General features: G+C 57.4%; 55 protein-coding genes, 2 tRNA genes and 1 pseudogene (2 of these 58 cut by a window edge). 37 read left to right on the plus strand and 21 right to left on the minus strand.

All coding sequences use genetic code 11. The features are described 5' to 3' along the window. Both queC and AFK24_RS19970 read left to right on the plus strand, forming a co-directional pair. A protein-coding gene (gene queC / locus AFK24_RS19965; RefSeq protein WP_065834922.1) for a 7-cyano-7-deazaguanine synthase QueC crosses the window boundary here: on the plus strand, positions 1–264 show its 3' portion. The gene continues 411 nt to the left of window position 1, outside the view; only the last 264 of its 675 coding nucleotides appear in the window; the start codon falls outside the window, past its left edge; it ends in the stop codon at positions 262–264. 63 nt (positions 265–327) lie between these two features. Continuing rightward, positions 328–403: transfer RNA gene (locus AFK24_RS19970), tRNA-Lys, on the plus strand. A gap of 425 nt (positions 404–828) precedes the next feature. On the opposite strand, the gene mqo is transcribed toward AFK24_RS19970, so the two are convergent. Next, entirely contained in the window at positions 829–2478 is a 1650-nt protein-coding gene (mqo, locus tag AFK24_RS19975; protein WP_065834863.1) for a malate dehydrogenase (quinone), read from the minus strand. 719 nt (positions 2479–3197) lie between these two features. On the opposite strand from mqo, the gene nadA reads away from it, so the two are divergent. Then, on the plus strand, positions 3198–4256 hold the full coding sequence (gene nadA / locus AFK24_RS19980) for a quinolinate synthase NadA (RefSeq protein WP_065834864.1): 1059 nt from the start codon (positions 3198–3200) through the stop codon (positions 4254–4256). 35 nt (positions 4257–4291) lie between these two features. Here nadA and AFK24_RS19985 read toward each other — a convergent pair whose 3' ends face one another. Next, entirely contained in the window at positions 4292–5725 is a 1434-nt protein-coding gene (locus AFK24_RS19985) for a M48 family metalloprotease (RefSeq protein ID WP_065834865.1), read from the minus strand. Positions 5726–5873: 148 nt separating this feature from the next. On the opposite strand from AFK24_RS19985, the gene AFK24_RS19990 reads away from it, so the two are divergent. Next, positions 5874–6125 carry a sulfurtransferase TusA family protein gene (locus AFK24_RS19990; protein ID WP_020289405.1) on the plus strand — a complete coding sequence of 84 codons (252 nt, stop codon included), beginning with the start codon at positions 5874–5876 and terminating at the stop codon, positions 6123–6125. 35 nt (positions 6126–6160) lie between these two features. Next, positions 6161–7231, plus strand: a complete 1071-nt coding sequence (locus AFK24_RS19995; RefSeq protein ID WP_065834866.1) for an AI-2E family transporter — start codon at positions 6161–6163, stop codon at positions 7229–7231. Between the two features lie 57 nt (positions 7232–7288). Here AFK24_RS19995 and AFK24_RS20000 read toward each other — a convergent pair whose 3' ends face one another. Further along, positions 7289–7762 (minus strand): peroxiredoxin, encoded by a 474-nt coding sequence (locus AFK24_RS20000; protein ID WP_065834867.1) that lies wholly within the window; start codon positions 7760–7762, stop codon positions 7289–7291. A gap of 9 nt (positions 7763–7771) precedes the next feature. After that, entirely contained in the window at positions 7772–8335 is a 564-nt protein-coding gene (locus AFK24_RS20005; protein WP_020289402.1) for a glycine cleavage system protein R, read from the minus strand. A gap of 323 nt (positions 8336–8658) precedes the next feature. Here AFK24_RS20005 and dapA point away from each other — a divergent pair, with 323 nt between their 5' ends. From dapA to AFK24_RS20030, 5 genes are all read left to right on the plus strand, one after another. Next, entirely contained in the window at positions 8659–9537 is an 879-nt protein-coding gene (gene dapA, locus AFK24_RS20010) for a 4-hydroxy-tetrahydrodipicolinate synthase (RefSeq protein WP_020289401.1), read from the plus strand. Between the two features lie 17 nt (positions 9538–9554). Next, a complete protein-coding gene (bamC, locus tag AFK24_RS20015) occupies positions 9555–10673 on the plus strand; it encodes an outer membrane protein assembly factor BamC (protein ID WP_065834868.1) in 1119 nt (372 codons plus the stop codon). Next, a complete protein-coding gene (locus tag AFK24_RS20020; protein ID WP_065834869.1) occupies positions 10674–11432 on the plus strand; it encodes an MBL fold metallo-hydrolase in 759 nt (252 codons plus the stop codon). It begins immediately after the preceding gene. A gap of 28 nt (positions 11433–11460) precedes the next feature. Further along, on the plus strand, positions 11461–12171 hold the full coding sequence (gene purC, locus AFK24_RS20025) for a phosphoribosylaminoimidazolesuccinocarboxamide synthase (protein ID WP_020289398.1): 711 nt from the start codon (positions 11461–11463) through the stop codon (positions 12169–12171). Positions 12172–12261: 90 nt separating this feature from the next. After that, positions 12262–12351: transfer RNA gene (locus AFK24_RS20030), tRNA-Ser, on the plus strand. 112 nt (positions 12352–12463) lie between these two features. Here the strand turns inward: AFK24_RS20030 and AFK24_RS20035 are convergent. Continuing rightward, the gene (locus AFK24_RS20035; RefSeq protein ID WP_065834870.1) at positions 12464–12757 is read right to left on the minus strand and encodes an addiction module antidote protein; all 294 of its coding nucleotides are present in this window, start codon (positions 12755–12757) and stop codon (positions 12464–12466) included. 2 nt (positions 12758–12759) lie between these two features. Continuing rightward, the gene (locus AFK24_RS20040; RefSeq protein ID WP_065834871.1) at positions 12760–13050 is read right to left on the minus strand and encodes a type II toxin-antitoxin system RelE/ParE family toxin; all 291 of its coding nucleotides are present in this window, start codon (positions 13048–13050) and stop codon (positions 12760–12762) included. A 298-nt stretch (positions 13051–13348) separates the two neighbouring features. On the opposite strand from AFK24_RS20040, the gene AFK24_RS20045 reads away from it, so the two are divergent. Then, on the plus strand, positions 13349–13576 hold the full coding sequence (locus AFK24_RS20045; RefSeq protein ID WP_065834872.1) for a hypothetical protein: 228 nt from the start codon (positions 13349–13351) through the stop codon (positions 13574–13576). 29 nt (positions 13577–13605) lie between these two features. On the opposite strand, the gene AFK24_RS20050 is transcribed toward AFK24_RS20045, so the two are convergent. The 3 genes from AFK24_RS20050 to AFK24_RS20060 are packed head-to-tail and all read right to left on the minus strand — an operon-like array spanning position 13606 to position 14910. Beyond that, positions 13606–14256, minus strand: a complete 651-nt coding sequence (locus AFK24_RS20050) for an HAD-IA family hydrolase (protein WP_065834873.1) — start codon at positions 14254–14256, stop codon at positions 13606–13608. 37 nt (positions 14257–14293) lie between these two features. Next, positions 14294–14575: an addiction module antidote protein gene (locus AFK24_RS20055; protein WP_065834874.1), complete on the minus strand. Its 282-nt coding sequence runs from the start codon at positions 14573–14575 to the stop codon at positions 14294–14296. Positions 14576–14577: 2 nt separating this feature from the next. After that, positions 14578–14910, minus strand: a complete 333-nt coding sequence (locus AFK24_RS20060) for a type II toxin-antitoxin system RelE/ParE family toxin (protein WP_065834875.1) — start codon at positions 14908–14910, stop codon at positions 14578–14580. Between the two features lie 331 nt (positions 14911–15241). Between AFK24_RS20060 and AFK24_RS20065 the strand changes: the two genes are divergently transcribed. The 7 genes and pseudogenes from AFK24_RS20065 (at position 15242) to AFK24_RS20095 (ending at position 22808) form a co-directional block, all read left to right on the plus strand. Beyond that, positions 15242–16930, plus strand: coding sequence for an NAD-dependent malic enzyme (locus AFK24_RS20065; RefSeq protein ID WP_065834876.1), 1689 nt, complete (start codon positions 15242–15244; stop codon positions 16928–16930). Positions 16931–17170: 240 nt separating this feature from the next. Continuing rightward, a pseudogene (locus AFK24_RS20070) lies at positions 17171–17731 on the plus strand (methylated-DNA--[protein]-cysteine S-methyltransferase); the annotation flags it as partial. A gap of 188 nt (positions 17732–17919) precedes the next feature. Further along, positions 17920–19569 (plus strand): phosphoethanolamine transferase, encoded by a 1650-nt coding sequence (locus AFK24_RS20075; RefSeq protein ID WP_065834877.1) that lies wholly within the window; start codon positions 17920–17922, stop codon positions 19567–19569. After that, positions 19562–20197 (plus strand): class I SAM-dependent methyltransferase, encoded by a 636-nt coding sequence (locus tag AFK24_RS20080; protein WP_065834878.1) that lies wholly within the window; start codon positions 19562–19564, stop codon positions 20195–20197. The genes AFK24_RS20075 and AFK24_RS20080 overlap by 8 nt, the downstream gene beginning before the upstream one ends. Before the next feature lie 133 nt (positions 20198–20330). Then, complete coding sequence (rnd, locus tag AFK24_RS20085) at positions 20331–21464, plus strand: ribonuclease D (RefSeq protein ID WP_065834879.1); 1134 nt, start codon at positions 20331–20333, stop codon at positions 21462–21464. Next, entirely contained in the window at positions 21461–21754 is a 294-nt protein-coding gene (locus AFK24_RS20090; RefSeq protein WP_065834880.1) for a YcgL domain-containing protein, read from the plus strand. Before rnd ends, AFK24_RS20090 begins: the two co-directional genes overlap by 4 nt. A gap of 121 nt (positions 21755–21875) precedes the next feature. After that, positions 21876–22808, plus strand: a complete 933-nt coding sequence (locus AFK24_RS20095) for a D-2-hydroxyacid dehydrogenase (RefSeq protein ID WP_065834881.1) — start codon at positions 21876–21878, stop codon at positions 22806–22808. A 147-nt stretch (positions 22809–22955) separates the two neighbouring features. Here AFK24_RS20095 and AFK24_RS20100 read toward each other — a convergent pair whose 3' ends face one another. Beyond that, a complete protein-coding gene (locus tag AFK24_RS20100; RefSeq protein ID WP_065834882.1) occupies positions 22956–23549 on the minus strand; it encodes a nitroreductase family protein in 594 nt (197 codons plus the stop codon). A 209-nt stretch (positions 23550–23758) separates the two neighbouring features. Between AFK24_RS20100 and AFK24_RS20105 the strand changes: the two genes are divergently transcribed. Then, entirely contained in the window at positions 23759–24208 is a 450-nt protein-coding gene (locus tag AFK24_RS20105) for a YcgN family cysteine cluster protein (protein WP_065834883.1), read from the plus strand. 172 nt (positions 24209–24380) lie between these two features. Here AFK24_RS20105 and AFK24_RS20110 read toward each other — a convergent pair whose 3' ends face one another. The 4 genes from AFK24_RS20110 to AFK24_RS20125 all read right to left on the minus strand — a co-directional run bounded on the left by AFK24_RS20110 (position 24381) and on the right by AFK24_RS20125 (position 26517). Next, the gene (locus AFK24_RS20110; RefSeq protein WP_065834884.1) at positions 24381–24758 is read right to left on the minus strand and encodes a YgaP family membrane protein; all 378 of its coding nucleotides are present in this window, start codon (positions 24756–24758) and stop codon (positions 24381–24383) included. Positions 24759–24848: 90 nt separating this feature from the next. Then, positions 24849–25334: an RNA methyltransferase gene (locus AFK24_RS20115; protein ID WP_065834885.1), complete on the minus strand. Its 486-nt coding sequence runs from the start codon at positions 25332–25334 to the stop codon at positions 24849–24851. Between the two features lie 53 nt (positions 25335–25387). Further along, complete coding sequence (locus tag AFK24_RS20120; protein WP_065834886.1) at positions 25388–25762, minus strand: YajD family HNH nuclease; 375 nt, start codon at positions 25760–25762, stop codon at positions 25388–25390. Between the two features lie 68 nt (positions 25763–25830). Further along, positions 25831–26517: a spermidine synthase gene (locus AFK24_RS20125; protein WP_020289378.1), complete on the minus strand. Its 687-nt coding sequence runs from the start codon at positions 26515–26517 to the stop codon at positions 25831–25833. Positions 26518–26621: 104 nt separating this feature from the next. On the opposite strand from AFK24_RS20125, the gene AFK24_RS30085 reads away from it, so the two are divergent. Beyond that, positions 26622–26906, plus strand: coding sequence for a hypothetical protein (locus AFK24_RS30085; protein ID WP_080482226.1), 285 nt, complete (start codon positions 26622–26624; stop codon positions 26904–26906). 14 nt (positions 26907–26920) lie between these two features. On the opposite strand, the gene AFK24_RS20130 is transcribed toward AFK24_RS30085, so the two are convergent. Further along, positions 26921–27388 (minus strand): cyclic nucleotide-binding domain-containing protein, encoded by a 468-nt coding sequence (locus AFK24_RS20130; protein WP_065834887.1) that lies wholly within the window; start codon positions 27386–27388, stop codon positions 26921–26923. A gap of 86 nt (positions 27389–27474) precedes the next feature. Continuing rightward, the gene (locus AFK24_RS20135) at positions 27475–29535 is read right to left on the minus strand and encodes a S9 family peptidase (RefSeq protein WP_065834888.1); all 2061 of its coding nucleotides are present in this window, start codon (positions 29533–29535) and stop codon (positions 27475–27477) included. Between the two features lie 144 nt (positions 29536–29679). On the opposite strand from AFK24_RS20135, the gene AFK24_RS20140 reads away from it, so the two are divergent. The 6 genes from AFK24_RS20140 to AFK24_RS20165 all read left to right on the plus strand — a co-directional run bounded on the left by AFK24_RS20140 (position 29680) and on the right by AFK24_RS20165 (position 34210). Then, positions 29680–30159 (plus strand): MFS transporter, encoded by a 480-nt coding sequence (locus AFK24_RS20140; RefSeq protein WP_065834923.1) that lies wholly within the window; start codon positions 29680–29682, stop codon positions 30157–30159. A gap of 50 nt (positions 30160–30209) precedes the next feature. After that, positions 30210–30983, plus strand: a complete 774-nt coding sequence (locus tag AFK24_RS20145) for a class II glutamine amidotransferase (RefSeq protein ID WP_065834889.1) — start codon at positions 30210–30212, stop codon at positions 30981–30983. Between the two features lie 29 nt (positions 30984–31012). Further along, the gene (locus tag AFK24_RS20150; RefSeq protein ID WP_065834890.1) at positions 31013–31534 is read left to right on the plus strand and encodes a DUF2937 family protein; all 522 of its coding nucleotides are present in this window, start codon (positions 31013–31015) and stop codon (positions 31532–31534) included. A 299-nt stretch (positions 31535–31833) separates the two neighbouring features. After that, positions 31834–32586 (plus strand): 5-oxoprolinase subunit PxpA, encoded by a 753-nt coding sequence (locus tag AFK24_RS20155; protein ID WP_065834891.1) that lies wholly within the window; start codon positions 31834–31836, stop codon positions 32584–32586. Beyond that, complete coding sequence (locus tag AFK24_RS20160) at positions 32583–33287, plus strand: 5-oxoprolinase subunit B family protein (RefSeq protein ID WP_065834892.1); 705 nt, start codon at positions 32583–32585, stop codon at positions 33285–33287. The genes AFK24_RS20155 and AFK24_RS20160 overlap by 4 nt, the downstream gene beginning before the upstream one ends. Beyond that, positions 33284–34210 carry a biotin-dependent carboxyltransferase family protein gene (locus AFK24_RS20165; protein WP_065834893.1) on the plus strand — a complete coding sequence of 309 codons (927 nt, stop codon included), beginning with the start codon at positions 33284–33286 and terminating at the stop codon, positions 34208–34210. Before AFK24_RS20160 ends, AFK24_RS20165 begins: the two co-directional genes overlap by 4 nt. Before the next feature lie 53 nt (positions 34211–34263). Here AFK24_RS20165 and AFK24_RS20170 read toward each other — a convergent pair whose 3' ends face one another. The 3 genes from AFK24_RS20170 to AFK24_RS20180 form a co-directional block, all read right to left on the minus strand. Then, positions 34264–35442: a vWA domain-containing protein gene (locus AFK24_RS20170; RefSeq protein ID WP_065834894.1), complete on the minus strand. Its 1179-nt coding sequence runs from the start codon at positions 35440–35442 to the stop codon at positions 34264–34266. 21 nt (positions 35443–35463) lie between these two features. Further along, the gene (locus AFK24_RS20175; RefSeq protein ID WP_065834895.1) at positions 35464–36309 is read right to left on the minus strand and encodes an AAA family ATPase; all 846 of its coding nucleotides are present in this window, start codon (positions 36307–36309) and stop codon (positions 35464–35466) included. A 121-nt stretch (positions 36310–36430) separates the two neighbouring features. Beyond that, positions 36431–37498: a DUF748 domain-containing protein gene (locus tag AFK24_RS20180; protein WP_065834896.1), complete on the minus strand. Its 1068-nt coding sequence runs from the start codon at positions 37496–37498 to the stop codon at positions 36431–36433. Between the two features lie 137 nt (positions 37499–37635). On the opposite strand from AFK24_RS20180, the gene cysK reads away from it, so the two are divergent. From cysK to AFK24_RS20195, 3 genes are all read left to right on the plus strand, one after another. Then, positions 37636–38610, plus strand: coding sequence for a cysteine synthase A (gene cysK, locus AFK24_RS20185; protein ID WP_065834897.1), 975 nt, complete (start codon positions 37636–37638; stop codon positions 38608–38610). A gap of 177 nt (positions 38611–38787) precedes the next feature. Beyond that, positions 38788–39726: an aspartyl/asparaginyl beta-hydroxylase domain-containing protein gene (locus AFK24_RS20190; protein WP_065834898.1), complete on the plus strand. Its 939-nt coding sequence runs from the start codon at positions 38788–38790 to the stop codon at positions 39724–39726. 523 nt (positions 39727–40249) lie between these two features. Further along, entirely contained in the window at positions 40250–41107 is an 858-nt protein-coding gene (locus AFK24_RS20195) for a DMT family transporter (protein WP_065834899.1), read from the plus strand. Between the two features lie 111 nt (positions 41108–41218). On the opposite strand, the gene AFK24_RS20200 is transcribed toward AFK24_RS20195, so the two are convergent. Then, positions 41219–42121 carry a DMT family transporter gene (locus AFK24_RS20200; RefSeq protein ID WP_065834900.1) on the minus strand — a complete coding sequence of 301 codons (903 nt, stop codon included), beginning with the start codon at positions 42119–42121 and terminating at the stop codon, positions 41219–41221. A gap of 141 nt (positions 42122–42262) precedes the next feature. Here AFK24_RS20200 and aceK point away from each other — a divergent pair, with 141 nt between their 5' ends. Continuing rightward, entirely contained in the window at positions 42263–43981 is a 1719-nt protein-coding gene (gene aceK / locus AFK24_RS20205; RefSeq protein WP_065834901.1) for a bifunctional isocitrate dehydrogenase kinase/phosphatase, read from the plus strand. Positions 43982–44107: 126 nt separating this feature from the next. Here aceK and AFK24_RS20210 read toward each other — a convergent pair whose 3' ends face one another. After that, positions 44108–47581 (minus strand): hybrid sensor histidine kinase/response regulator, encoded by a 3474-nt coding sequence (locus AFK24_RS20210; RefSeq protein WP_065834902.1) that lies wholly within the window; start codon positions 47579–47581, stop codon positions 44108–44110. A gap of 461 nt (positions 47582–48042) precedes the next feature. Between AFK24_RS20210 and AFK24_RS20215 the strand changes: the two genes are divergently transcribed. From AFK24_RS20215 to AFK24_RS30090, 7 genes are all read left to right on the plus strand, one after another. Continuing rightward, on the plus strand, positions 48043–48879 hold the full coding sequence (locus tag AFK24_RS20215; RefSeq protein ID WP_065834903.1) for a hypothetical protein: 837 nt from the start codon (positions 48043–48045) through the stop codon (positions 48877–48879). Then, a complete protein-coding gene (locus AFK24_RS20220; protein WP_065834904.1) occupies positions 48876–52121 on the plus strand; it encodes a LysM peptidoglycan-binding domain-containing protein in 3246 nt (1081 codons plus the stop codon). The genes AFK24_RS20215 and AFK24_RS20220 overlap by 4 nt, the downstream gene beginning before the upstream one ends. A gap of 15 nt (positions 52122–52136) precedes the next feature. Next, positions 52137–53105 carry a tetratricopeptide repeat protein gene (locus AFK24_RS20225; RefSeq protein ID WP_065834905.1) on the plus strand — a complete coding sequence of 323 codons (969 nt, stop codon included), beginning with the start codon at positions 52137–52139 and terminating at the stop codon, positions 53103–53105. A 62-nt stretch (positions 53106–53167) separates the two neighbouring features. Further along, positions 53168–54154 carry a tetratricopeptide repeat protein gene (locus tag AFK24_RS20230; protein WP_139110543.1) on the plus strand — a complete coding sequence of 329 codons (987 nt, stop codon included), beginning with the start codon at positions 53168–53170 and terminating at the stop codon, positions 54152–54154. A 70-nt stretch (positions 54155–54224) separates the two neighbouring features. Continuing rightward, on the plus strand, positions 54225–55211 hold the full coding sequence (locus AFK24_RS20235) for a tetratricopeptide repeat protein (RefSeq protein ID WP_065834906.1): 987 nt from the start codon (positions 54225–54227) through the stop codon (positions 55209–55211). Positions 55212–55288: 77 nt separating this feature from the next. After that, complete coding sequence (locus tag AFK24_RS20240; RefSeq protein WP_170826367.1) at positions 55289–56266, plus strand: tetratricopeptide repeat protein; 978 nt, start codon at positions 55289–55291, stop codon at positions 56264–56266. A 26-nt stretch (positions 56267–56292) separates the two neighbouring features. After that, a protein-coding gene (locus tag AFK24_RS30090; protein WP_139110544.1) for a tetratricopeptide repeat protein crosses the window boundary here: on the plus strand, positions 56293–56384 show its 5' end (the start). Its footprint extends 493 nt past the window's final position; the window shows 92 of its 585 coding nt (coding positions 1–92); the start codon lies at positions 56293–56295; its stop codon lies off the right edge, out of view.

Here is a 56384-nt window from a genome sequence, read left to right on the forward strand (position 1 = left end):
ATCGAGTCGTTCCAGCGCATGGCCAATCTGGCCACCAAGGCAGGCGTTGAAGGTAACGGCTTCACGATTCAGGCGCCGCTGCAGAATCTGAGCAAAGCCGAAATCGTCCAGGCTGGAGTGCGTCTGGGCGTCGATTACGGCCTTACGGTTTCCTGCTATCAGGCGGACGATCAAGGCCGCGCCTGCGGCAAATGCGACAGCTGCCGCCTGCGCGCAGAGGGCTTCGCAAACGCCGGAATTACGGACCCAACCCGTTATTTTTAAATTAATTACAGTTAGGTGTTGAATTACTCATAGAAATCAGTAATATACGCGCCACGCAACAGAGGGTCGTTAGCTCAGTTGGTAGAGCAGTTGGCTTTTAACCAATTGGTCGTAGGTTCGAATCCCACACGACCCACCATTTTTAGATGTAGTAGTTGTAAAGCTGTAAGGCCCGTGAAAATGTGGCCTTACAGCTTTTTTTTTGCGTCCGGTTTTTACCGCGCTATTTCGAGTCGAAGCCATCCCGTTGGAGCGAGGCTTGCCTGCGAATCAGACGCCTCGGTGGGCCAGGCACGCCGCGTCATCGTTCTTCGCGAGCAAGCTCGCTCCCACGGGTAGGTATCGCTCCAACAAGCAGGCAGCAAAAAGCCCCGTCAGATGCTGTCTGGCGGGGCTTTTGTTATTCCCGTTGGAGCGAGGCTTGCCCGCGAATCAGGCGCCTTGGTGGGCCAGGCACGCCGCGTCATCGTTCTTCGCGAGCAAGCTCGCTCCCGCAGGGTAGGTGTCGCTCAACAAGCAGGCAGCAAAAAGCCCCGTCAGATGCTGTCTGGCGGGGCTTTTGTCTTACAGCGCCATGTCGGCCGCTGGATTGCTTTTCTTCGGTGCTGCGGGCTTGTCAGAGGCTGGCGCTGGCGCCACAACCTGATTGTTCACAGGTGGCGGCGGCGTCAGTTGCAGGACTTCGGCGGTGTAGGCCCATTCCTTGGCAACGGCTTCCGGGCTGGCGTTCAGCTTGGTGCCGTAGCTCGGAACGATCTGGTGCAGTTTTTCCTGCCAGGCCGGTGTTGCTACCTTGTCCTTGAAGACCTTCTCAAGCACGCTCAGCATGATCGGCGCAGCAGTCGACGCGCCAGGGGAGGCGCCGAGCAGGCCGGCAATGCTGCCGTCCTGGGACGCAACGATCTCGGTGCCGAGCTTCAGTACGCCGCCTTTCTCTTCATCACGCTTGATGATTTGCACGCGCTGACCGGCTTGCCACAGACGCCAGTCTTCTTTCTTGGCGTGCGGGAAGTATTCTTTCAGGGCGTTGTAACGGTCGTCATCCGACAGCATCAGTTGACCCGCCAGGTATTCAACCAGCGGGTACTGCTCGACACCAACGCGAGCCATCGGCCACACGTTATGCAGCGTGGTGCTGGTCAGCAGGTCCAGGTACGAGCCTTCTTTGAGGAACTTGGTGGAGAAGGTCGCGAATGGGCCAAACAGGACGACGCGCTTGCCATCCAGCACGCGAGTGTCCAGGTGCGGAACCGACATGGGTGGTGCGCCGGTCGATGCGATGCCGTAGGCCTTGGCCATGTGCTGCATGGCGATGTCCTGGTTCTCGGTGACCAGGAACGAACCGCCAACCGGGAAGGCGGCGTAATCCTTGGCTTCCGGGATACCGGACTTCTGCAGCAGATGCAGGGCACCGCCGCCAGCGCCGATGAACACGAACTTGGCATCAGTCGTGGTTTCGGTACCGTCTTTCAGGTTCTTGTACTCGACGCGCCACGAACCATCTTTGTTGCGGGTGATGTCCTGCACTTCGCTCGACAGCTTGAGGGCGAAGTTTGGTTGGGCTTTCAGGTGGCCGACGAACTGGCGAGTGATCTCGCCGAAGTTGACGTCCGTACCGATCGGGCTCCAGGTGACCGCGAGTTTTTGCGCCGGATCACGACCTTCCATCATCAGCGGAACCCACTTCTTGATCTGCTCTGGGTCCTCGGAGAACTGCATGCCGCTGAACAGCGGGCTCGCCTGCAGAGCGTCGTAGCGCTTCTTCAGGAACTTGATGTTGTTGTCACCCCACACGAAGCTCATGTGCGGTGTGGAGTTGATGAACGAACGAGGGTTCTTCAGAACATCGTTCTTGACCTGCCAGGACCAGAACTGACGCGAGATCTGGAAAGCTTCGTTGATTTCGATGGCCTTGGAGATGTCGACCTTGCCGTTCTTGTCTTCTGGCGTGTAGTTCAGCTCAGCCAGGGCAGAGTGACCGGTACCGGCGTTGTTCCAGCCGTTGGAGCTTTCCTCGGCGACGCCGTCAAGGCGCTCGACCATTTCCATCGACCAGCCTGGCTCCAGCTCGTTGAGCCAGACCGCGAGGGTAGAACTCATGATGCCGCCGCCGATCAGTACCACATCGACTTTTTTGGTCTCGGCTGCATGAGTGGGCATGATGCCCATCGACATGGCCAGGCCCAGCAGGGCCGTGTTCACTTTCTTCAACATGCTGTAAATCCATATGGTAGGACGCCATGCGCCTGCCTTGCTGATCAGGGTTCTTGCGGCTCACGGTAAGCCGGAAGATTCCCGTCACCAGTTTCGGAAGGTGATGGGCACACAAGGCTTAATAAAGCTTAGCCTCACTTTTATGTCCCGCCTGTGCTGACTTTTTATTAGTCATTGGCTTCAGCTACTTGGGGCGACACTGCTTTTGGTAACTCATTGGCCGACGAGCCCGGAGCTATCCGGCCCATCTGCAAACCCTTGCTCGTCTGTTCCGGCAAGCGCTCGCGCTGCGACGTTGTGCCCCATGGTGCCGAAACGACGCTGGGGCATAATTCGCTGATTTGTCGCGAGCACGGTTTGTTGGGGCGGCATGATATCGGATCGCAGCGTCAATGTCGTAGCATCGAAACAATATCAGTGCGCGAGTCTGCCGCTTGATCGGGCGAATAAGTGGCGTAATGCCGCTAATGACGGTGGTCAATGCCGCGCAAATCATTGGTAAATCCATAGTGGGCTGGCTAGAATCCGCTCCGCCTTCAGCGGCTTGATCGACCGGTTTGCCCCCGTCCAGATCAAAACCGAACCCTACGACCCAAGGTCGACATACTTATAAAAGCTGGAAGGCCCGTGAGAAACGAGGAATTCCGGCTTTTTTTGTGTCTGCCTTTCGGGTGTAAACTTGCCTTTCGCGCTATAGAGCGCCTTCAGGTCCCGCGAACATGACGCAGATTTCCGAACGCCTTCTGGTCCAGGCCCATCTCGATGCCAAGCAGCCTAAAGAGCTGAGCCTCGACGAACAGGCCCATTACCGCGCTGCGATTGCTGCCGAACTCAAGGCGCAGGACGCCGTGCTGGTAGCTCACTATTATTGCGATCCGGTTATCCAGGCCTTGGCCGAGGAAACGGGTGGCTGCGTGTCCGACTCTCTGGAAATGGCCCGTTTCAGCAATAACCATTCGGCGAAAACCGTGCTGGTTGCCGGGGTCCGTTTCATGGGCGAAACCGCGAAGATATTGAATCCTGAAAAGCGCGTATTGATGCCGACCCTTGAGGCCACTTGCTCACTGGATCTGGGTTGCCCTGTGGACGAATTTTCTGCCTTTTGCGATCAGCATCCCGAGCGCACGGTGGTGGTTTATGCCAATACCTCGGCTGCGGTCAAAGCCCGGGCAGACTGGGTCGTGACCTCCAGTTGCGCGCTGGAAATCGTCGAAAGCCTGATGGACAACGGCGAGAAGATCCTCTGGGCGCCGGACAAACACCTGGGTCGTTACATCCAGCGCGAGACTGGCGCCGACATGCTGTTGTGGGATGGCGCGTGCATCGTCCACGAAGAATTCAAATCCAAGCAACTGGAAGACATGAAGGCGCTGTATCCGGATGCTGCGATTCTGGTGCACCCCGAGTCGCCGGAATCGGTCATCGATCTGGCAGACGCCGTGGGCTCCACCAGTCAGTTGATTGCCGCCGCACAGACGCTGCCGAACAAGATGTTTATCGTTGCGACTGATCGCGGCATCTTCTACAAGATGCAGCAGCTATGCCCGGACAAGATCTTCATCGAAGCCCCCACCGCCGGCAACGGCGCGGCCTGCCGCAGTTGCGCGCATTGCCCGTGGATGGCGATGAATACCCTGGAGCGCACGCTGCAGTGCCTGCGTGAAGGCACTAACGAAATATTCGTCGACCCGGCGGTGATCCCAAATGCGGTACGCCCGTTGCAGCGCATGCTGGATTTCACCCGCGCCGCACGGATGAAACTGGCGGGGAATGCTTGATAGTCCTGCGGAAAATAAGTCCTGTTGGACCGACCTTAATTCATCAAGTCCTTGACCATCCGCTCCTGATCCAGCAGCTCTTTCTGCCGGGCATCGATACGTGAAGCCAGTTGGAAATTGTTGTTGGAGCGGCGCTTGGCGAAGTCCAGTTGCTGGATCGCCTGTCGGAAATCACCCACCAGTGCGAAGTATTCGGCGCGAGCCTGGTGCAAGCCGACGGTATTGCCGTTCAGGCCGCGGGTTTCGGCGACCAGATACCAGATGTCCGGATCGTCAGGACGGTTTTTCAGCAAGCCGTTGAGGGATTTCTCGGCTTCGGCATTGCGATTCTGCTTCAGCAAAACGTCGACTCGCACCTGATTCAGCGGATAGTTGTCTGGAAACATATTCAGCATCCGGTCAACCCGTTGTTGCGCATCTGGCAAGCGATTGTTGGTGATGTCCAGGTCGATCTGCGTGAGGTTGTAAGTGATGTCGTTCGGCGCCTTGTCGAGCAGCGGCTTGAGGCTTTCGCGAGCTTCGTTGAGCTGTCCGGCCTTGATTTGTGCCAGCGCCAACCCGTAACGGGCAGGATCGGATTTCGGGTTTTCAGTGAGCTGGGCGCGGAAGCGTTTTGCAGCGATGCCCGGCGTTTCTTCATACATGAGCGCAACCCGTGCACGCATCAGCTGATAACGCAGGCTGTCTTCCTTGCCGCCCGGTTTTGATTGCTCGGCGCGGTTGCGGGTGTCGGCGATGCGAGATTCGGTAACCGGGTGAGTCAGGAGGAATTCCGGCGGCTTGGCGTCGAAGCGATACTGACGCGCCAGCCGCTCGAACATGGTCGGCATGTTGCGCGGGTCGTAGCCGGCTTTTTCCAGGTTGAGGATGCCGATGCGGTCAGCTTCCTGCTCGTTCTGGCGGGAAAAGCGCCGCTGCTCTTGAATGGCGGCGGCCTGGGAGCCGGCGATGGCGGCAATGCCCGCGTCGCCAGCACCAGCGGCAGCCATGACGATACCGGCGAGCATGGCGGCCATTACTGGCACCTGCATGCGTTGCTGGGCTTCGACGCCGCGCGCGAAGTGGCGTTGCGACAAGTGAGCCAGTTCGTGGGCGAGCACCGAGGCATATTCGCCTTCGGTCTGGGCATTGAGGAACAGCCCGCCGTTGACGCCGACGATCCCGCCTGGAGCGGCGAAGGCGTTGAGTTCCGGGCTATTGATCAGGATGAACTCAAGGCGTCGATCCTGAACCTGGCTGGTTTCGGCCAGATTATAGACCGACGTCTCGACGAAGTCCTTGAGTTGCGGGTCCGACAGCTGTGCTACTTGGCTGCGCAACAGGCCAAGCCAGGCGCGCCCGAGTTGGTGCTCCTGTTCCGGAGAAACGATGGAAGAACTGGCGTCGCCCAGAGAGGGCAGGTCGTCGGCATGGCTCGGTACAGCGAGCAGGCAGGCCAGCGTCAGCAGGGTGGGTCGCAGAAAATTCATCCATGGAGCTCTGAGTTGAAGACCCCGTACTGTAGCTGGCTCAATGGCTTGCTGACCAGAGTGCGGTATTCTTTGTGTCCTGCCTGAAATGTCCGACCTGATTTTTATCGCTGCTTTGCATTTTGATGTGCCTGCCTGGAGAGAAACGATGTCTGACGCTGTAACGCGCCCGCAAACGTGTGACGCCCAAGTCGATGCAACCGGGCTCAACTGCCCGTTGCCGCTGCTCAAGGCCAAGCTTGAACTCAACCGCCTGACCAGTGGCGCAGTGCTTAAGGTGATTGCCACCGATGCCGGTTCCCAACGTGACTTCCGTACCTTCGCCAAACTGGCGGGGCATACGCTGGTGCATGAAGAAGCCGAAGACGGCGTTTATCAGTATTGGCTGCGCAAGGCTTAGTGGCGGCGGCTTTCCATTTCCCAAAAGGATTTTTGATGTTCAAGGTGCTTCGCGACTGGGTGCAACGCTACTTCTCTGATGAAGAGGCGGTGGTGCTCGCAGTATTGCTGTTTCTGGCATTCACGATCGTTCTGACGCTGGGCGGCATGTTGGCTCCGGTGCTGGCCGGGTTGGTGCTGGCTTTTCTGATGCAAGGCCTGGTGAATCTGCTGGAGCGGCTGCGCGTGCCCGAGGGCGGCGCGGTGGCGCTGGTGTTTACCTTGTTCATGGGCGCGCTGCTGGTGTTTCTGCTGGTGTTGGTGCCGTTGCTCTGGCATCAGCTGATCACGTTGTTCAACGAGTTGCCGGGCATGCTCGCCAAATGGCAGTCGTTGCTCCTGTTGTTGCCTGAGCGCTATCCGCATCTGGTCTCGGATGAACAAGTACTGCGCGCCATCGAGGCTGCACGGGGCGAAATCGGCAAGTTTGGTCAGTGGGCGCTGACGTTCTCGCTGTCGAGCCTGCCCTTGCTGGTCAATATCATGATTTATCTGGTGTTGGTGCCGATCCTGGTGTTCTTTTTCCTCAAGGACCGGGAAGTCATCGGCCGCTGGGCGCGTGGCTATCTGCCTCGCGAGCGCGCGCTGATCACCCGGGTCGCCGAGGAAATGAACCGGCAGATTGCTAATTACATTCGCGGCAAGGTCATCGAGATCTTCGTCTGCGGCGGGGTGACCTACATCGCGTTCGTGGCGCTGGGGCTCAATTACGCAGCCTTGCTGGCGATGCTGGTGGGTGTTTCGGTGGTGGTGCCGTACATCGGCGCGGTGGTGGTTACCGTGCCAGTGGCGTTGATCGCCTTGTTCCAGTGGGGCTGGAGCGACCAGTTCATCTATCTGATGGCAGTCTACGGCGTGATTCAGGCGCTGGACGGCAATGTCCTGGTGCCGCTGCTGTTTTCGGAGGCGGTCAATCTGCATCCGGTGGCGATCATCTGTGCCGTGCTGCTGTTTGGCGGGCTGCTGGGCTTCTGGGGCGTGTTCTTCGCGATTCCGCTCGCCACCCTGTTCAAGGCCGTGCTCGACGCCTGGCCGCGCAATGAGCCCACTGTGGCGCCCTTGCTGTAGCCAGACGCAACAATCGCTGCGGGCCTGTTGCAGGCGCGCAGCGAGACGTATCGATCATCAGGCGTTATTCAGCGCCTGCGCCTTCTCAAGCACCGCCGCCACATGGCCGGGCACCTTCACGCCGCGCCATTCGTGACGCAGCAGGCCATCCTTGTCGATGAGAAAAGTGCTGCGATCGACGCCAAGGTATTCCTTGCCGTACAGCTTCTTCAGCTTGATCACGTCGAACAGCTGGCAAAGGGCTTCATCCTTGTCCGAAATCAGTTCGAACGGGAACGATTGCTTGGCCTTGAAGTTCTCGTGAGTCTTCAGGCTGTCGCGGGAGACGCCGAAGATGACCGTATTGGCCGCCTCGAAGGGCGCGACATGATCACGGAAGTCCTGGCCTTCGGTGGTGCAACCCGGCGTGTTGTCCTTGGGGTAGAAATAAACAACGACCTGCTGGCCCTTGAGCGCGGACAAGCTGACCGCTTGCCCGCTGGTGGCCTGGGCCTGAAAGTCGGCGACGGGTTGATCTACTGCTACGGCCATGAAACTTCCTTACATTGGGGCTTGTGGGCGCCACGGTTCGATCAGCGCATCGAGGTTCAACGCATCGGCGAAATCAAGGAATTGATCGCGCAGCCAGCTGATCTGAATGCCGGCGGGCAGGGTCACGGTAAACGTCGCATTGAGCATGGTGCCGCCAGTTTGCGGCGCCAGGTAGGTGTCGCAGATCAGGTTTTCCAGCTCGACGTTGTGGTCCATGAAAAACTGGCACAGCTCATTGATGATGTCCGGGCGATACGCAGAACTGACGTAAGCCACGTAAGGCAGCGCCTCAGGACGACTTTCGAGGGTGGCGCTGCGCACGACGCTGGTCGTGAAGGCGTGCTTCTTCGACAGGCCGGGCAGGCCGGTCTCCATACGAGCCAAGGCGTCCCAGCTACCGGAAATCTGCAGCACCAGCGCACTGTATTCACCGTGCCGGGTCAGGCGTGAGCTGACCACCGAGCAACGGTTTTCATGACTGGCGCGGCACAGAACGTTGGTCAGCTCCATGGGGTTTGCGCCAAGGGCACTGATGACAAGGAATTGTTCGCGAACTGTGGGGGTGGACGACATGCAGCATTCCTAGACGATGAGCGGTCGGTACATTTTGGCTTGCTGGACCCTTTCATTGATCGACAGCGCCGGACATCAACCATAACCCCGACGGGGTGCGTCTGCATAATGAAGACGTAGCAGGCCGCAACAGCGCTGGAGCAGGGGTTCTGACGATTAAATCGATCAAAAGAGCGAGGCAAGCAGGTGACCAGTACCGATCAAAGAACGAAGGGTAGCGAAAACCATCGCTCAGGGGAATGCTCACAGTACGGTACTTCGCTTGTGCAAGGCTGATAGCGCCAGTACCATTACCGCTCTCTTTTTCCGGCAGGAGCGGTTGCATGATTGCGGGCAGTATGGTGGCACTGGTCACACCCATGGATGCACAGGGACGTCTGGACTGGGACAGCCTGAGCAAACTGGTGGACTTCCACCTGCAAGAGGGCACCAACGCCATTGTTGCCGTTGGCACCACAGGTGAATCGGCCACGCTCGATGTGAATGAACACATCGAGGTGATCCGTCGCGTGGTTGCCCAGGTTGCAGGGCGTATTCCTGTCATCGCTGGCACTGGCGCCAATTCGACGCGCGAAGCGATCGAACTGACGACCAATGCCAAGAACGCCGGCGCAGACGCCTGCCTTCTGGTGACTCCTTACTACAACAAGCCGACTCAGGAAGGCCTGTACCAGCATTTCCGGACTATCGCCGAAGCCGTCGATATTCCGCAGATCCTGTACAACGTGCCTGGCCGAACGGCTTGCGACATGCTGGCCGAGACGGTCATTCGTCTGTCCACCGTGCCGAACATCATCGCCATCAAGGAAGCCACGGGCGACCTGCAGCGCGCCAAGGACATCCTGGCTGGCGTGAGCAGCGACTTCCTGGTGTATTCCGGCGATGACGCGACTGCCGTCGAACTGATGCTGCTGGGCGGCAAGGGCAATATTTCCGTGACGGCCAACGTGGCGCCACGGGCCATGAGCGATCTGTGTGCCGCAGCGATGCGTGGCGATGCAGTTACGGCTCGTGCGATTCATGAAAAACTCATGCCGCTCAACAAGACCCTGTTTATCGAATCCAATCCTATCCCCGTGAAATGGGCCTTGCATGAAATGGGTTTGATGCCGGACGGTATCCGTCTGCCGCTCACCTGGCTCAGCCAAGCCTGTCACGAACCGCTGCGTCAGGCCCTGCGCCAGTCCGGCGTCCTGGTTTAATGAGGAAGCACTACGCAATGAAGCGATTGGCCGGACTTTCCGCACTAGCCTTGATTATCTCCAGTACCAGTGGCTGCGGTTGGCTATGGGGTGAAGATGGTTACTTCCGCGATCGCGGCAGTGATTACCTGGAAGCGACCCAGACAGCACCGATGCAGCTGCCTGCCGGCGTTTCGGAAACCAAACGTCTGGACCCGCTGCTGCCGATTCCGCGCAACGTCACTGATGACGCGCAGAAAGGCGGCGAATTCGTGGTTCCTCGTCCGCAGCCGCTGTCCGTAACTGCCGATGCCAGCGACTTCAGCCTGCAAAAAAGCGGCGATGCTCGCTGGGTGCTTGCCCAGCGTGCGCCCGCCGAAGTCTGGCCAGTGGCGCATCAGTATTTCGAAGATAACGGCTTCCGTATTGCTGAAGACCGTCCGCAGACCGGCGAATTCAGCACCACCTGGCAGCGTCTGGACGAGCTTTCCGCGTCCGTCGCCAAGCGTCTGAGCGCCACCGGCACTGCTGCTGATGCAGAAACCCGCGTGCGGGTTCGTATCGAACCGGGCGTACAGCGCAACACCAGTGAAATCTACGTCGTGAGCATCCAGCGTCCAGCTGGCAGCACCGCCGAAGTCGATTTCCCGACGCGCACCACCAATCTGGGCCTCGATTCGGCGCTGACCGACGACATGCTGGCCACGCTGAGCCGTAGCGCAGAACAAGGCGGTTCGGTATCGCTGGTCGCAGCACGCGACTACGACACCCCAAGCCGAGTAGCACTGACCGAAGACGGCAGCGGCAACCCGGTTCTGAACGTAGGTTCGGATCTGGATCGCGCGTGGTCCAGCGTGGGTCGTGCATTGAATCAGGGTGAGTGGCGCGTTGAAGACATCAACCGCAGCCTGGGCCTTTACTACATCAACCTTGCCGAGAAAGCCAAGACACCTGAAAACGAGCCCGGCTTCTTCGGTCGTCTTTTCGGTAGCAAGGAAAGCAAGGAAGAGATCGATGCCCGCGCCGAGCGCTATCAGGTTCGCCTGAGCAAGGTGGGCGACAGCGTGCAGGTAACCGTCGAGAAGAACATCAACACCGTCGCGCCGGCAGACATTGCCCGTCGTGTACTGGGTGTCATTCAAGACAACCTGGGTTAAGTGCGTTTCGCAGTATTAGGCAGCGGCAGCCGAGGGAACGGCACGCTGGTCGCAAGCAATGACACGTATGTGCTGGTCGATTGCGGTTTCTCATTGCGAGAAACCGAGCGGCGCCTGGCTCGACTCGGGATCAGTGCCCATCAGTTGAGCGCGATTCTGGTAACCCACGAACATGCCGATCATGTGCATGGCGTGGGTTTGCTGTCTCGGCGCTACAATCTGCCGGTCTACCTGAGCAGTGGCACGTCGCGCGGGATGCGCAAACCGATCGAGGCTGCCGGGTTCCTCGTGGGTGGTCAGGCTTTGCAGTTGGGGAGCTTGAACATCGATGTGGTGTCCGTGGCCCACGATGCGCTGGAACCGACGCAGTTCGTCTTCAATGACGGCCAGCGTCGATTCGGCTTGCTGACCGATCTTGGCTCGTACTGTCCGTCAGTGCTGCAAAGCTACCAGGGCCTGGACGCGTTGATGATCGAGGCCAACCACTGCCGGGACATGCTTGCCCGTGGTCACTATCCGTACTTCCTGAAGCAGCGGGTCGGTGGCGACGAAGGACATTTGAACAACCATCAGGCCGCAAACCTGGTGAATGAACTGGGATGGCAAGACCTGCAGCATCTGGTCCTGGCCCATCTGAGCAGCAAGAACAATCTGCCGCATCTGGCCCGGCAATGTTTCGTCGACACCCTCGGGTGCGATCCGGACTGGCTACAATTGGCCGATCAAGATTCAGGGCTCGACTGGCGACATATCGCCTAGCCCAACTACTTAGCAAGCGGAGCCCATCATGGAAAAACGTGAAGAACTCTACCGCGGCAAAGCCAAATCGGTGTACACCACCGACGACGCTGACCGCTTGATCCTGCTGTTTCGCAACGACACTTCGGCGTTCGACGGCAAGCGCATCGAACAGCTGGACCGCAAAGGCATGGTGAACAACAAGTTCAACGCCTTCATCATGCAGAAGCTCGAAGAAGCGGGCGTTCCGACCCAGTTCGACAAGCTGCTGGGCGACAATGAATGCCTGGTCAAGAAACTCGACATGATCCCGGTCGAATGCGTCGTGCGTAACTACGCCGCTGGCAGCCTGGTCAAACGCCTGGGTATCGAAGAGGGCACCAAGCTCAATCCGTACACCTTCGAACTGTTCCTGAAGAACGACGCCATGGGCGACCCGTTCATCAACGAATCCCACGTCGTGGCGTTCGGCTGGGGCACCGCCGAGCAACTGGTTCGTATGAAAGAACTGTCGCTCAAGGTCAACGAAGTTCTGAACAAGCTGTTCGACGACGCTGGCCTGCTGCTGGTGGACTTCAAGCTCGAATTCGGCGTATTCCACGGCGAAATCGTCCTGGGCGACGAATTCAGCCCTGACGGCTGCCGCCTATGGGACAAGGAAACCCGCAAAAAGATGGACAAGGACCGCTTCCGCCAGGGCCTCGGTGACGTTATCGAAGCCTACGAAGAAGTCGCCAACCGTCTGGGCGTTCCGCTTTAACCCGAAAAAACGTGCAAGCGCTTGATAGCACAAAATAAATTAGCAAAAAGGTTCGCCTTCTGCGTTTGAGCTGTTATGATGCGCGCCGTTGGAGAGATGCCAGAGTGGCCGAATGGGACGGATTCGAAATCCGTTGTACTGGCGACAGTACCTAGGGTTCAAATCCCTATCTCTCCGCCATACAAATGAAAGCCCCAGAAGTTATGCTTCTGGGGCTTTTGCATTTGGGAAAAATTTGGGGAATGGTGATTGGCTTCTCAACCTTCCTGCAGTATTCGCAACCGGGCTCCGGTTACAAATGACTGGTTGTCCTGGCATGCAACTCTATGCCCATCGCACGCATTACTTTGATTATGGTGTCAAATCGTGGCTTCGCACCCGGAGCCAGCGCCTTGTACAGGCTGGCTCGGCCCAGGCCCGAATCCTTGGCAATTTGTGCCATTCCACGGGCTTTGGCTACATGCCCAACAGCTCGGATCAGTTCGTCGGTGTCGCCGTCAGCAAGGACTTGGGTAAGGTACTCGTTGATTGCCTCGTCGCTATCGAGGATTGCCGTCATATCAAACGGCACCAGAGTGGTGGTCATGATCAAACCTCCTTAGCCACTGTTTTCGCCTGCTTGATGTCAGCAGGCTGAGTTGATTTATCGCCGCCGACCAGCAGAACGATAATAGTCCTGTTCCTTGTGGTGAAATAGATTCTGTAGCCAGCGCCAACAGCTACCCGCATCTCGGATACTCCTTCGCCTACAGACTTCACATCGCCTAGATTGCCTGCAGACGCGCGTTCGATTCGGCGTGCAATGGCGATTTTTGCCTGGATGTCTCGCAATGTCGCGTGCCATTGAGCAAAAATGCTTGTTTGCCGAATCGTGTACATATAAGGGTAGTGTATCCAAATGAAGACAGTTTGTGTGCAGCGGTTTGTCTGATTGTCCAAGACAGTTGAATCATGATCGTTCAGTCACAACCGCCGTTTACGCGACAAATTGCGCCGTGCATGACGAGGAGGCTTTGGGGTAGCTTAATTGACACCTGACAGCGCACGAGGTGAATATCTATCGCAGACGCCAAATGGAATTGGCTGATAATGACTTCGAGCCCGCGCAACAGGCTCGCATTCAGGGCACAGGCGGAATGGCAGCTGCCCGCTCAAGAAACCAGGGCAGGAAATCACGATGACAAACGCCGAGCTCGAAAAAATTCAAATCGAGATCACCAAACTGGCAGCCGAAACCCGCAAGCTGGTTGCCGAGGCTGGCAAGCTTAGCGCCGAGTCAGGCAAGCTCTATGCCGAGGCCGGAAAGATGACTCGCGAAACATTCTGGTATCCCGTGGCAATCGCCAGCGGCATGATTGCTGCGACGGTCGCCGTGACCACACTGGTCATCAAATTACTTAACTAACCCCCCGACAACCCCGCAGCTTTCCCGTTTCAGTCTCGTATCAATCCAAGACCTTGCGCGTTAAGCACTGCCTTCAGCCCTTCATAATTCGCCAGCGTCGCATGTGCCGTCGTGATCGCCTGCTCGTGCGTCGCAGTAATCACTACCACACTAGCGCCTGCCGCTTCTGCTGCAGCAATCCCGGCTGGCGCGTCTTCGAAGACCAGACAATCCTTGATATCGACGCCCAGCCGTTTGGCGGCGAGGAGGAAGCAATCCGGCGCGGGTTTGCCTTGGCTGACGTCTTCGGCAGTGATCAGGTTGACGGGCAGTTCCAGGCCTGCGGCTTTCAGGCGTGCTTCGGCCAGGGCGCGTGGAGCAGAGGTGACGATGGCCCAGCGTTCCGCAGGCAGCGAAGCGAGGAAGCTGGCAGCGCCAGCAACGGATACGACACCTTCCACGTCCTCGATTTCGGCTTGGGATATGCCCTCAGCCTCAGTGATCGGGTCGAGTCCCGGCAGGTTCAGGCGGCGGATGGTGTCGACGCTGCGCACGCCATGAATGGTCGGCAAGAAGGCTGCGACGTCCAGATCGTGCCGCTGCGCCCAAATCGTCCAGACCCGCTCGGCTGCGATGATCGAGTTGAGGAGGGTGCCGTCCATGTCGAACAGGAAAGCTGAAAAGCGTTTTTGGTCAAGCATGTACTACCTCACGGTGATAGTGGTTGTGCGGGGACGTCTAAGGCCGTTGAGCGATCAACTTGATTCCCAGCGCGTTGAGCACCTTTAACACTGTGTCATAGCGGGGTTTGGCACCTGGGGCCAGGGCTTTGTACAAGCTCTCCCGACCCAGGCCGGTTTCGCGCGCCAATCGGCTCATTCCATGTGCTTTAGCCGCCTCGGTCAAGGCCCGCAGGAATACATCGGGGTTTTCATCCTCAAGTGCCGCAGTCAGAAACTCGTGAATGGTTTCTTCATCACTTAGGTAAGTAGACGCCTGGAATGGGGTTAGTTGGCTCATTGCTATAGCTCTCGCTCGATTGTGTTCAAAATCTGTCTGGCATGTTTTATGTCGCGCCATTGCGAGGATTTGTCCCCGCCGCACAGCAGCAGATAAACCGTTGCGTCCCGGCGCGAGTAATACACTCGATAGCCTGGCCCGGTATGGATCCTCATTTCATTGACGCGATCACCGACCATCTGCGTATCACCGAAATTCCCCATTTCGGCAGCAACCAGTCGCGCCGCAATCCGCGCTTTTGCTTTAGGGTCCTTCAGATTGCTCATCCATGAGTTGAACTCTGCCGTGACAAGGAGTGAATATCGGGCCTGAGAAGTGTATTCCTTCGGATACATAATCGACAATGTCTTCTGGTCTGAAAGGTCCTGATCATTCCAGCTTCAAACGGCGGGCTTCGCCAATCTCGCGTATTTGCAAAATAATTCAGGGCTGCGGCTGGCGGTCGTGTGCTGCTCGGCGAAGATACTTCGCATTTCTTTGCCATCCTTTAGCCATGTAGTAGCGGCGAAATGTCGCAACACGACTTGGCGCGAGTAAGATATGCACCTTGATTTCACTGCCCCGATTTTTCGTGGCTGGCCCTGATGCGCTCTTGAAGAGATTCCAGCGGCCAGCCACGGCGGTACGAACCGAACACGAGTAGACGAGAAAAGGCGATAACTGAAAATGACCAAGACTTCGCGACCTTTATATATTTCCTATGCTGGCCCTTCGCTGCTGGAAATGCCCCTGCTGAACAAGGGCAGTGCTTTTACCCCGCAAGAGCGGGTCGAGTTCAATCTGATCGGGCTGCTGCCGCAGAACGTCGAGACCATCGAAGAGCAAGTCGCACGGGTCTTCAGCCAGTACAACCAGTGCGCGAGCGACCTGGACAAGCACATCTACCTGCGTTCGATCCAGGACAACAACGAGACGTTGTTCTTCCGCCTGCTGGATTCGCACCTGGATGAAATGCTGCCGATCATCTACACGCCGACGGTTGGCCAGGCGTGTCAGGAGTTCTCGAAAATTTACCGCACGCACCGGGGCCTGTTCATTTCCTACCCGGAACGCGACCGTATCGACGACATCCTGCGCAGCGCCACCAAAGACCGCATCAAGATCATCGTGGTCACCGACAGCGAACGCATTCTGGGTCTGGGCGACCAGGGCATCGGCGGCATGGGCATTCCAATCGGTAAATTGTCGCTGTACACCGCATGCGGCGGGATCAGCCCGGCGTACACCTTGCCTATCGTGCTGGATGTCGGCACCAATAATCAGGAACTGCTCGACGACCCGATGTACATGGGCTGGCGCCACAAGCGTGTGACGGGCAAGGAATACGAAGACTTCGTCGCGCTGTTCATCGAAGCTGTTCAGCGTCGCTGGCCGGACGTATTGCTGCAGTTCGAAGACTTCGCCCAGACCAACGCCATGCCGCTGCTGGAAAAGTACCGCGACGAGCTGTGCTGCTTCAACGACGATATCCAGGGCACCGCATCGGTTGCCGTGGGTACGCTGCTCGCCGCCTGCAAGGCCAAGAATGAAACCCTCGGCCAGCAACGCGTGGTGTTCCTCGGCGCGGGCTCTGCCGGTTGCGGGATTGCCGAACACATCATTGCCGCGATGGTGATTGAAGGCTTGAGCGAAGCCGAGGCACGCAAACGCGTGATGATGGTCGACCGTTTCGGCTTGTTGACCGACAGCATGGATAACCTGCTGGACTTCCAGAAGAACCTGGCCCAAAAAGCGGGCGACATCGCTGGCTGGTCAAGCAGCGAAGGCTATCCGGAACTGCTGGATGTGGTCAGCAATGGCAAGCCGACCGTGTTGATTGGTGTATCCGGCCAGCGTGGCCTGTTCACCGAGCAAATCATTCGCGAAATGCACAAACACTGCGCCAAGCCTTTGGTCATGCCGCTGTCCAACCCGACTTCGAAAGTGGAAGTGACCCCGCAGGAAGTCCTGACCTGGACCAACGGCGATGCATTGGTCGCAACCGGTAGTCCGTTTGCTCCGGTGACTGTAGGCGATCGCACGTTCCATATCGCGCAATGCAACAACTCCTACATCTTCCCTGGTATCGGCCTTGGTGTGATTGCGTGCAAAGCCACGCGGATCACCGACAAGATGCTGATGGCTGCGTCCAACGCGCTGGCTGAATGCTCGCCGATGGTCACGGGCAAGGGCGATGCGGTATTGCCGCCGCTGAAAGAGATTCAGGAAGTCAGCCGCAAGATCGCCCTGGCGGTTGCCAAGCAGGCCCAGGCCGATGGCGTGGCGCTGGAGACCACTGAAGAGATGTTGGTCGAGGCTATTCAGCGTAACTTCTGGATGCCGAACTATCGGTCGTATCGTCGCAGCGCTGTTTAACGCTCGACGCAGGACCTGAGGCCGCCGCAAGGAAACTTGCGGCGGCCTTTTTTGTGCTGCCAGAAACGGGCTGACGATTCTGCACTAGAGCGCCGCCGGCAAGCGGCATAAACTCGGCCCATGAATCTATCCATCGAACCTGCGCCGTTGTCCTACGCCGATAAGCTCAAAGCCATGCTGGATGGCGACAATCGCTACGACGGCGAGCTTTTCAGTTCGGCGCCAGCCACTGGCCGCAAGACTTCCGCCCAGACCAAGCCACGCGAGCCGTTGCACTTCATGCGCCTGTCCACGCCGCTGGGGCCCATGCTTGCCATGGCGGAACAACGTGGTCTGGTGATGCTTGAGTTTCTTGATCGGCCGATCCTGATGCGTGAACTCGAAGAGCTGCGCGCTCGATTCGGCTACGCGATAACGCAAGGGAATAACCCGCATCTGGAGCAGATCGAGGACGAGCTGGCACGTTATTTCGCTGGCACCTTGACCCGTTTCGACGTCGCGCTGCATACGCCTGGCAGTGTTTTCCAGAATCAGGTCTGGAGTGCATTGCGCCAGGTGCCGTATGGCACAACCTGCACCTATGGGCAGATCGCCATTCTATTGGGCAAGCCGAGCGCCAGTCGCGCGGTAGGGTTAGCGAACGGGAGTAATCGCATGTCTATCGTCTTGCCTTGCCATCGAGTGATCGGCGCCGATGGCTCGCTGACCGGTTATGGCGGCGGCAAGCCACGTAAGGAGTTCCTCCTGCGTCTGGAACGTGTGGCGATCCAGATGGCGGATCAACAACAGCTCGCGTTCTAAGCCGGCTTGCCGCGCTAAGGTTTTGAGTTCTAGTGGATTTTTCCTACCTGAAAAGAAGCTGAACAAGACTATTTGTTCGCATCCTTTTCACAAAAAATTGATGGCTGCCTGACTAAAGTTTGCTACGTCGGAGGAGTTGCCTGACTTGCGCCGCTCTGACGTATTTCAACTCATAAAAGCAGACTGTCATGCTGAAAGTTAAAGCCATGCGCCCCGAGCTTGTAACCCTGCTCGCCAGCAGTTTTTTATTGTTCGCGTTCAACGTGACGCTATGGAAACACTTGTTCGCGATCACCGCTTCCGACTGGAAGGGGGTTGCCATGCGCGCCGCGTTCGGCGTGATGATTTTTTGCGTGTTTAATATCTTTCTGACCTTGTTTGCGTTTAAGCGAACGTTAAAGCCTGTTCTGATCCTGTTGTTTTTTATCAGTGCCGGCGTTGCTTACTTTATGAGTGAGTACGGCGTAATGATTGACGCCGGGATGTTTCGTAATTTTGCAGAAACCAACGCGACTGAAGCGCAAGGCCTGTTATCTATAAAGTTGGGCCTCTATATTGTATTTCTGGGTTTGCTGCCATCGTTATTATTGCTCAAGACCCCAGTTAATTATCGCCGCTGGCACCGGGAATTGATCAGCAAGATATTGGTAAGTGTGGCGTGTGTGGTAGTGATTGGCGGTGTCGCTCTGGCCAACTATCAGGGATTGTCGTCATTGTTTCGTAACCACCATGAGCTGCGCTTGATGGTCGTGCCGAGCAATTACATCGGCGCATCGTTCGGCTATCTGAAAGAACAGGCGGTTTCGGCTCAGCGCCCGTTCCTGGCCGTTGGCGAAGATGCCAGGCTCGCGCCGCAGTGGGCGGAGCGCAAACGCAAATCACTGACTGTGTTGGTGGTGGGTGAAAGCGCGCGTGCCGAGAACTTCGGCATCCTCGGCTACGGCCGTGATACCACGCCCAACCTGAGCAAGGAACAAGGCCTGATCGCTTTTACCGACGTTCACTCCTGCGGCACCGAGACTGCGGTTTCCGTCCCGTGCATGTTTTCCAACATGGGTCGCAAGGATTACAGCGCGGTCAAGGCGAAAAACGAGGAGGGGCTGCTGGACGTCATCAAGCGTGCGGGGCTGAATGTGGTCTGGCGTGACAACCAGTCCGGTTGCAAGGGAACCTGTGATCGGGTGACCTTGCAGGATGTCAGTAACCTCAAGGATCCGGTGCTGTGCGCCAGCAACGAATGTCGGGACGAAATTCTACTTCAGGGCCTACAAAGCTTCATTGATAACCTGGATAAAGACACCGTTCTGGTATTGCACCAGATGGGCAGTCATGGTCCCGAATACTTCAAACGCTATCCCAAAGAGTTCGAGAAGTTTACCCCTGTGTGTGAAAGTAACGCGCTGAACAATTGCACTCGCGAAAGCATCGTCAATGGTTATGACAATACCTTGCTGTATACCGATCATGTGCTGTCGAGCCTTATCAATATCTTGCGCAGTAACCAGGCCAAGGTCGATACCGCGATGCTGTATCTGTCGGACCATGGCGAGTCGCTGGGTGAATACAATCTGTTCCTGCATGGCACACCTTATATGTTGGCGCCGGATCAGCAGAAGCATGTTCCAATGTTTGCCTGGTTTTCCGATGCCTATAAAGCGTCTTTTTCGGTTGACACCGGTTGCCTGCAAAAAGAGCGTAATGCACCGCTAAGTCAGGACAATCTGTTTCACTCCATGCTCGGTTTGCTGGAGGTTAATACCAAGGTCTACAACCCGAGTCTGGATATGTTTGCCGGCTGCCGTGGCTTAGCCAGCAATAGTGTCCTGGCAAATGAATAACGTGGGCGAGAAACCCCGACCGGGGTTCGTCCGGCGATTCAGCCTGTGGCGTGACGAGCAACTGGCGCGCCATGCATTGAAGGTCGCGGGGGAGCCGGGCCTGGTCCTCGATCTGCCGAGCGGTACGGGAAAGTTCTGGTCGGTGCTGGCCGAACACTCCAATCGCGTAATCCTCGCCGGGGATCAATCCGCAGACAAGCTGGCCCTGGCCGAGAATCACTGCCCAACGGCTGTGCTAAAGCGCATCAAGACATTTCAGACCTCAGCGTTTTCCATCGACCTCAACGACAACGCGGTGGACTGCATTTTCTGCATGCGGCTGTTCCACCATATTGCCGATAGCGACGAACGCTCGGAGGTCTTGCGTGAGTTCCACCGCGTCAGCCGCGACACCGTGATTGTTGCGTTGTGGGTCGATGGCAATATCAGGTCGTGGCGTCGCAAGCGCATGCAGATCCAGCGCGATAGTGGCGGACTGCCAGCCGCGAGACGCAGCCGGTTCGTCGTCGGCAGGACTGAGATCAAAGGAGAATTCGAGGCGTCAGGTTTCACGATTCTCGGCCATTACGACTTTCTTCCCGGGTACGCCATGTGGCGGGTATACGTGCTGCGCAAGATCAATCAGTAATCCGGTCACCGGTCGGTTTCGTGCGGATTTTGGCCAAAAGCTCAAGATGAAGATGTTCAACACTTGTAGGACAGATGCGCGGTAAGCCTCCATGGCGATATATACTGCGCGCCATTCTTCATGGGAGAGCCGTGTGGCCATCGATATTCACTGGATTCGCGACGACGCCAGCCTCGCCCGACATTGCGCTCAATGGCAGGCATTGCCTTTTGTCGCCCTCGACACCGAATTCATGCGGGTCGACACCTTTTATCCCATCGCTGCGCTGCTGCAGATTGGTGACGGTTCGTGCGCCTGGCTGATTGATCCGCTGCTCATCAATGATTGGCGTCCCCTGTCTGCGTTGCTGGAAAACCCGGACGTCATCAAAGTGGTCCACGCGTGCAGCGAGGACCTCGAAGTCCTGCTGCGCCTGACGGGCAGCCTGCCAGCGCCATTGTTTGACACCCAACTGGCTGCGGCTTATCTGAACCTGGGCTTCTCCATGGGTTATTCGCGACTGGTGCAGGAGGTGTTGAACATCGACCTGCCCAAGGGCGAAACCCGGTCTGACTGGCTGCAGCGTCCACTGTCGGAAACCCAGATCAGCTATGCCGCAGAAGACGCGGTGCATCTGGCTGAGGTTTACAACATCCTGCGGCCGCGCCTTTCGGACGACAAGTACGCCTGGGTGCTGGACGATGGCGCCGAGCTGGTCGCCAACCTGCGCCGTGAAGTCGACCCTTACGAGGTGTACCGCGAGGCCAAACTGGCCTGGAAGCTGTCCCGCGCTCAATTGGCTGTGCTGCGTGAGCTCTGTGCGTGGCGTGAACGCGAGGCCCGCGCCCGTAACCTGCCGCGTAACCGTATCGTGCGTGAGCACTCGTTGTGGCCGCTGGCCAAGACTCAGCCGGACAATCTCGGTGCGCTGGCAAAGATCGACGACATGCACCCGAAAACCGTACGCCAGGACGGCGAGTTTTTGCTCGACCTGATCAAACGGTCCGGCAGCGTCCCGCCTGAGCAATGGCCCCAGGCATTGCCCGAGCCTTTGCCGATCGACGCCGCGACCCTGCTCAAAAGCCTTCGCGCGCTGGGCCAACGCTACGCCGAGCAACTGGACATGGCTCCAGAACTGATGCTGCGCAAGAAAACCCTCGAAGCACTGCTCAAGAGCGGCTATCCCGACGGGCCTTATCAATTGCCAGAGTCGTTGCGCGGCTGGCGTCGCGACCTGATGGGCCAGGCGCTGCTCGACCACCTGGCCGGTACCGGAGAACAGTCTTGAAGCGTATTTGTTCGATCTATCGCAGCACCAAGAAAAACGAAATGTACCTGTACGTGCTCAAAAGCGACGTACTCAAGCGTGTTCCGGTTGAGCTGATGGTTGCCTTTGGCACGCCGCATCACGCGTTCGATCTGGTGCTCAGCCCGGAGCGTCCACTGGCACGGGAAGACATCCACAAGGTTCTGGAGAACCTCGACAAACAGGGTTATCACCTGCAGATGCCGCCGGCTGAAGACGAATACATCGAGCACTTGCCGGAAGAACTGCTGCGTCGCAACGATCCGATGTGAGCAACCAATTCCCCTGCGCCTGCGGGCCAGGGTGTTCAAACTGCTTTTTGCATACGCGACCCGGATTTGATCAGGCCCGATCTGTCTCAGTCGCCTGTTTTGTTTTTAAAGGTTTTGAGCCATGCGCGTTCTGATTGCTGAACACGATTACCCTATTTACACCCAATTGCTACGCCAGGCTGCTCCGGAACTGGAAGTCATGAGTACCGGCGACTCGGCTGAATTGTCGCGATTGGCGGCCGATTGTCCGGTCTGGCTGGGTCAGCCGGATTTGCTGGCCAACCTGCTGCGCCAAGGCCATACGCCTCAGTGGCTGCAATCGACCTGGGCGGGCGTTACGCCGCTGCTGGTCGACAGCCTGAGCCGCGATTATCGTCTGACCCGTGCCGTGGGCATTTTCGGTCAGGTGATGGCTGAATTCGTTCTGACCTACATGCTCGGCCATGAGCGCGAAGTGCTGGCACGCCTGATGAGTCAGGTTGAGCGCAAGTGGGACAACCGCGCCAGTCAGAGCCTGGCAGGTCGCAAGGTATTGATTGTTGGCGCAGGAGACATCGGCCTGAGCGTTGCGCAATTCCTTACACCCTTTGGCGTGCAGGTCTATGGCATTGCGTCCCAGGCCCGCACCCATGCGCCATTCGTTGAAGTGGCGGCCATGGCGGATCTGGATCGTCTGGTGGGTGAGGTGGATTACGTGATCAATCTGCTGCCGAACACGCCGGAGACCCACGACCTGTTCGATGCCAAGCTGTTCGCCAAATTCAAGCCAACCGGTTTGTTCATCAATGTTGGGCGCGGCGCTGCCGTGGTTGACGCTGATCTGGTCGAGGCATTGAAGGAAGGGCATCTGGCTGGCGCAGTCATCGACGTCTGCCGTCAGGAGCCGTTGCCGCAGCGCCATCCGTTCTGGACTGCATGGGGCTTGCTGCTGACCGGACACAGCGCCGCGCCGACCTCTCCTACGGCCATGGTCGAGTTGTTCCTCGCCAACCTGAAGGCTTTCGAAGCGGGTGAAGCGTTGCGTGGGGAAGTGGATTTCTCGCGGGGTTACTGAGCCGTTTCTGGCCGGTTTTTGTGGGACCGGCCGGGGTGGCGTTCCACTTCATCCGGGAAGGCGTAGGTGCAGACATGTGGATCGTCACTGTCTGCACCGGCCTGTTCGGGAATAAATTCCCTCCTACAAAAACCATTGAATGGCTGCTTACAGCGTGAAATCACCCTCAGCCGCCAGCTCTTCCACCGGACGGCGCGGGCTTGGGACTTCCCGGCCTTGCAGGTATTCAGGCAAGGTCGATTTATCGCCCAGTTTGCCGATCGCCACTGCTGCGTGGATTTCGTAGCCTTCTGGAATATTCAGCTCCTGACGCGTGCGTTCCTTGTCGAAGCCAGCCATGCCGTGGGTGTGCCAGCCGCTCAGGCTCGCTTGCAAGGCCAGATGGCCCCAGGCGGAACCGGTATCGAAGGTATGCCACAGCGCTGGCGACTCTTCAGTCGCGCCGGGTGCAACGAACGTGGTTTTCGAGATCACGATGACCAGCGCCGAAGCGTGTTGCGCCCAGGATTGGTTGAACTCGACCAGCAGGCTCAGGTAACGCGCCCAGTTCGGCGTGTCACGACGGGCGTACAGAAAACGCCAGGGTTGCGAGTTATACGCTGACGGCGCCCAGCGAGCCGCTTCGAAGAAGCTCAACAGGGTTTCCTGCGGAATGCTTTCGCCGGTAAAGGCGCGAGGCGACCAGCGTTCAGTGAATTGTGGATCGATAGGGTGATCGGCGATGCGTGGATTTGTGCTCATGAGAATCCTGAAAAAATAGAATTGCAGACGCTCAAGCAGATGGGCCGTGGACGGCAGGCATCGCGGAAGTCCGGGAGGTAGCGGTCTAAAACTACTGCGCTGCTGGCAATCTGACAAGTCCTGGCTACCGGCAGTCGTAAGCGCTTGGCCCGCGCCCTCTGTGGCACTAGACTGGCGACCTTTTCACTGTTGATGCTGATTGCCGAACCATGGCCGCTAAAGTCGAACCCTTCTGGATACGCAAGACCCTCGATCAGCTCGATTCAACCGAGTGGGAATCGCTGTGCGACGGCTGCGGCCTGTGCTGTCTGCAAAAGCTTGAGGACGAGGACGACAACAGCGTTTATTACACGCGTATCGCCTGCAAGTTGCTGGATCTGAAAACCTGTCAATGCACCGATTACAGCAATCGCCGGGCTTCGGTGCCTGATTGCATTCAGCTCACGCCGGGTCAGGCGGACGAGTTCAAATGGTTGCCGCCGACCTGTGGTTATCGGCTGGTCAGCGAAGGCAAGGACTTGCCGCTGTGGCATCACCTTGTGTGCGGCGATCGCGATGCAGTGCATCGGGAACGCATCTCTCAGTCCGGACGCATGCTCAGTGAAAACAGCGTGGCCGAGGATGATTGGGAAGACTATCTGATCTTTCGCGCGGGCTAGGATTGGTATCTGGCTGAATACCTAATGACCGGTAGGAGGGGACTTGTCCCCGAATACGATGGTCCTGACAACGAAAATCCGGAAGGTTAACGCTGCCTGAACTGCCGCCTTTCGGGGACGAGTCCCCTCCTACCTGATGTTCTATGTTGACTGCACATAGTGTCCGTTGTGCTCAAACCTCAGCTTTAGGCTTGGTCAGTGCATCAACGCCATCGGCAACGACGTTTTCAGCAGTCACTTCCGCCTTGGTTTTCAGCAAGCTCAGTTCATCACCCGCGCGCTTGATGCGCGCTTTGGCTGTGTCCAGATCGCTGCGGCTTTTCTCGATCAGGCTCTTGGCCGAGCAGTGGCCGGTAATGCCGCGTGCCAATACAGCGCCACCAATGGCCAGCTGGATCAAACCGAAGATGCCGCCACGACGCAGGCCTTTGCCCATCATCAATACGCCGCCTGCCAGAGAGCCGACTCGCTCCCAGCCATGAACGTTCTGTGGGGTATGGCTTTGGAATGGGGTGCTGTCGATGCGTTCAATGATCGGGGTGTCGCTCATGATCGTTCTCCATGATGAGATGAATTCGGTTCAGTAAAACTGACTGCCGCCGTTCGGAACTGTTCAATGCATTTGTCAGCAATCGTGCCACTAGTCGGCTTTTTCTCTGCCGAACTGCGGCCCGGAGCGCGTATTGATGCCTTTGGCCATGCGATCGTAAAGCACGACATTGACGGTCGCGGCGAGGTTCATGCAGCCGGTGGTGGGGATGTAGACGACGTCTTCACACCAATCGCGGATTTCCTGGTCCAGCGAGCCATCTTCCGGGCCGAAGATATACAGCGCGCGATCAGGGTGGGTGTATTCGGGCAACGAACGTGCGCCTTCAACCAGTTCCACGGCCACTGGAATACAACCCAGAGGCAAGATGTTTTTCAGGTCATCGATGCCGATCAGGGGGATGTCCTGATGAATTTTCTTGGTGTCGGTCACGAAATCCCGGGCGCGTTCGTAGCGCTTGCCGGTGTAGAACACCGACGCCACGCCATAACAACCCGCTGCACGCATCACGGAGCCGACGTTTTCCGGAGACTTGGGGTTGTACAAGCCGATGCAGGCGTAACGTTTGTTGGCCACGGGGGAAATGCTCGCTGGGAAAAGCGAGCGATTATACGGTGGCCAACCTTGCGTTATTCGTCTTTCTTCATCAACCCTGCCAACGCCGCGAACGGGTTGTGGGTCGCCTTGGCGATTTTCGGGCTGCTGGTGGAGCTTTCCGAGAAATACTGCTGGTCGGTGTAGCGCGAGTGCTCGTTATCGTGACAGTACAGGCACAGCAGCTCCCAGTTGGAGCCGTCCTGCGGATTGTTGTCATGATTGTGGTCGCGGTGATGGACGGTCAGCTCGCTCAGGCGTTTGCCGGCGAACTCACGGGCGCAGCGGCCGCAGACATGCGGGTACATGCGCAGTGCCTTGTCGCGATAACCCATTTCGCGGTCGCGCTGGGCGTCGGCCAGGATGCGATCCAGCTTGGCGGTGTGGGAAGGGGGGTTGGCCGTGCTCATGGGGTCACCTGTGTCATGTTCATTCGTTGAAAACGGTAATGGGCCAAGTCTAGCGCTTCGCGAAGCGTTCAGCCCTTGAGTTTTTCCGCAATCCAGATGGTGTGGCGCGTGCCCTTATTGCCGTGGGCGAAGACTTGCACTTCTTCGGCCTTGAAGCCGGCCTTGCGCAGCTTGTCGGAAAACTTCTGATCCGCACTGGCGGACCATACCGCCAGAATTCCTTTCGGACGCAAGGCCTGGGCGCAGGCGGCGAGTCCGCCGGACGAATACAGCCAGCTGTTGGACTTCTGGGTCAGGCCTTCGGGGCCGTTATCGACGTCGAGCATGATCGCGTCGAAACCGTGGGGTTCGCTCTTCAACACTTGGGCGACGTCACCGATCACCACCTTGGCGCGTGGGTCGAGCAGCGGATTGCCGGACTTCTCGCCCAGCGGGCCGCGATTCCATTCCACAACGCCCGGCACCAGTTCGGCGACCACCACTTCGGCGTTCTTGCCCAGGTGTTTCAAGGCCGAGGCGAGGGTGAACCCCATGCCCAGACCGCCGATCAATACCCGCGGTTGCAGGCGCGGTGCGACCTTCTTGCAAGGGATTTCCGCCAGGGCATCTTCGGAGCCGTGCATGCGGGTGTTCATCAACTGGCCGCCATCGCCGCCCTGGATCTTGATCACGAAATCTTCGCCGTATTCGAACAGGCACAAGGCACCGCCGTTATCGGGAATGGCGGTGGTGTCGAGCAGGACGAAACGTTTCATTGAGCACTCATCGGAAGAAGGCGGTGGCAAAAAGTTGAACGCGGTCTCAAGGCAAGGAGTAGCCTGAGCCGCACAATGTGACAGGCTGGCATGTGAGGCCATTGATGAAAGGTTCTATTCTAACGGCGATTGTCCTGACGACGCTCTCGTTAAGTGTCGTGCAGGCGGACAATCTACAACCGATTTCGCCGGCGCCGGAACCCGGTTCACCGGGCACCGCGACACCAACGCCGTATCCGCAGGTCGTGCCGCCGAGTATTCCCAAGGCTGGTGGGACGCAAGGTAACTCGCCTTTACTGCCCAAAATTGAAATGCCCCGGCCGCCCAAGGATCAGCCGTTACCGACGGTCGAGAGCGGCCCGGCAGACAAGGACAACGTACCCAAATAACGTCGCTGCGCCTGTCAGCTCAGCAACTGGCCATCGACCATGCGCAAGCGTTTGGACAGCGAGGTGGCCAGGGCGCGGATGATCTTTGCGGCGATCTTTGGCGTTTCGTCGAGCATCTTGTCCAGGGAATCCCGCCCCAGATTCAACAGCTGACAGTTCGACGCGGCGACACAGCTGGCCGAACGCCGTTCGCCGTCCAGCACCGCCATCTCGCCGAAAGCCCGGCCGCGACGCAACGTGGCGATTTCCACCGGTTGGCCGTCGGCATTGAGTTTCTGCACCGACACCGAACCCAAATGGATGATGCACATGAATGTGCCAGCATCGCCTTCGCTGAAGATCGCGTCTCCCTGGCTGATTGACGTCATGTTGAAATAGCCGGCTGCGGCCTGAAATTCGGCAGGCAGCAGGGCGTCGAACAGGCCGCAGTCCATGAGCATGTCGCGGATTTCATTGTTCAGGTAAGACGGTTGTTCTGGCATGGCTCGGTCTGGTTATGAATAAGTGCTGGCCGGACGACAGCAAGCGTCCGGCCAGATGTTAGTAAGACAAACATTTCAGGCCGAGTTCAAACGGCCAGCTGCAATACCTTGAAGATAAATCCGTACTCCAGCGCCACATCGCGCAGCCCCTGATAACGCCCGCTCATGCCGCCATGGCCAGCACCCAGCTCGGTCTTGAGCAGCAGGAGATTGTCGTCGGTTTTGTGGGCACGCAATTTTGCCACCCATTTAGCCGCTTCCCAGTACTGCACGCGACTGTCGTTGTAACCGGCGATCACCAGCATCGCCGGATAGGCTTGCGCGCGGACGTTTTCATACGGCGCATAGGCTTTGATACGTGCGTAAACGTCGGGCTGCTGCGGGTTGCCCCATTCGTCGTATTCGGTGACAGTCAGCGGCAGATCCGGATCGAGCATGGTGTTGAGCACATCTACGAACGGCACTTCGGCAATCGCCGCCTTGAACAAGTCAGGACGCTGATTGAGCACCGCGCCGATCAACAGCCCGCCGGCGCTGCCGCCACTGATCACCAGTTGCTCGGCGCGGGTGTGGTTGTCAGCGATCAGATGCTCGGCACAGGCAATGAAATCGTCAAAGGTGTTCTGCTTGTTTTCCTGCTTGCCGTTGCGATACCAGGCTTCACCCAATTCGCCGCCGCCGCGAACGTGGGCGATGGCAAAAGCCACGCCCCGATCCAGCAGGCTCAGGCGCGCATGGGAAAACCACGGGTCGAGGCTTTCACCGTAGGCACCGTAGCCATACAGATAAAGCGGCGTCGGTTGGCCGAGCAGTTCGCGTTTGACCACCAGACTGATGGGGATCTGCGTGCCGTCCTTGCCTGTTGCCCAGATGCGCTGGCTGACATAAGCGTCGGCGTCGAACGGGCCGAGCACCGGGGTTTCCTTGAGCACCACCTGATCGCCTGTCGCCAGAGTCAATTGACGGACTTGCGCCGGGCGATTCAGCGACTGGTAGCGCAGGCGAATCTTGTCGCTGTTGAATTCCAGGGAATCCTGCACGTAGAGGCTGTAGGCAGCGTCCGGCAGTTGCACGCGATAGGCCGGCAAACCTTGTGGGCAAATCTCGATGATCGGCAGGCCACCTTCACGCAGGCTCAGGGTCAAGCCTTTGGCATTCAGGCTAAAGCCATCGAGCATTACGGTTTGGCTATGCGGTACCAGCACCTGCCAGTCGTCGCGGGTGGGTACGCCGCTGGGCTTTTCTGCGGCCTGATACAGCGCGAAGTTGATGCCGCCCTGATTGCTGCGGATCAGCCAGCTCCAGTTGCCGTCCACCTGACCGTGATCCACGGAATATTCGTGACCTTCCGCCCGGGGCGCCATGCACACGAAGGCGTGTTCAGGCTTTTCGGCGTTCAGCACCCAGGCTTCGCTGGTGGTTTTGCTGTCCAGGCCGAGAATCAACTGCCGCTCCGAGCTGCTGCGGTAGCAATGCAGGAAAAACCGCCCGTCCGGCTCGTTGAACACCAGATCCGCCGAGTCATTGCCCAAACGGTGGCGATACAGCTTGTGCGGGCGATGCGTGTCGTCCAGCTCGCCGAAGAACAGAGTCTGGCTGTCGTTGGCCCAGGTCATGCTGCCGTCGCAGTCTTCGAAGGGCAGGGCGCTGACGTTGCCGCTGCTCAACTCCTTGACGTAAAGCTGGTAAACCTCTTCGCCGCTGGTGTCCAGGCTGTAGGCCAGCCGCTGGTGGTCCGGGCTGATGCTGAAAGTGCCCAGGGAAAAGAAACCGCCGCCCGCCAGCTGGTTGGGGTCCAGAAGCATTTCTTCGCGGCTTTCGTCTACCGTTTGCGAGTCGTCCGCCGGGCGCGGGCAGCGATAGTGCCGAGCGTATTCATCGCCCTCGGTGGTGCGGGTGTAATACAGATACGGCCCCCAGGGCGAAGGCAGCGAGAGATCGGTCTCCAGGATGCGGCCCTTGATCTCCTGAAACAGCGTCTCGCGCAATGCTTCCTGATCGGTCAGTTGCGCGTGCTGATACGCATTTTCCGCCTTCAGATAATCCAGCACTTCGTCGCTGTCGCGGTTTTGCAGCCAGGCATAAGGATCGGCGCCATCGGCTTTGTGGGCGATGGGGGCGCTGGAAATCGAATGTGATTGAGACATACGGGGCTCTCATGGGTGGCTGTGCGCTATCGACTGCGCAGTGCCATTTGATGGCAGATGGCATCGATAACTGAAGCCGGGGAAGCCGGGTTGGCGAAAAGCCGTTATCATAAGCGCCTAATTACCTGCCTTACCACGGACGTCATGACCGAGAACGACTATACGATCGCCTGGGGCCTCTACGCATTTGCTGCGTTGGGTTGTCTGCTGGTGTGGTTCCTGATGACACGCTGGATGTGGCGCTACCTGCGTGAGCCACTGCTGGTAATCGCTGCCGTCCTGCTGTTGACCCCGACCATCATTGATCCGGTGAAGGAAAAATTCGCCCCGGCGGTTGCCATCACGGCCCTGGACTTGTTGTTCAAGGTCGGCAGCAATGTCTGGCGTGCGGTGTCTGATCTGGCCATGTACGGCATGATCGCCATTGGCCTGTACCTGCTGTTTGTGCTGATTCGCTGGCCCCTCGAGAAAAGCTGGAAGGCGCGCCATCCGCAAGTCGCCGCCGAGCCAGCGACGCCCGCGCAGGAACCGCAGGACGAGCCGTTCTCCGATGACGACCGCTTTGATCGCAAACCTGCCGCGCCCGGCGCCGGCAGCCGTTCTCGGGTCGAGCCACGTCTGTAGGCGCTGGTCGCCAAACGCGCCGCTGAACGCCCTCAAACGAGAACCTGAACATGTGTGAATTACTGGGCATGAGCGCCAATGTCCCGACCGATATCGTTTTCAGCTTTACCGGGCTGATGCAGCGTGGCGGGCGCACCGGCCCCCATCGCGACGGCTGGGGCATTGCCTTTTACGAGGGTCGCGGCTTGCGTTTGTTCCAGGACCCTGCGGCGAGCAGCGAGTCAGAAGTCGCACAGCTGGTTCAGCGTTATCCCATCAAGAGCGAAGTGGTGATCGGGCACATCCGTCAGGCCAATGTCGGTCGCGTGTGCCTGTCCAATACTCATCCGTTTGTCCGAGAACTCTGGGGCCGTAATTGGTGTTTCGCCCACAACGGTCAGCTCGCGGACTTCACTCCCCGAGCCACGTTCTATCGACCCGTGGGCGACACCGACAGCGAAGCTGCGTTCTGCGATCTGCTCAATCAGGTGCGCGAAGCGTTTCCCGAGCCGGTGGAAATCGAACAGCTGCTGCCGTCGCTGGTCGAAGCCTGCAGCGAATATCGCAGCAAAGGCGTGTTCAATGCCCTGCTCAGCGATGGCGATTGGCTGTTCTGCTTCTGCTCGACCAAGCTGGTGCAAATCACCCGGCGCGCGCCGTTTGGTCCGGCCCGTTTGAAGGACGTGGACGTCATCGTCGATTTCCAGGCCGAAACCACCCCCAATGACGTGGTGACCGTGATTGCCACCGAACCCTTGACCGAAGACGAGATCTGGAATCGCTACGAGCCGGGCCAATGGGCGCTGTGGCGGCGTGGCGAATGCGTTGCCCAGGGCAACGCTTGAGAACATCGACCCAACTGAGAGGGATCTAAATGCTGCGAAGTTATCTGCGATTGGTCTTGTTCACCGTGGGCCTGTTGTTCGGGGTACAGATTCCTGGTTTTGTCAGTGATTACGGCAAGCGTGTCGAAGCGCACCTGATCGAGGCCCAGCAAAGCATCAAGGGCTACAATGCCACTGCCGCGCAGTTCTTCAAAGGCGACGTGCAGGCGCTGATCCAGCATTACCGCGAAAGCGAAGACCCGGTGTTTCGCAGCGATGCCGACAGCATCAACGCGCTGCTGACTCGCACGCAGATCCTCGAACGCGAATGGCTGGCCATGCAAGGTCCGTGGTACGCCAGGGCGCTGCATGTGGCCATCGCCGCCGATGCCGATATCCGTCGCGAAACCTGGAATGGCTACACCTGGCAGGTGCTGCTGGCCCCTGGAGTGATTGCCTGGGGCATTGTCTGCGCGTTGGTCCTGGCGCTGCTGATCGAGACGTTCTTCCTGATGCTTGGTTGGGTCGCCACGGGCGGGCGCCGCAAGCACAGGCTTGAGCGGGACTACTGACACAAACAGTGAACCCGTAGGGCCGGCTTCAGCCGGGAGGACAACAGTTCTGACGATGGAGCTGCTGTGAAAATGCCAGCTTGCTCCCGGCTAAAGCCGGTCCTACGGATCGATTAACATCGCTCATCACTTTTTCTTATCCATCCCACCCGCTTTTATTAGTTGGACGCCACGTCCGCTACCCTCCAAAAATGCGCTGTACCTGACAGGCTCGTCGCAACGCTGCCCTTGAACACAAACGGCGCGTTAGACTCTGGCTTTGTTGTCCGAAATTACTTACGCACACAGGAGATACGCCCATGGGCCGCCTGTTACTGAATTGCGATATCGGCGAAAGTTACGGCGCCTGGACCATGGGCATGGACGCCGAAGTCATGCCGTTCATTGATTGCGCCAACGTCGCCTGCGGTTTTCATGCAGGGGATCCGAGCGTGATGCGCAAGACCGTCAGCCTGGCGCTTGCCAATGATGTAACGATTGGCGCCCATCCGGCCTATCCGGATCTGGTCGGCTTCGGCCGCCGCTCCATGGCGTGCAGCCCGCAGGAAATCCAGGATCTGCTGCACTACCAGATCGGCGCGCTGGACGGCATTTGCCGCGCTCAGGGCGGGCGAGTGCAATACGTCAAACCTCACGGGGCGATGTACAACGACATGATGGCCAATCCCGTTCAGCTGCGTGCGGTCATCGAAGGCATCGCCCGCTATGACGCGCAACTGCCGCTGATGCTGCTGGCGATGCGCGACAACAGCGCCGCACAGGCGATTGCCGACGAGTTTGGCGTACAACTCTGGTTCGAAGCGTTTGCTGATCGGGGTTACGACGCAGAAGGGCGTCTGATGCCGCGCCAACTGCCGAACGCCGTTCACCACGATGCAGAAATCATCATCGCCCAAGCCATGACGCTGGCGCGTGGCGAACCGCTGATTGCCAGCGATGGCACAGCGCTGCACCTCAAGCCGCATACGCTCTGTGTGCATGGCGACAACGCCAGTTCGATTGCGGCCGTGCAGCGCATCCGCCAGGCATTGGACGAGCAGTTCGCCTTATGAAACTGCGTATTGAAGTGGTGGCGATCGATTGCCTGATGGTGCGGCTGTTCGATGCCATCGACGAAACCAACATGCCCTGGATGCTGGCTGCTACGGCCCGCTTGCGGGAGAGTTTCGGCGTGCATCTGGTTGATCTGGTGCCCTCTTACACCACCTTGATGGTGCATTACGATGTGCTCGCCCTGAATCCCGATCAGGCCCGGGAGCTGATCCAACGGGCGCTGCGCGATCTGGCCCCGGACCCGGCGGCGCGAGGTCAGCATCATGTGTTGCCGGTCTGGTACGACCTCAGCGTCGGCCCGGAATTGACTTTATTGGCGCGGCGCAGCGGCCTGGAAATCAGCGAAGTGATTCGTCGTCACTGCGAGCGTGAGTATCAGGTCTTCGCCCTGGGCTTCGCGCCGGGTTTCGCGTTCATGGGTCTGGTTGAAGAAATTCTCGCCGCGCCACGCTTGAACACACCACGTAAGCGCGTCGCGGCGGGCAGCGTCGGCATTGCCGAGCGGCAGACCGCTGCTTACCCGGTGGTTTCCCCCGGCGGCTGGAACCTGATCGGGCGTACACCGAGCAAACTGTTTGATCGCCAACGGGACGGCTACAGCCTGATGCAGCCCGGTGACAGCGTGACTTTCGCTGCAGTCGATCACGCGGAGTTCGTGCGCCTGGGTGGCGATGACACGCCGCTGGAGGTGCAGCCATGAGCGCGCTGTTGATCGAAAACAGCACACCGCTGTGCCTGTTGCAGGACGCCGGGCGTTTTGGCGTACGGCATCTGGGCGTGACTCAGGGCGGAGCGCTGGACTGGGTGTCCATGTCCTGGGCCAATCGCCTGCTGGACAACGCACTGGATGCTGCGGTCGTCGAAATTACGCTGGGTGGTTTGACGTTGCTGGCCGAGGAGGATTGCTGCCTGGCCTTGGCGGGTGCTGACTTGGGCGCGATGCTCGACGACCGGCCGGTCCAGCCATGGCGCAGTTTTTTCGTCGGCAAGGGCCAGCGCCTGCGCTTCAGTCAGCCGCAACTCGGCGCTCGGGCCTATCTGGCCGCACCCGGCGGCTTCGATGCGCCCAAGGTGCTGGGTAGCTGCGCGAGTGTTAGCCGCGAAGAACTCGGTGGGCTGGATGGCTTGGGCAAAGCGTTAGCCAAAGGTGATCGGCTGGGTTATTCAGGGTCGGCTTTCGTACTGCGCACGCTGACCGAACAGCAGATCCCGAATTTCAATGACGCTGCGCCGCTGGACGTGGTCCTTGGTGCGCAAATCGGCGAATTCAGCGGCCTGAGCCTGTTCGACGTATTCAACAACGACTGGACCCTGGACAGCCGCGCCGACCGCATGGGCATTCGCCTGCTGGGGCCGGAACTGATTTATCAGGGCGCGCCGATGATCTCCGAAGGCATTCCCCTGGGCGCGATCCAGGTCCCGCCCGACGGCCAACCCATCGTCCTGCTCAACGACCGACAAACCATCGGCGGCTATCCACGGCTGGGCGCACTGACGCCACTTTCGTTGGCCAGGCTTGCGCAGCGATTGCCGGGAAGTACCTTGCGGTTGAGGCCGATTGTGCAAAACGTTGCGCATCAGCGACATGTTGAGTATTTACGCGGGCTAATCAGCAATTGCTGAGACCTGTAGGAGCCGAGCTTGCTTGCGAACATAGAATCTCCACCGAGTTGTGTTTATTTAGAAAGAAAGCGCATCCCTTCTTCCAAACCGCGCAAGGTCAGCGGATACATCTGATCTTCGATCAAGTCCCGCACGATATTGGTCGAAGTGGTATAGGCCCAGGCGTCTTTCGGGTAGGGGTTGATCCAGATGAGTTTCTTGAACTTGGCGGTGAAGCGTTGCATCCACAAGTAACCGGGCTCTTCGTTCCAGTGTTCAACACTGCCGCCCGCTTGAGTGATCTCGTAAGGCGCCATTGAGGCGTCGCCGATGAAGATGACTTTGTAGTCTGCGCCATATTTATGCAGCAGATCTTGAGTGGAAGTGCGCTCCGAGCCGCGGCGGGAGTTGTTCTTCCAGACCGATTCATAAATGAAGTTATGGAAGTAAAAGTATTCCAGGTGTTTGAACTCGGTCTTGCAGGCCGAAAACAACTCTTCGCAGATCTTCACGTGGGCGTCCATCGAGCCGCCGATGTCGAACAGCAGCAATAACTTGATGGTATTGCGCCGTTCCGGGCGCATCTGGATATTCAGCAGTCCGGCGTCGCGAGCGGTGTGGTCGATAGTGCCGTCGATGTCCAATTCTTCGGCCGCACCCTGGCGTGCAAACTTGCGCAGGCGGCGCAGGGCGATCTTGATGTTGCGGGTGCCCAGTTCCACTTGATCGTCGAGGTTCTTGTACTCGCGCTGATCCCAGACCTTGACCGCCTTGCCCTTGCGCTCGCCAGCATCGCCCACCCGAATGCCTTCCGGGTTATAGCCACCCGAGCCGAACGGGCTGGTGCCGCCGGTGCCGATCCATTTGTTGCCGCCCGCGTGGCGCTCTTTCTGTTCTTCGAGGCGTTTCTTGAACTCCTCGATGAGTTTGTCCAGGCCGCCCAGCGATTGAATCTGCGCGCGCTCTTCTTCGCTCAGTGAACGCTCGAACTCCTTGCGCAGCCAGTCTTCGGGGATCAACGCCTTGAGATGGTCATCGAGCTTTTCCAGGCCGTTGAAGTAGGCGCCGAATGCCCGGTCGAACTTGTCGAAATGACGTTCGTCCTTGACCAGGATCGTGCGCGCCAGATAGTAGAATTCGTCCATGTCAGCGAAGGTGACTCGCTGTTTCAGGGCGTTGATCAGGTCCAGTAGTTCGCGCACCGAGACCGGCACCTTGGCTGCGCGCATTTCGTTGAACAGGTTGAGCAGCATGGCTGTCGTCTCTCCGCAGGATCAGCGATTGCCGCGACGGCTCATGAACGCCAGTCGTTCCAATAGCTGAACGTCCTGCTCATTTTTGACCAGCGCCCCGGCCAGCGGCGGAATGGCCTTGGTCGGATCGCGCTCGCGCAGCACCGCTTCGCCAATGTTGTCGGCCATCAGCAGCTTCAGCCAGTCGACCAGTTCCGAGGTGGAAGGCTTTTTCTTCAGACCGGGCACTTTGCGCACATCGAAAAACACGTCCAGCGCTTCGCTGACCAGCTCTTTCTTGATGTCCGGATAATGCACATCGACGATTTTCTGCAGGGTCGGGCGATCAGGGAAGGCAATGTAGTGAAAGAAGCAGCGGCGCAGGAAGGCGTCTGGCAGCTCTTTTTCGTTGTTGGAAGTAATGATGATGATCGGCCGGATTTTGGCCTTGATGGTCTCGTCGATTTCGTAAACGTAGAACTCCATCTTGTCGAGTTCTTGCAGCAAATCGTTGGGGAATTCGATGTCGGCCTTGTCGATTTCGTCGATCAGCAGAATAACGCGCTCTTCGGCTTCGAAGGCTTCCCAGAGCTTGCCCTTCTTCAGGTAGTTGCGCACATCGTGGACTTTATCCACACCCAGTTGCGAATCGCGCAGACGGCTGACGGCATCGTATTCATAAAGGCCCTGATGCGCCTTGGTGGTGGACTTGATGTGCCAGGTGATCAATTTGGCGCCGAAGGACTCGGCCAGTTGTTCGGCGAGCATGGTCTTGCCCGTGCCGGGTTCACCTTTGACCAGCAGCGGGCGCTCCAGGGTAATTGCCGCGTTGACTGCCAGCTTGAGGTCGTCAGTGGCGACGTATGCGCGGGTGCCTTCAAACTTCATCGGTAAATCCTCGAACAAGGTGTGCGGACTATAACGCGCAGCCCCGGCCACTGTGAACGCAGACCGGGCATTCAATCGGTGAATGGGCGGTCGCGGGGTGGCGCTTTTAAGCTGAATTGACCTAACCCTTGCTCCCGTCATACCGCGCGTTGAACGCCTGGACGAACGCATTGCGTAGAATCTGCAAAAACGCCTGAAACGCGCTGATGTCCTGTTTGTGCACGCTGCCGCTGAGGTTCACGCGGGTGGCGAACTGGTTTTTGCTCTGGTTTTTCAGCACGGTTTCGCTGGTGCCAACCACCGCTTCCCAGATCGAACGGAAGAAGCCTTTGTTCTGATTCTCGACATCCTGCTGCCAGTTAAAGACATCAACGTCGCGCAGCAGCGGCTTGATATAACCGGTCAGTTGCCCTTTGTTGGCCTGCGCTTCAATGACCAGATCGCCGCTGCCGGCGTTGAAGTCGAACTTGCCGTACGCCGAAGCAAAGTCGTTGAGGCGCTTGAGTTCGATGTCGGTGGCGCGCAGGCGGAAGTCAAAGTCTTCGAAGTTGCTGAACGGATCGAACGTCGCCGACGATTCCAGATTCGCGTGGCCCAGCAACAGTGCCTTGCCTTCGAAACGCGCGTCACGTTTGCCTTCGACGTCTTCGACATTGGTCAGGTTATAAAGGCTGGCATTGACCTTGTCGGCTTCGATTTTCACCTTCGGTGTGGTGGTGAAGTTGTTGAAGGTGATAATCCCGTCCTGAATGCGCACTTCGTTGAGCGTGATGGGCAACAGCTTGTTCATCTGCGCGCGCCAGTCAGTGCCCTGACCGGTCTGCGACGCTTGTTTGTTGGCGCCGCCATCGACGAAGTTCAGCTCCGGACGCTGAAACACTACTTCGGCCACCACCGCGTGGTCGTACCACAGCGAATGCCAGCTGACGGCCAGGTCGATGACCGGTACTTTGACGAACGGCACTGGCACCTTGCCGTCGACCTTGACGATATTCAGCCCGTTGATCCTGTACGCCCCGCGCCACAAAGCCAGGTCGACATCCGTGACCTGTCCGCGGTAATCGCCCATTTCGGCGAGTTTGTCGTTCAAATAGTTGCGCACCACATAGGGGAGGGCGATGTGCACAGCAATCAGCAGCACGACGATTCCCGCGAGGGTCCAGAGTGGCCAGCTGTAGCGACGTTTCATGGTAGCGGTCTCGGGTTTTGTTCAGTGGTTGACTGCATGCGCGCGCATCCGTTCGCTGCGACTGGACGGCCGCAGGGCTGGGGGCATAGGCTTTGGTTTTTCAAAGTCCCTAAATGAACGTGCACAAGGACACCACCATGAGCCGTATCTACGCTGACAACGCCCATTCAATCGGCAACACACCCCTGGTGCAGATCAATCGCATCGCCCCGCGCGGGGTTACCATCCTGGCCAAGATCGAAGGGCGCAATCCGGGCTACTCGGTGAAATGCCGGATCGGCGCCAGCATGATCTGGGATGCTGAAAGCAAGGGCAAACTCAAGCCCGGCATGACTATTGTCGAACCGACCTCAGGCAATACCGGCATTGGCCTGGCTTTCGTCGCCGCCGCCCGTGGCTATAAATTGATGCTGACCATGCCGGCCTCGATGAGTATCGAACGCCGCAAAGTGCTCAAGGCGCTGGGTGCCGAGCTGGTGTTGACCGAACCCGCCAAAGGTATGAAAGGCGCCATCGAAAAGGCCGAAGCACTGCTGGCCAGCGATCCTGAAAAATTCTTCATGCCGGCCCAGTTCGAGAACCCGGCGAACCCGGCCATCCACGAAAAAACCACGGGCCCGGAAATTTGGAACGACACTGACGGCGCCATTGATGTGCTGGTCGCCGGCGTCGGCACCGGCGGCACGATTACCGGCGTGTCGCGCTACATCAAGAACACAGCGGGCAAGCCTATTCTGTCTGTGGCGGTCGAACCCCTCGGTTCACCGATCATCACCCAGGCGCGTGCCGGTGAAGAGATCAAACCCAGCCCGCACAAGATTCAGGGCATCGGCGCCGGGTTCATCCCGAAAAACCTGGACCTGTCACTGGTCGACCGGGTGGAACTGGTCAGCGATGAGGAAGCCAAAACCATGGCACTGCGCTTGATGCAGGAAGAAGGTATTTTGTGCGGGATTTCCTGCGGCGCCGCCATGGCGGCAGCGGTGCGCATGGCCGAAACGCCGGAAATGCAGGGCAAGACGATCGTGGTGATCCTGCCGGATTCCGGCGAGCGTTATTTGTCGAGCATGTTGTTCAGCGATCTGTTTACCGACCAGGAGCTGCAACAGTAACAATATCTTTAGTCTTGCCAGCTTTTGGTAAGGTCGGCTTGCGTTTATGATGGCCGGCTCGCGAACCGCAAAGGGGTTGTTCCAGATCATTCTGGGCGGTTCGCCAGCCGCATAAGATCCATGATTTTCCAGCACTACGTTCAGCGCTTGGCCATTGCCTGTTTCGAGGAGAGTTAGATGACGTTTTCATTTGCTGCCAAGGCATCGATCCTGATGCTATTTCTGGCCAGCACGCTGTACGTGCATCTGCGCGGTAAAGCGCGGTTGCCGCTGCTACGTCAGTTTGTTAACCACTCGGCGCTGTTCGCACCTTATAACGCCTTGATGTACCTGTTTTCCAAAGTGCCGTCCAAGCCGTACCTGAACCGTCAGGACTTCCCTGAGCTGGACGTGCTGAAGAACAATTGGGAAACCATCCGCGACGAGGCCATGCACCTGTTCGACGAAGGCTATATTCGTGCCGCCGAAAAGAACAACGACGCCGGTTTCGGTTCGTTCTTCAAGAAGGGCTGGAAGCGGTTTTACCTCAAGTGGTACGACAAGGCGTTGCCTTCCGCCGAAGCGCTCTGCCCAAAGACCGTGGCATTGGTCAACAGCATTCCCAACGTCAAAGGCGCCATGTTCGCGTTGTTGCCGGGTGACAGCCATTTGAACCCGCATCGCGACCCGTTCGCCGGTTCTTTGCGTTATCACCTGGGCTTGTCGACGCCCAACTCCGATGACTGCCGCATTTATGTCGACGGTCAGGTGTACGCCTGGCGTGACGGGGAAGACGTGATGTTCGACGAAACCTACGTGCATTGGGTCAAGAACCAGACCGACAAAACCCGCGTCATCCTGTTCTGCGACATCGAACGCCCGTTGCGCAGCCGCATCATGACGCGCATCAATCGTTGGGTCAGCGCCTGGCTGGGCCGCGCCACCGCGCCGCAGAACCTGGATGATGAACGCGTCGGCGGCATCAATCGCGCCTACGCCTGGAGCAAGAGCTTCAGCGACGTCTTCAGCGGCAAGGTCAAACAACTCAAACGCAAGCATCCCAAGGCTTATCGGGTATTGCGCCCGTTGCTGGCAGTGGTGGTGCTGACGTTGCTGGGTTATTGGTTGTTTGGTTGAAATAAACCTCGCCCACACGATGAATCATTCGTAGGACCGGATTTATCCGGGAGGGGGCCTGTCTCGTCGCGACGTGATGACCTGACAAAACCCGATACTTTAAGACCGACGCCCTCGCGAATAAATTCGCTCCTACGGAGCGCGGGCCCGCCTGCTATTGCTTAACTCGTGTGCCGCTGGTTATAGTCGGCGCTGGCATTGCTGAAACCTTTTGTTGCAATGCCTCCTCATCCCTCAAGAAGACGAGCGCCATGCCTGCTTCCCACGTTCAGTTGAAGTTCGACGCCGCAGCTTTTGCTGCTGCCGAGCCGTGTGGATGCAAACAGCTCTCCTTCATGCGTTACCCGCCACCTTCCCCTGTGTACACGTCGGTTGCAGCACCGCCAGGCGTCGTCCTGCCGGTTTGATGGGCCGCTTCTAACCAAGCCGCGCCTGTCGATACAACCGCAAAAAAATCGAAAAACACATCGTTGGCCCGAACTTGCCGGGCCTGCCAATGCGTGTCCGATCACAGGTGGTATTCATGTTCATCAATACAAAACTGGCTTCGTTGGCCACTACAACGTTATTTGTCCTGCTGTGGAGCAGCGGAGCGATTTTCTCCAAGTGGGGGCTGGCCCACGCGTCACCGTTTGCTTTTCTACTGATCCGCTTCCTGCTGGCACTGATCGCCCTTGCAGTATTGATCCCGATGCTGGGCTACAAGCTGCCCGTTACCGGCAAACCGCTGCTGTATGCCGCAGCGACCGGTGCCGTGTTACTGGGGGCTTATCAGATTTTCTATCTGCTGGCGCTGGACCTGAAAGTCACGCCCGGTGTGATGGCGACCATCATGGGCGTGCAGCCGATCCTCACTGCGGTGGTCATGGAGCGCAATCGGGCCTGGACGCGCCTGTTCGGTCTGGGCCTGGGATTGGCCGGATTGATTCTGGTGGTCTATCAGAGTATCGGTCTGGGCGGGATGTCCATGGCGGGCATGCTGTTTGGCTTGTTGGCGATGATCAGCATGACCTGCGGCTCGATCATGCAAAAGCGCATCACCGATAACCCGCTGGGAACGCTGCCGGTGCAATACCTGGCCGGCGCGCTGCTGTGTGGCGTGTTCGTGCCGTTTCAGCCGTTCCACTTCGAAATCAGCACCGGCTTCATCGTGCCGGTGCTGTGGATGGGGCTGGTGGTCTCGGTGCTGGCGACGTTCTTGCTGTATCGATTGATCGCCCAGGGCAATCTGGTCAACGTCACCAGCCTGTTCTATCTGGTCCCGGCAGTAACAGCGATCATGGACTACCTGATCTTCGGCAACCGCCTCGCGTTGCTGAGCCTGTTCGGCATGCTGCTGATCGTGGTGGGGCTGATGTTTGTGTTTCGTAAGCCGAGTTGACGCCTGACTGCGGCGGCGCACTTTCCCGCAATGGCCCGTAGGAGCGGCTTCAGCCGCGAGGGCTTGCTCCCGGCTGAAGCCGGTCCTACAGCCGGTGCTACCTCCTGAAAATCAATGTGCCTTCGCCGACGCAACAGCCGCAGGCTTCAACACCAGCCACAACGCCACTGCGATCAGCGCGCCGCCATACAGGTGCGCCATGGACAGCGGCTCATCCAGCAGCAACGCGCCCCACAGCACGCCAAATGGCGGGATCATGAAGGTTACGGTCATGGAGCTGAGCGGGCCGATGCTGCTCATCAGGCGGAAATACAGAATGTAGGCGAACGCCGTGCAAATCAGGCCCAACCCAAGCAGCGACAACCACACGTTAATACCACCCCAAGTCGCCGGAGGATCGGTGAACACTCTATAGCCGAACAATGGCAGAAGCAGCAGAGTCGCGCCGAGCATGCTGCCCAGCGCCGAAAGTCGACTGTCCAGACCGCCTTGCTGATCCAGCCAGCGTCGGGTCAGGAATCCTGCGAACGCGTAGCAGGTCGTCGCCAGCAGGCAGGCCAGTGCGCCGGTCAGCAATTCCAGATTGAATGCCACCGGCCCTGCGCGCGTCAGGATCCCCACGCCAACCAGGCCGAGGAAGACGCCAATGATTTTCACCGTCGAGAGTTTTTCGCTGAAGAACAGGCCGCCGACCAGGACGCCCATCAGCGGCGTAGTCGCGTTGAAGATCGACGAATAACCGGCTGGCATGACCTGCGCCGCCAGCGAATACATGGTCGCTGGCAGCCCGGAGTTGATCACGCCCAGCATCATGCAGGTCTTGAGCTTGCCGCGAAAATCCCAGTCGATGCGCATCAGCCAGAGAATGACCAGGAGCCCGACCGCCGCAATCGATACGCGAAAAAAGGCAGTGGGCACGGTGCCTAGCACCGGCGCGATGATGCGCATGAACAAAAAGCTCGCGCCCCAGATCGCGGCGAGCGCGATCAGGCGAATAATGTCGGCGGGTTTCATGGAAAGTCTTCCTTGGCAGAAGGCCGGGAGTTTTACCGGGAGGCGAGGGCGGTTGCAATCTTTGCTGACGATTTTGCTCACCCGTCCAGATGTCTCAGGCGCTGCTAAGCTGCGGCATACGAATCCAGCAGAGATCCCCAAATGTCCACGCCATGGCCCGCCGCTGATATCGCTCGCATGATCCTGGACGGTTTCGATGATTATCGGGAGGATTTTCGGCAGATCGCTGACGGTGCCCAGTCTCGTTTCGAGCAGGCGCTGTGGCAGGAAGCCCAGCGCGCTTCGGCGGCGCGGATCAGTCTCTATGAAGAGAAGGTCAACCAGACCATCAAGACCCTTGGATCCGCCTTCGCCGCCGAGCAATTGCTCAACGTGACGTGCTGGCCGCTGGTCAAAAGCGCTTACATTCAGCTGATTGATGTGCGGCTGGACGACGAACTCTCGGAAACCTGGTTCAACTCGATTTTCTGCGGGCTGTTCAGTCATGACCTGATCAGCGACGGCTGCATGTTCATCCACACCACCCGACCGACCTTGCGCCATCACGAGCGCGCCGCCCAGACGCGGACCTTTCACCCGCAAGGTGATTTGTCCGGCATGCTGGAGCAGATTTTCAGCGCCTACCGGTTCAGCGTTCCCTACGCCGATCTGCCCGGCGACCTGCAACGACTGGAAGCCCAGTTGCGCGAGAGCCTGCCCGACTGGGTGTGCAAGGACCCGAACCTGAGCGTCGAACTGTTTTCATCGATCCTGTTTCGCAACAAGGGCGCGTATCTGGTAGGCAGGGTTTTTACCCTCGACGAGCAATGGCCGCTGGTAATTGCGCTGCTGCATCCGGAAGGTCAAGGCATCCGGATCGATGCACTGATCACCGATGAAGCCGAAGTCTCGATCATTTTTTCCTTCACCCGCTCGTACTTCATGGTGGATGTGCCGGTGCCGGCGGAATTCGTCAGCTTCCTCAAGCGCATCCTGCCGGGCAAACACATTGCCGAGCTGTACACCTCGATTGGCTTTTACAAGCACGGCAAGTCGGAGTTTTATCGCGCGCTGATCAATCATCTGGCCAGCACCGATGATCGCTTCATCATGGCGCCCGGCGTGCGCGGCATGGTCATGAGCGTCTTTACCCTGCCGGGCTTCAATACCGTGTTCAAGATCATCAAGGATCGGTTTTCGCCGTCAAAGAACGTCAACCGCGCGACAGTCATCGAAAAATACCGGCTGGTGAAAAACGTCGATCGGGTCGGGCGCATGGCCGATACCCAGGAGTTCGCCGATTTTCGTTTCCCATTGAGTAAATTCGAACCTGACTGCCTGACCGAACTGCTGCAAGTGGCGGCGTCGACTGTGCACGTGGAGGGCGACACTGTGTTGATCCGCCACTGCTGGACCGAGCGGCGCATGACTCCGCTGAATCTGTACCTGGAACACGCCAACGACGCGCAGATCCGCGAAGCGCTGGAAGACTACGGGCTGGCGATCAAGCAATTGGCCGCCGCGAATATCTTCCCCGGCGACATGTTGCTGAAAAATTTCGGCGTCACCCGTCATGGCAGGGTCGTGTTTTATGACTACGACGAGATTTGCTACCTGACCGAAGCCAACTTCCGCCACATTCCCGCGCCGCGCACCCCGGAAGACGAAATGGCCTCAGAACCCTGGTATTCCATCGGGCCGCATGACGTTTTCCCTGAGGAATTCCCGCCGTTTCTGTTTGCCGATATCAAGCAGCGTCGGCTGTTCGACAGCCTGCACGGCGAGCTGTACAACGCCGATTACTGGAAAAGCCTGCAGGACGCGATTCGCGCGGGCAAGGTGATCGATGTGTTCCCGTATCGCCGAAAGGAAAGGCCATAACGACGCCGTGAGATTTCTGTAGGAGGGAATTCATTCCCGAACAGGCCTGCGCTGATACCAGATGTCTTGGATGACTGCCCCGACGCCTTCCCGGATAAATCCGGTCCCACTGCGTTGTACGACCCCTCAATTCAAACTCACATGCCGACTCAACAACGCGCGCAGCGCCGCAGGTTTGACCGGCTTGGCCAAAAAATCCAGCCCGGCGGCGTGGACTTGCGCGATGAGCTCTGGTCGCCCGTCGGCACTGATGACCACGCCCGGCACCGGTTCTCCCAGACGAGTGCGTAGCCAGGCCATCAATTCGGTGCCGGTTTCGCCCTCGTCCAGATGGAAATCCACCAGCGCCAGTTGCGGCCGCACGCCTTGTTCCAGCAACGCTTCGCACTGCTGACGATTGCGAGCGGTCCAGACCTGGCAACCCCAGCGAGTGAGCAGGCTGTTCATGCCGATCAGGATGCTGTCTTCATTGTCGATGCACAGCACCTGCGTGCCGCCGAGCATTGGACGATCCGGCTCGCTGAATTTTTCGGCGACTGGCTTCTGGGCCCGGGCCAGCGGCACGCTGACGCTGAACACACTGCCTTTGCCGGGCCAGGAGCGGACCTGCAACGGATGGCCCAACACGCGGCACAGCCCATCGGCAATCGCCAGCCCGAGTCCCAGGCCTTTTTCGGCGCGGGTCTGGTGGCTGTCCAGACGCTTGAACTCCTCGAAAATAACCCGCTGCTTGTCCTCTGGAATACCCGGCCCACGGTCCCAGACTTCCAGATTCAAATACGTGCCACGGCGGCGCACGCCCAGCAGCACCGGGCCTTTGGCGTAGCGGAAAGCGTTGGTCAGGAAATTCTGCAGCACGCGCCGCAGCAGCTTCAAGTCGCTGTCCACCCGTAGCGATGTGCCGCGGACGCGGAATTTAATCCCTTGCTCCCGAGCCAGCGCCTTGAATTCAGCACCGAGTGGATCGAACAAGGTGTTCAGGGAAAATGGCTGGCGATCCGGGTTGATCTTGCCGTTCTCCAGACGGGAAATGTCCAGCAGATCGCTGATCAAGTCCTCGGCCGAGCGCAGCGAGCTGTCCAGATGCTGCACCAACTGTTGGGCTTCGGCGGACATTTCCCCGTCTTGATGGGACAGCGCTGCGGAAAACAGGCGAGCCGCATTTAAGGGCTGCATCAGGTCATGGCTGACCGCGGTGAGAAAACGGGTTTTCGACTGGTTGGCCGCTTCGGCGGTGCCCTTGGCATCCGTCAGCGCAACGTTCAGCTGCGACAGCTCACGAGTGCGTTCCGCGACCCGTTGCTCAAGGCTCTCGTTGGCGCCAATGAGCGCGTGTTCGGCATCGCGGAACGCGGTGATGTCGGTGAAACTCATGACAAAGCCGCCGCCGGGCATGGGGTTGCCGATCAACTCGATGACGCGACCATTGGGGAACATCCGTTCCGAGGTGTGCGCACGGCCCTGGCGCATCCAGTGCAGACGGCGGGCCACGTGAACTTCAGCTTCGCCGGGGCCGCACAAACCACGCTCGGCGTTGTAGCGGATGATGTCGGCGATGGGGCGGCCGACGCTGATCAAGCCGTCTGGATACTTGAACAGCTCCAGATAACGATGATTCCATGCCACCAGTTTCAGGGACTGATCGACAACGCTGATGCCCTGAGTGATGTTCTCGATAGCACCTTGCAGCAAAGCCCGGTTGAATTGCAGCACCTCGGAAGCTTCGTCGGCGATGCGCACCACGTCTTCGAGTTGCATCTCCCGGCCCTCGATGGCCGCCTTGACCACCGCGCGGGTCGATGACGCGCCCAGTACCCCGGCCAGCAAACGCTCGGTGTGGGCGATCCAGTCGGCGTTGGCATTCTGGTTCGGGTTGAAGCCTTTGCCCTGACGGTAGGCAAAGCGAATAAAGCTTTGGCGTGCCCGTTCCTCACCCACGAAACGCGCCGAGAGGCTGAGCAGGTCTTCGATCTGCACGGCGAGCAACGGGCGACTGCTGGGGCGTACATGGATTTCCTGACCAATGAAGCGTCCGGCCTGCCAATGCTCGGACACCCGCGTGCGGGAGATCACCGACACCCAGCCAAACAGAATGAAGTTGCCGGCCAGGGACAACACCACGCCTTGGGTCAGCGGGGTGATCGGCAGGTTCAGCGGGTTGCCGTGCAGCCAGGCCAGCAGCGGAAAGCTGCTCAACGACCAGCCCATGCCGTGGGCGGCAATAGGCAGCACCAAGGTGTAGAACCAGAGAAAAATGCCCGCAGCCAGCCCGGCGAACACCCCGCGTCGGTTGGCCTGCTTCCACCACAGCGCGCCGAACATCGCCGGGGACAGCTGAGTGATCGCGGCGAAGGCGATCTGGCCGATGGTCGCCAGACTCGCCGTCGAGCCCAGCAGCCGATAGCAGACATAGGCCAGCAACAGAATCACCACGATGCTGACCCGGCGCACCGACAGCATCCAGTGGCGAAACGCCTCGAACGGTCGTTCGGTGGTTTTGCGGCTCAACAGCCAGGGCAACAGCATGTCGTTGGAAACCATGGTCGACAGCGCGACGCTGGCGACAATCACCATGCCCGTGGCCGCCGAAGCGCCACCGATGAACGCCAGCAAGGCCAGCGACGGATGCGCATGGGCCAGCGGCAGGCTGATCACGAACGAGTCGGGCAGTACCGAACCGGGCAGCAGCATTTGCCCGGCCAGTGCAATAGGCACCACAAACAATGCCGCCAGGGCCAGATAAGCCGGGAACACCCATTTGGCCAGGCGCAGATCCTGCGGATCGATATTTTCCACCACCGTCACGTGAAACTGGCGCGGCAGGCAGACAATCGCCATCATCGCCACGCCGGTCTGCACCACCATGGAAGGCCAGTTGATGGTTTCCTTCCAGTATTGCTCCAGGCGCGGCGCGAGCATGGCCTGGTTGAACAGATCGTCGAAGCCGTCATACAGGCCGTAAGTGACAAACGCCCCGACCGCCATGAAAGCGAACAGCTTGACCAGCGACTCAAAGGCGATAGCGAGCACCATGCCGCGATGGTGTTCGGTGACGTCCAGCGTGCGGGTACCAAACAGAATGGTGAACAGCGCCAGCACCAGCGACACGATCAACGCGGTGTCCTGCGCCCGGGTGCCGGTCGCGTCCGCCACCGCACCGATCAGGATATTCACCCCGAGCACGATGCCCTTGAGCTGCAAGGCTATATAAGGCAGCACACCCATCAGACAGATCAGCGCCACCACCACCGCCAGCGATTGCGACTTGCCGTAGCGCGCGGCGATGAAGTCAGCTATGGACGTGATGTTCTCCTGCTTGCTGATCAGCACCATCTTCTGCAACACCCAGGGCGCCAGCACCATCAGCACGATCGGCCCCAGATAAATCGGCAAGAACGACCACAACTGCTCGGCCGCCTGGCCCACCGCACCGAAGAACGTCCAGCTGGTGCAATACACCGCCAGCGACAAGCTATACACCCACGCCCGCACTCGCGGCGGCAACGACGTAGTGCGCCGATCACCGTAAAAGGCGATGGCGAACATAATGGCCATATAAACCAGGGCAACGGCAGCAATCAGCCCGCTGGACAGCGACATAGAAATTCAGAGCCTCAAGGACAAGCTTGCTAGTCTCGCATGCTGGCCGGGGGTTGTAGGAGCGACTTTAGTCGAGAGCACCGAGGAGCCTGCGCTTCCGTCTTCCCGGACAAGTCCGGTCCTACTTGGCAATACACAACCCGGTAGGAGGGAACTTGTTCCCGAAGGATGCTGCTGACAACGAAATTCTGCAGCGACTTCACCGACGCCTTCCCGGACAAGTCCGGTCCCACGACGTCGCGGTCCAACTGTAGGAGCGAATTTATTCGCGAGGGGGGGGCGGTAATTGCTCTGAAGGTATCGCCCTTTTGAACCTGCCAAGATCAGCACGTCGGCGACCCTTGTAGGGTAATTCCTTAAACAAAAGTAGGACCAATCTGCTTTTCCTGTCCCTGTATTGCGGGCGCTTTTCCGACCCCGCATCGTCGCCCCTTTCTGCACAACGAAAGGATAGCGAGCAGATGTCCGATGCAATTACCCGACTCCTTGACCTGCCCACGCTGGACGCGCCTCGGGAGGAACACGGGCAATCGATGATCTTCATCATTGATGCGTTCCATACCAAGCCAGCCTGGGGTGTAACCCAACTACAAATGCAAGGCCACCCCTTTAATTACGAACTGCTTTGGTTCGGCACGGCATTGAAGGACCACGCCCTGAAAGGCCCCACCTGGTTCGTTCTGCCGCCAACGGGAGTGGCGGGCATGGCCCAGGTTTGTCATCAGCGCCCCAAAGGCATCGCCCTGCGTTGTCGTGATGCCGAAGCAGCGCTGGCCCACGCCCGCAAATTGATGGCAATGCCGCTGGGCAGATCAAACATTCTAAGTTTCTACAACCCGGTGCACTGGACTGCGCTGGCGATGGAAGCGGGCGACAACCTCGGTTGCCTGCTGGGGCCATGGGATGCGGTTTATACCCCCGCACCAAGCCTCAAGCCGGATGCCAATCGCTGGCATGAGTGGCGAGTCGATACGCCGGTCGCAGCCGATTCCTGCACCTGGCCGCTGGCCTTTCCTGACAGCGTATTCACCACCTTCAAGGACGTGCGCTGGGTGTATTGGCTGCGGGAAAACCCGAACCATTTCGGCGGCGTGCCTGACAGCGAATTGCCGAGGCTGGCACGTAATCTCGACTTCCTCGTCAAGCATCGCATCGGCGTCGACGAAGACCTGCTGGAAATTCCCCACCTGATCATTCACGGCGAGCTGGCCGACCGAACCGACCTGCTGCCGATTCTTGCTTCATCCGAACGACCACACCGCAAAGTCGCGCAACTGCTGGAGGCCGTGCAGCCATGAACACGCAAACCTATGTCGTCCAGCAGGACGACACCCTGAGCACACTTGCCCAACGTTTCGGCAGCAGCGTCAGCCAACTGCGCGAGCTGAACCCCTTCATCAACAATCCCAACTACATTCGTGCCGGCTGGACGCTGCAAATCCCGGCACCGGGCAGTGAAGTGGCTGCGACGGAGCTCGAACCTCCCGTAAGTAAAGTCCTCAAGCTGGAGCCAACACCGGAAAGCGCGGAACACGGCACCACCAACTTTTGTGGCGAGCAGGACTGCAACAAGAGCAATCACTATTACGACATTCTTTACGAAGTCGGGCAGGACAGCTTCTGGCTGATGCGCGAGCACACGCTGGACGTACTGGTTAAAGCAGCGGACAGATTGAAAAAAGCCGTCGTCACCACCGACGCGGATTCGCGCCTCAAGGCGCTGGACGAGCGCGGGTTGATGGACTTTTTCCTGGTGCCGAAGTTAAGCAGCTTTCTGGATGCGGGTAAGAGTCAGAGGTATCACGAGCTTGAAAAGAAGCTGAAAGAACTCGGGGATGAAATCAGGCAGATCGGCTCACTGGAAACCTCGGATTTTGGCCGGGAATATATGTGTAAGCCTGCTTTTGCCATCCACACACCAGAAGAACTCCAGCGAAAAAAACGCGACTTCAGAGAGATGGACAATGAAAGATTCGTCCTTAAGGCTGAAGCTGAACAACAGGCGCTGAAGGAAGGCTACCGTTTCGTCGGCTCGGAATTGTTCAGCCCTGAAGCCATTGAAATGGAAAAAATTATTCAGGCCTACCTCAAGCAACGGCAGAACTTGATCGATGGCAAGATCCCCGATTTCAAACAAGAGGAAATCGACCAGTTTCGCAAAGTCCACGCCAAACTGGTGGCTGATCTGGACGCTGGAAAATACGACCCAAACATCAATCTGGCCGAGTGGGTTAGAGAATCCGAAAGTTTGTTCCGCTATTCGGAATTCACCAAAACATTAATGCGAGCAGCGGCCTATGGCATTGCCTTGCCCGAATTCGCCTTGCATAACCCTGACGAGGATATTTCCTGGGGCATCAAGCGCTATCGGGATTACCACGAGCTGCTCAAGAACAAAGCCGACCTGGAAAAAAATATTGAAACCAGTTTTGACACTTGGCTGCGGGTTGGCCGGCAACAGCCACCAAGCAGCCTGTTCGAGCAAGAAAAGTGCCAATGGCGGGATCTGGAAAACAAGGAAAAGGCGCTCAAACAGGACGCTGAAGACATCATCCGCGCCCGAAAACCGGCCTTGCACCTGCTCTGGAATCCGGAAACGTTCGAGCCAAAACCTGTACAGCGTCTGGTACGCAGTAACTTTCCCCTGCGAGAAATCAGCGTGCCGACTGAACGCGCACGTCTTAGCCATCTCAGCTTCAAGGATCTGCGCAATAGCCTGGGGACACAGGAGCAAAAGACCCTCCAGGAAGATCTGGCCAAGATCGCCGCCGAGGCAGGCAACCCCGATTTCAAAATCGACGCTGGCAACCTCAGCGACGGCGACGCGCTCGACTATTGGTTCATCCATATGGACGCCAGACGCCTGAAAATCCAGGATGACTGGTTCGACACGTCCGGTTTTTTCGCCCCTGGGCGATTTAAGGCGTACCTCAAAGCGCAGGGTTTCTATATCGAGAACCTGCGTGATGACGCCGAGTTCGAGGCGTGGGGCAATGGCCTCAAGCAAATGCTCTTCAAGAAAAACCCTCTCGGCCCCCTGCGTCTGGTGGATAACAGCCCGCAAGCGCGCTTGATTCGCTGCCTCACACCACCGCAAAGCAATTTGCACAGCGGCGCCACGGCCAAAGGCTTCGAACTCAGCTTGAGCAAAGGCGCCAGCGCCAGTGTCGAGGCATTTCTGAACATCAACCTCGCGCGGGGCGAAGTCGAACTGCTTCAGTTCGAACTCCCCAAACGCACCCAGGCCACCTCCGTTAAAGCGAAATATATAAATTTCAACCAGCAGGAATCTGAAGTCGACCTTGGCCGCTTCTGCCTGGAAGGCGGCATCAAAGCCTGGGGATTCGCCGGCGCGTCCATGCTGCTTAGCTCCAACATGGCCCTCAAACCCAGCGACAGTAAAAACGACGTTGAACTGGACACCAGCCGCGACGCTCAGCGCGGCATCACCCGCGTCGACGTGTACGGCCTGCCCAACGTGCGTGCGGACGAAGTCATCAGCGCCAATCTCAACCTGTTCGCAGGTGTGCAAGCGGGCATCAAGATCAGCGGCAGCTTGCAATGGGCACCTCCCCAAGACCTGCTGACCGCCCGCAGCGTGCAGCCTTATAACGAGCTGGACCCCAGCAAAAAAGACTGGCTGGCCGTTGCGTCCCTGGGTGCCAACCTCAGTGCCGCCGCTGGCGTGGGTGGTAAAGGTGAATTCAGCCTGTCCCTGCAAAACGGTCAGATCATCCTGCGTCTCAAAGCCGCGCTCATCGCCGGAGTCGGCGCCGACGGCGATTTCAGCTTCGTCCTCGGCTACAAAGCCCTGGTGCACTTCCTCGATATATTCAACCGGGAGTTGATCAGAAACGAATACCACAAACTTGACTGGATCATGCCAGAGGCGTTTGAGTATTTTGCTAAAGCGCAGGTGTTGCATGCTGTTGGGGTGGATCTTCAATGGTTGTTTTTGTTGGGGTATAACAAGGTTAAATCGCTGTTTGACGCGATGACGGCGGGGGATCGGGCAGGGGTTATGGCGTTGCAGGTTGCTGCGACTCATAGGAAATTAGAAATCCAGGAGTGGTATGCAACATTAACGCCTGAAGGACTCGGCTCTTTGCTGAATACCCTAATTCAGGCGCCTGCCGCTATGGATAATTTAGCAGCGGTCGCAATAGATGGGGTGATAACGCAAACTTTCAATACTGAGGAAATGCATTCTCTTCAGCAACGAGCTATCGCAGTTGTTCTAGGCGCAATTGTAAAACATGGAAGCACACCATCACTAGCATCCGCACAGAGAAAATTCGAAGAGGCCATCATCCGTTTGGGGGGATTCGAAAAGCCGTTTTCAGATATGCCCTGTTATAGAAATAATGTTGAGCGCTTGGATAAGTTTATGTCTAAAGTGCTATCGATCGACACTGGTGAAAATCTGGTAGTGCGCGAGCGGTATTTCAATTACAGAGATTTGCTAGGAGCTGACGCCGATAAGAAGCTTAATGCGTATTGTTCTTTCGATGTAAAGAGTTTTTTTAAACTCAAAAAATAAAGGATCGGGATTGCTATGAAGCTCATTTGTGTATTGTTAGCAGTGTTCTGGGCTGGTGGAACAATGGCAGGGCTAACTGCGGAGCAACAGGAGGCCAAAATCAAAGGGATGTATCTCTATAATCTTATCCGCCACGATGAGGCCCAAGCCTCTTTGAAACTCGCCGCAGATGCAGGGGATGTTGACGCGCAATATTACCTCGCTGAAATCATCCGTCAGGGCAAGATGATGATGACTGTAGAGGCTAGCAAGTTGTACGAGTCTGCAGCTAAACAAGGCAGTGTTGATGCCATGATCAGATTGGCGAACGTAAAAAATGATCTATGCGTTATTACTGGCAGTTGTCCTCTGACTGCTCATGCCCCGAATGAGTGGGCACATGAAGCGCGAAAAATAGCAGAGGCCAAGGCAAAAGATGGTGATAATGAAGCGATGCGTCAGTTATTTAGCCTGACAGGGGAGTTAAAGTTTTTATTTCAGGCTGCGGAGGCTGGAAATGGCGAAGCGCAATATAGGCTTGCAGGCCTGTATCGCGAAGGGTTCGGTTTTTTTATTTTACCCAATAACAGGGCGAAAGAAGTTGAAAAATGGCTATTACGCTCCGCTGAAAGCGGAAATCCGCATGCCATGAATAGCTATGCTAATCTCTTATTGCGCAGAGATGATAAGAAAAAAGCGGGTATTTGGATTGAAAAAGCTGCGCAGGTTGGACATGTCGGTGCGATGTCTTCTTACATCGCCTATACCGCGCATATGCCTAATGCGGTTGATTATCCTCTTGATTACGTAAAGGCTTATGGCTTGGCGTTATTGTTCAGCAGTGCCAGATTCGATACCTCGGATCTAAGTTTTTCCGCGAAAATTCTAGCAAAAATTGCACCTGAAATGAGCCAAAAACAGCTAGATGATGCGAAATTTTTTTCGGAGCAATGGGCGAAAATTTACCCGGCATTGTCTGAGTTTCGGCCAAAATACACGTATTGAATATCTTGCTTTTAGATGGTTGGCGGGTGATATGAGTTGTTTGATGTTTGGGGTTTTAGACTTTGAAAGTATTTAATATCCGTTTGGGCGTTTTTATTTCGCTTGGAGGCCTCATTTTTCAGTCGCTCGCTATGGCTGTACTTGCCCCAGATCAGGTTGGCGCGAAAGTAAAAGGTGCCTTTCTATATAATCTTAATCGACACACTGACGCGGTACCTTTTTTAAAAATCGCCGCGGAAGCAGGTGATCGGGAATCACAATATTTCTTGGGCGAAGTGTTGAGAAAACGGGCCACATTTGTGAATGATCTGTCAAAGCATTGGTTTGAATTGGCTGCTCATCAAAATGATGTCTATGCCATGATGCGGCTGTTCAAGACGAGCGATGAGGTGTGCAGATATCTGAATAACTGCGCTCCTGAAACGAGAAGCCCTAAGCATTGGCGCGAGACAGCGCACGCATTTGCTATGGCCCGTGCGGCCAAAGGTGACGGGGAGGCGATGTATCAATTATATTTGATGAGCGGTGAGTTTGATTGGCTTATAAAGTCAGCTGAAGCGGGCTTTGGTGAGGGTCAATATTGGCTTAGTGTTGAATATAGACAAGGAGAGGGCTTTTTTATCGTTCCCGGCAGGCGGCTCAAAACTGCTGATAAGTGGTTGGTGGCTGCTGCCAATTCGAATTACGTACCAGCTATTGAAGAGCTGACTACGCTCCTGGCTGAACGAAATGATATTGCTGGAATTATGTATTGGACGGAACGGGCTGCAAAAGCAGGCGGTATTGAAGCGACAGTCGACTTGGCTGCGTGGATGACTGATACCTCAGATTATTTGAAGCTTCCCCTGGATTTGGTTAAGGGTTATGGACTCATGTTAGTTGTTGCGCAGGCAGAGCTTCCGAGCAGGAGGGGAATTGATGAAAGGCAGCTGAAGGAGCTCGAAAGGCGTATGGAGCCTGAGCAAATAACGGCAGGCAAAGCTTTCGCGGAGGAAAGGAAAAAAACAAATGCGCCGCTTTCGCGCTTTCCCATTAGGTACGGGTTGTAGTTCGAGTCGTCATTCTCTCGTACATTTATAATCATTCACCCCAAGCTGCCCATTTTCAGAGGATCCTGCGGTGCGCACATGGTTCGTCAGTTGTGTTTCGTTTTGCTGGTTTTTCTTCAGCCCGTTATCGTTATCCCAAATTTCCTTCGATCTCGAATCCGCTAAGAAACAAGGCCTGATTTTGTACAACATGTCGTTAGGAAAACAGGTTAATAATCAGGCAGCACCGCTGATCGAGGTAGCGGCAAAGGCAGGCGATCCTGAATCCCAATATTACATGGGTGAAATTGAGCGGCAGAAATCAATGTTCATGACTTCTGAGGCACAGCTTTGGTACCAAAAAGCTGCTGGTCAAGGAGACATATATTCGATGCTTCGTTTGGCTACCGCGGATAACAAGCTTTGTCAGTTGCTGAAGAACTGCGGATTGGCAGTTAAAACGTCTGAAGAATGGGCTGATTCGGCTCGCATTTTAGGGGAGCAGCGCGCTAGCCAGCGCAACGGCGAAGCCATGTTTCAACTTTATTTATTGACTGGTGATCTGGACTGGCTCGTCAAGTCTACGGATGCTGGCTTTCCTGAAGGGCAGGACTGGTTAGCCGTTCAATATCAGGAAGGAGCCGGATTTTTTCTGATTCCCGGCAAGCGCGACGAAGAAATTGAGCGGCTGTTTCGCGCTGCGGCTCATGCGGGATATGTTCCCGCGATGGGTAACCTGGCCATGTATTTGCTCTCAAAGAAAGACTTGGTAGGTGCCGGTAATTGGATCAAGGCAGCCGCCGAACATGGCCATTTTGGTGCGGTTAGTAGTTATGGCGCTTGGAGCGCCCATGCGCCAGATCGAGTTGGTTTACCGCTGGATTTGGTAAAAGCTTATGGGTTGATATATTTATTGGCTGAAGCCGAGCCAGGTGCGTATGGCTACGGTGAAAGAAAGTTGAAAAAAATTTCCGACATGATGAGTGACGAACAAATAGAAGCTGGAAAAGCTTTCGCTGAAGAATGGAAGAAAACCCACCCGCCATTGTCTAGGTTTTTGCCTAAATATGGATTTTAAAGCTTATTAATAATCGTGCGTGTAAATCTCAACTATATAGAAGTATGTGAAATGCTTAAATTAGGATGGTGGTAGAGGTGAATCATGTATCAATAATTATCGGCATGTTAATGGTTGTGAGCGCCTTTGACGTTTTTGCAGCATTGAATGCTGATCAGATATCAGCCAAAAATAAAGGTCTATATCTCTATAATCTTATTCGTCACGAGGAAGCGATACCTTATCTCAAACCTGCCGCAGACGCAGGGGACGTTGATGCGCAATATTATCTTGCTGAAATAATCCGGCAGGGCAAGATGATGATGACCGAAGAGGCATACAAACTGTATGAGTCGGCGGCAAAACAAGGCAGTGTTGATGCCATGATCAGGTTGGCAGATACAAAGGATGATTTGTGCGTCATTGCCGGGAGCTGTCCACTCGGTGAGCACACCCCGGATGAGTGGTTTCGAGAGGCCCAAAAAACTGCGGAAGCCAGAGCGCAAAGCGGCGACAATGAGGCAATGCGGCAGTTATTCGGATTGACTGGAGAATTAAGGTTTTTGATTCAGGGGGCCGAAGCAGGAAATGGTGAAGCGCAATACAAGCTTTCGAGCCTCTATGACGAAGGCTTGGGTTTTTTCATCTTTCCCGGTAGTAGGGAAAAGGAGGCAGAAAAATGGCTGGCACGATCTGCTGAAAGTGGTTATCCGCGGGCCATGAACGACTATGGGCATCTTTTGGTGGGGCGTGGAGAGAAAAAAAATGGAGGTGAATGGATAGAGAAAGCCGCAAAAACTGGTTATATGGGGGCTTTGTCATCGTACTTGGTGTATACAGCGCATATGCCTAATAAAGTTGATTATCCCCTTGATTATGTGAAGGCTTACGGTTTGGCATTGTTGTTTCGTGACTCAGAGCCGGAAACGTCCAATCTAAGCTTTGGCAAAAAAATGCTCGCAAGAGTCGCACCTAAAATGAACCAACAGCAAATAATTGATGCTCAATATTTTGCTGAGCAGTGGAAAAGGAACTATCCGCCTTTATCCGAATTTCGACCGAAATATACGTACTGAGTGTCAAGTATTAGGGAGGCATGGCTGTGAGTTCGTCCTTGATCAATAGGTTGTCTGTGTTTGCTTTGCTTGCCATCACGTCTTTTGTGTGGGCGCAGCCTTCGAGCAAGCTCCAATC

The organism is Pseudomonas syringae (genome assembly GCF_001698815.1).
GTDB classification, from domain to species: Bacteria; Pseudomonadota; Gammaproteobacteria; order Pseudomonadales; family Pseudomonadaceae; genus Aquipseudomonas; species Aquipseudomonas syringae_A.

Coding starts and splice junctions, on each gene's coding strand:
- AFK24_RS20200 (WP_065834900.1), bottom strand. CDS start 42,121: ATGAAACCCGCCGACATTATTCGCCTGATCGCGCTCGCCGCGATCTGG.
- AFK24_RS20125 (WP_020289378.1), bottom strand. CDS start 26,517: ATGAAACGTTTCGTCCTGCTCGACACCACCGCCATTCCCGATAACGGC.
- AFK24_RS20045 (WP_065834872.1), top strand. CDS start 13,349: ATGACAAACGCCGAGCTCGAAAAAATTCAAATCGAGATCACCAAACTG.
- AFK24_RS20095 (WP_065834881.1), top strand. CDS start 21,876: ATGCGCGTTCTGATTGCTGAACACGATTACCCTATTTACACCCAATTG.
- dapA (WP_020289401.1), top strand. CDS start 8,659: ATGATTGCGGGCAGTATGGTGGCACTGGTCACACCCATGGATGCACAG.
- AFK24_RS20005 (WP_020289402.1), bottom strand. CDS start 8,335: ATGTCGTCCACCCCCACAGTTCGCGAACAATTCCTTGTCATCAGTGCC.
- nadA (WP_065834864.1), top strand. CDS start 3,198: ATGACGCAGATTTCCGAACGCCTTCTGGTCCAGGCCCATCTCGATGCC.
- purC (WP_020289398.1), top strand. CDS start 11,461: ATGGAAAAACGTGAAGAACTCTACCGCGGCAAAGCCAAATCGGTGTAC.
- AFK24_RS20220 (WP_065834904.1), top strand. CDS start 48,876: ATGAACACGCAAACCTATGTCGTCCAGCAGGACGACACCCTGAGCACA.
- aceK (WP_065834901.1), top strand. CDS start 42,263: ATGTCCACGCCATGGCCCGCCGCTGATATCGCTCGCATGATCCTGGAC.
- AFK24_RS20195 (WP_065834899.1), top strand. CDS start 40,250: ATGTTCATCAATACAAAACTGGCTTCGTTGGCCACTACAACGTTATTT.
- AFK24_RS20135 (WP_065834888.1), bottom strand. CDS start 29,535: ATGTCTCAATCACATTCGATTTCCAGCGCCCCCATCGCCCACAAAGCC.
- AFK24_RS20080 (WP_065834878.1), top strand. CDS start 19,562: ATGAATAACGTGGGCGAGAAACCCCGACCGGGGTTCGTCCGGCGATTC.
- AFK24_RS20215 (WP_065834903.1), top strand. CDS start 48,043: ATGTCCGATGCAATTACCCGACTCCTTGACCTGCCCACGCTGGACGCG.
- AFK24_RS20175 (WP_065834895.1), bottom strand. CDS start 36,309: ATGAAGTTTGAAGGCACCCGCGCATACGTCGCCACTGACGACCTCAAG.
- AFK24_RS20130 (WP_065834887.1), bottom strand. CDS start 27,388: ATGCCAGAACAACCGTCTTACCTGAACAATGAAATCCGCGACATGCTC.
- AFK24_RS20165 (WP_065834893.1), top strand. CDS start 33,284: ATGAGCGCGCTGTTGATCGAAAACAGCACACCGCTGTGCCTGTTGCAG.
- AFK24_RS20140 (WP_065834923.1), top strand. CDS start 29,680: ATGACCGAGAACGACTATACGATCGCCTGGGGCCTCTACGCATTTGCT.
- AFK24_RS20050 (WP_065834873.1), bottom strand. CDS start 14,256: ATGCTTGACCAAAAACGCTTTTCAGCTTTCCTGTTCGACATGGACGGC.
- AFK24_RS20180 (WP_065834896.1), bottom strand. CDS start 37,498: ATGAAACGTCGCTACAGCTGGCCACTCTGGACCCTCGCGGGAATCGTC.
- AFK24_RS20105 (WP_065834883.1), top strand. CDS start 23,759: ATGGCCGCTAAAGTCGAACCCTTCTGGATACGCAAGACCCTCGATCAG.
- AFK24_RS20035 (WP_065834870.1), bottom strand. CDS start 12,757: ATGACCACCACTCTGGTGCCGTTTGATATGACGGCAATCCTCGATAGC.
- AFK24_RS20000 (WP_065834867.1), bottom strand. CDS start 7,762: ATGGCCGTAGCAGTAGATCAACCCGTCGCCGACTTTCAGGCCCAGGCC.
- cysK (WP_065834897.1), top strand. CDS start 37,636: ATGAGCCGTATCTACGCTGACAACGCCCATTCAATCGGCAACACACCC.
- bamC (WP_065834868.1), top strand. CDS start 9,555: ATGAAGCGATTGGCCGGACTTTCCGCACTAGCCTTGATTATCTCCAGT.
- AFK24_RS20210 (WP_065834902.1), bottom strand. CDS start 47,581: ATGTCGCTGTCCAGCGGGCTGATTGCTGCCGTTGCCCTGGTTTATATG.
- AFK24_RS20155 (WP_065834891.1), top strand. CDS start 31,834: ATGGGCCGCCTGTTACTGAATTGCGATATCGGCGAAAGTTACGGCGCC.
- AFK24_RS19985 (WP_065834865.1), bottom strand. CDS start 5,725: ATGAATTTTCTGCGACCCACCCTGCTGACGCTGGCCTGCCTGCTCGCT.
- AFK24_RS19995 (WP_065834866.1), top strand. CDS start 6,161: ATGTTCAAGGTGCTTCGCGACTGGGTGCAACGCTACTTCTCTGATGAA.
- AFK24_RS20120 (WP_065834886.1), bottom strand. CDS start 25,762: ATGAGCACGGCCAACCCCCCTTCCCACACCGCCAAGCTGGATCGCATC.
- AFK24_RS20110 (WP_065834884.1), bottom strand. CDS start 24,758: ATGAGCGACACCCCGATCATTGAACGCATCGACAGCACCCCATTCCAA.
- AFK24_RS20060 (WP_065834875.1), bottom strand. CDS start 14,910: ATGTATCCGAAGGAATACACTTCTCAGGCCCGATATTCACTCCTTGTC.
- AFK24_RS20170 (WP_065834894.1), bottom strand. CDS start 35,442: ATGCTGCTCAACCTGTTCAACGAAATGCGCGCAGCCAAGGTGCCGGTC.
- AFK24_RS20190 (WP_065834898.1), top strand. CDS start 38,788: ATGACGTTTTCATTTGCTGCCAAGGCATCGATCCTGATGCTATTTCTG.
- AFK24_RS19990 (WP_020289405.1), top strand. CDS start 5,874: ATGTCTGACGCTGTAACGCGCCCGCAAACGTGTGACGCCCAAGTCGAT.
- mqo (WP_065834863.1), bottom strand. CDS start 2,478: ATGTTGAAGAAAGTGAACACGGCCCTGCTGGGCCTGGCCATGTCGATG.
- AFK24_RS20055 (WP_065834874.1), bottom strand. CDS start 14,575: ATGAGCCAACTAACCCCATTCCAGGCGTCTACTTACCTAAGTGATGAA.
- AFK24_RS30085 (WP_080482226.1), top strand. CDS start 26,622: ATGAAAGGTTCTATTCTAACGGCGATTGTCCTGACGACGCTCTCGTTA.
- AFK24_RS20225 (WP_065834905.1), top strand. CDS start 52,137: ATGAAGCTCATTTGTGTATTGTTAGCAGTGTTCTGGGCTGGTGGAACA.
- AFK24_RS20075 (WP_065834877.1), top strand. CDS start 17,920: ATGCTGAAAGTTAAAGCCATGCGCCCCGAGCTTGTAACCCTGCTCGCC.
- AFK24_RS20040 (WP_065834871.1), bottom strand. CDS start 13,050: ATGTACACGATTCGGCAAACAAGCATTTTTGCTCAATGGCACGCGACA.
- AFK24_RS20160 (WP_065834892.1), top strand. CDS start 32,583: ATGAAACTGCGTATTGAAGTGGTGGCGATCGATTGCCTGATGGTGCGG.
- AFK24_RS20100 (WP_065834882.1), bottom strand. CDS start 23,549: ATGAGCACAAATCCACGCATCGCCGATCACCCTATCGATCCACAATTC.
- AFK24_RS20150 (WP_065834890.1), top strand. CDS start 31,013: ATGCTGCGAAGTTATCTGCGATTGGTCTTGTTCACCGTGGGCCTGTTG.
- AFK24_RS20145 (WP_065834889.1), top strand. CDS start 30,210: ATGTGTGAATTACTGGGCATGAGCGCCAATGTCCCGACCGATATCGTT.
- AFK24_RS20065 (WP_065834876.1), top strand. CDS start 15,242: ATGACCAAGACTTCGCGACCTTTATATATTTCCTATGCTGGCCCTTCG.